Here is a 56,039-nt window from a genome sequence, read left to right as displayed (position 1 = left end):
TGCCGGCGGATGTCTTCATCGCCGAACCCTGGGGAAGCGACCTGGCGGAGGGGCTTACGGATCGCGATGAGGTGCTCGTGATCGGGTCCGGGCTGACCATGGTCGACATTGCCTTGCTGCTGGACGCGCGCGGCTTTCGCGGGCGGATCGTCGCCTTATCGCGCCGTGGGCTCAGCCCGCGCGCGCATGCCGCCGTCACGCCCTCGACGCTCGATATGCGTCCACCTGCGGAGGCCATGGCCCTCCTCCGCCACATGCGCGCCCGATCGGCCGAGGTCGGGTGGCGCGCGGCCGTGGACGAGATCCGGCCCTATACCGAAGGATTGTGGATGGCGGCGAGCCTGGAGGAACGCCGCCGGTTCCTGCGGCATGTGCGGGCATGGTGGGACGTTCATCGTCATCGCATCGCGCCGCAGGTTGCCGGCCGGATCGCGGCAATGCAGGCTGATGGGCGGCTGGATATCATTGCCGGAAAGTTGAGCGCGGCGAGGGCCGCCCTCTCTGGTGCGGAGGTGCGCTTCCGCCGTCGTGGCGCGGAGGCGCAGGAGACGCGGACGGTGCGCCGGATCATCAATGCGACCGGTCCTCAGGGGGATTTGCTGAGGAGCAGCGAGCCCTTGTTGCAGCGGCTGATCGCGCGCGGTGCGATCCGCCCCGATCCGCTGCACCTCGGGATCGACGTCACCCCCCAGTCGGAGGTGATCGACGCGCAGGGCGTGGCGCAACCGACGCTGCTGGCGGTCGGACCGATGACGCGCGGGACGTTCTGGGAGATTGTCGCGGTGCCGGATATCCGGCGGCAAACCTGGGCCGTCGCCCGTAAGCTCTCCAACGCGCATTGGGTGGGAGGCGAGGGGCTGTAGGATGTGCCTAAAAGAAAGCCCGATGGCTTGCGCCACCGGGCTGAAGGATCCGCCAGGGAGTCAACATGGCGTTGGATCCTGTATATTTCCTACCCGACGAATAGGAAATAGAAAAGCTACTTGCAGGGCCGAAAGCTGAGCTTCGGCCTCCCGCGCTTAGCCGTTGGTCAGCGCGTCTGCAGAGTTCGTGCCGTTGTCCAGCGTCGCGTCCGCACCATTGTCGACAGCGTTCAGGTCAGCTGCGCCCGTGTCGGTGGTCGCGTTCAGGTCTGCGCTGGTGTCGTTGACCGTCACGTTGGTGTTCTCGGTCTTGCTGGTGCAAGCCGACAGGCCCAGTGCGGCAGCAGCGATGATCGGCAGAACGATAAGCTTCTTCATGGGTAGTTCCCTCCTGATGGAACGCGGAGACATAGACGCGCTGCCGACACCGGGCAATCCCTATACTCATCATAGGATATTGACCCACTCTTGCCAGCGGCGCGTGCGAGGCCGAAACGACTATCTCTGAACGAGGAGAAGGTCCATGGCCAAAAAGGACAAGGCAGCACGGCTTCCGAAAAAGGTGGGCGGCGTGAAGCTGCCCAAGCAGTTGCGCAAATCGGCAGGCGTCATGGCGGAGCTCGCGCAGAACCCGATCGCGCGCGAGGTGGTCTCCGCCGCCCTGATTGCCGGTGCAGGCGCGCTGGCCAAGCGCAAGATCAAGGGGGCCGCCGCGCCGACCGCGCCCAAAGCCGGGGGCGAGCTCGACACCTTGATCGCGCAGGGCAGGGAAGTGGGCAATATGCTCGCGCAGGGCGTGGCGGCGTTCCTGGGTGAATTATTCAAGGCGCCTGACGAAAAAGCGGCGGCGGCGCCGACGGCGCCTCACGTCACGGCGGCCGCGAAGCCGGCCGTACCCAAGCGGCCCTCCGAAAGCGGCGGTGCGACGAAAGTCAGCGGGAAGCCGGTGCGCGCACGATCGACCCGGCCAGCAAAGCCCAAGTCGCCATCGACAGATAAGTAGGAAGTCCGCATCCACGGTCGGTGAGATCATCTCAACCGACCGGAGGACACTGGAGCGGGCGAAGGGATTCGAACCCTCGACCCCGACCTTGGCAAGGTCGTGCTCTACCCCTGAGCTACGCCCGCTCGCGTGCATCCGAGGATCAGACCCCGGGGGTGAGGGGCGGCTGTTAGCAACGGTTTCGGAGGGCCGCAACCCCCAAGTGACAATCATTATCGTCATTCATGTGGATAGTTTGCCGAACGGCTTTCGGGCTTGTGCGGCCGCCGCAACGACCCACATAGGTCACAACAGATAGGAGACATCATTTTGGCGACCTTGGGGATGAGTGCGGCCGACGCGCAGGCGATCGAGGCCTTCAAGCGCGACGTGATCGAGCCGTCGATGAGCGCGCTGGTCATTCTCGACTTTTGGGCGGAATGGTGCGGCCCGTGCAAGCAGCTGACCCCGGTGCTGGAAAAGGTCGCCGCGGCCTATGCCGGCAAAGGCGTCAAACTCGCCAAGATCAATGTCGACGAACAGAAGATGATTGCCGCGCAATTCCGTGTGCAGTCCATCCCCACGGTCTACGCTGTGTTCCAGGGGCAATTGGTGGCGGATCTTACGCCCGCGCGGACCGAGGGGCAGTTGACCAAATATCTGGACCAGCTGCTGAAGCAGCTTCCGGTCCACGGCGAAGAGGACGCGCTGCACGACGATATCGCTCCGATGATCGCAATGGGCGAAGAGGCGCTGGAGGATGGCGATGCCGAGCGCGCCTTGTCGATCTTCGGCCAGCTCTCCGAAGTGGCACCGGAGGATCTGCAGGTCATCGCAGGCCAGGCGCGCGCCTTGCTTGCCACCGGGCATGCCGAAGAAGCACGTACGCTGCTGGCGAACGTTCCGGCCGACAAGGCCAAGGATCCCGCGATCGCGCGCGCCAATGCGGCGGTTGCGTTGGCGAGCGACGCCGCGCCGGTGGATGACCTGGCGGGATTGCGTGCGCGCGTCGCCGCCACGCCGGACGATCAGGAAGCACGCTATGAGCTGGCCGGGGGCCTGATGGCGGCTGGCGATCGGGATGGTGCCGCCGAGCTTCTGCTCGGCTCGATCGAGCGCGATCGCGAGTGGAATGAGGGGGCCGCGCGCAAGCGGCTGCTTACCTTGTTCGAAGCGACCGGGTTGGAGGATTCGTGGGTGGCAGCGCAGCGTCGCAAGCTGTCGGCGATATTGTTCGGCTGATGATCAAGACCGGCACCCGCCTTTCCATTTTTCCGCTCGGCGGTGCGCTGCTGCTGCCGGGGGCGTTCCTGCCGCTGCATATCTTCGAGCCCCGCTATCGCGCGCTGGTCAGCGACGCGCTGGCGCGGGACCGTCGCATCGCGATGATCCAGCCGCTGCCGGGATCGCAGGGCGATCATCCGGCTTTGTTCGACGTGGGCTGCGTCGGCAAGGTCGGCCAGATCGAAGCATTGCCTGACGGCCGCTTCAACCTCGTCCTCGAAGGCGTGTCGCGCTTTCGCCTGCTGCGCGAGCTGGATGTGACCACGCCGTTCCGCCAAGTGCTGGCGGACCTGGAAAGCTTCGATGACGACGCTGCGGATCAGCTGGTGCTGGCCAGCGCCGCACGGGCCGGGATCGAACGCGAGGCGCGTCGCTTCGCTGCCGCGCACGGCTATGACATCGACTGGGATCAGGTCGCCCGTCTGGACGATGAATCGCTCGTCAATGGGCTGGCGCAGGTGATCCCGTTCGACGTGGCCGCCAAGCAGGCGCTGCTTGAAGCGGCCAATCTGGACGTCCGTGCCGATCTGCTCGCGGAACTTCTGCGTTTCTCCTCCTCCGGCGACGGCGAGGATATCACGCTGCAATAGCCTTGATCGCACCGCGCCGATGGCGGCGAACAGGTGGGCTTAGACTTCCATTCCTTGCAGCAACTTCGGCAGTGCGCCGGATTCGCCGCGCGCTTCGGCCATGAAGGCACGCTTCAATGGCGGGATGCGCCCCACCATGTCGAGGCCGAAACGGCGGATCGCCCGCGGTGTCCGCCCGGGCAGTCCGAACAGCCGCGTCAGGCCGTCGGTCGTGGCCGCGACTAGGAAGCTGTCGAGCGCACGCCACCGTTCATAGCGGGCCAGTAATTGCGCATCGCCCATGTCGAGCCCCAGCCGTGCGCCTTCCACCAGCACCTCAGCAAGAGCGGCGACGTCGCGGAAGCCCAGGTTGAGGCCTTGGCCGGCGATCGGGTGGATGCCGTGCCCGGCATCGCCAACCAGCGCCAGCCGCTCCGCCGTGATGCGGGCGGTATGATGGAAGCCAAGCGGGTAGGACGAACGCGGGCTGACTGAGCGGAGCGGCCCGAGCAGGCCGCCCATGCCCTTCTCCGCCTCCGCCAGAAACGCACGATCAGGCAGGCCCAGCATTGCGGCGCCATGCCGGCCGGCCACTGTCCAGACGATCGCGGACCGCGGCCCTTGATCGTCATCCAGCATCGGCAGCAGCGCAAACGGGCCGCTCGGGTAAAAGATTTCATGCGCAACGCCGCCATGCGGGCGCGCATGACCCAGGGTGGCGATGATCGCGGTGTGATCGTAGCTCCAGCGCGCCACGTTGATCCCGGCGGCAGCGCGTGAGGGCGAATTGCGGCCCTCCGCGCCGATCACAAGTCCTGCCGCGAAGGTACGCCCATCCGCCAGCGTCACCCGCGCTGATGCCGCGTCCCGCTCGACCTTGGCCGGCACGGCGGGCATGAGCAGGGTGACGTTGGCGGCTTCCGCCGCCGCCTCATGCAACGTGCGCCGTAACAGCCGGTTTTCGTACATCACGCCGAGCGGCCCCGAGGCCGGATCGGCATCGAACAGCAATGAGCGCGGCGTCAGCCCGTCGCTGACCTTGATGGAATGGATCGGGCAGCCCTGGCCCGCCAGCCGCGCGCCGATGCCGATCGCATCCAGCATGTGATGACTCGCGCTCGCCACGGCGGAGGCGCGACCATCGAAGCCGCGCGCCAGCACGTCGGCGGGCTCCGCCGGATCGACGACGATGCTCGACAGGCCGTGCGCATCCAGGGCGAGCGCCAGCGTCAGGCCGACCAACCCGCCGCCGAGGATGATGGTGTCCGCTCGTTCCAATGTCTTCTCCGCTACTCTCACCGCGGCGTCCGTTCGCATCGCAGGCTGCTGCAATGCCCTCGCATGCCGGCTGCGCGTAACCGTGGTGCGTCTGATCGCCTTACCGTGAGACGATATAGCGCCATACTAGGCCGCCGTCGCGTCCTCATGGCTCCGAAACAGCGCGCGGTCGTCATGGTTGAAGCCTTTGAACCAGATGATCGCACTGAAGGTGCCGAGGATCAGCGGCACGCCCACCGCCAGCTCGAACCATTCGAATTTATGGGGGAGGCGGGTCACGAAGTAGCCAAGCGTGCCCGCGACCAGCGCCGCCCAGATGAGCGACCAGCGCCAGCCATTGACGCGGGCGCCCAATATTCCGCGGAGCAGACGCGCCTTGGCGATGGCGGCAAGGCCGAGCGCGACCATCAGGGCGACGGCGGGTCCTGCGGCTGCGATCGGATCTACCCGCGGGTCCGGCCGTGCGCCGACCCACTCAGCATCGGCAAGTGCCGGCAGCAAGGCCCGGATGGCATAGACGAACGCCACGGATAAAGCCGCCTGCACCACGATCATCGCGCTGGAGATCGCCAGGTTGCGCCAAGGGGCGACATAGATCAGGGCGGCCTCGCTCACGACCGCCGTGGCGGCGATCGCCTCCGCAGCCAGCAGCACGGCCAGCGCGCCCGTGCCACCGACGAAGCTGGGACCGACCAAGCCCATCACGGCCTTGCCCGGGATGGAAAGGGCCAAGGCAATGCCGATCTGCGCGGCGATAATCCAGAAGCCCACCTGCCGCACCTGCTTGGCGACCGCGGCCTTGTTATCCTCCGCCAGATTCTGGGTGATGACCGGCCCCAGGATCGGATCGAAGCTGGTCTTCAGCTTCTGCGGCAGGCTGGCGACCTGCTGCGCGACATAATAGATGCCGACGATCGCCGGTGCGAAGAACAGGCCCAGCATCGCGATATCCAGCCGGCGCGACCCCCACTCGATTGCATCGGCACCGGCGAGCGGCAAATTCTTGATGGCGGTGCGGGACAGCTGGATCGGCTCGGGCCGCCAGCCGCGCGGGCGGCCATAGGTGCGGAGCAACGGGTAAAGCGAGGCCGCCAGTGCCGCGCCCGCGGAGATGGCATAGGCCATGATCAGACCGTCGCGCAGCGAATACCAAGCGAGCCCGAAGGCCGCGATGCTGATCACCCACGGCTCGATCAGGGACCGCGCCTTAACCGTTGCCGCGATATTTCCGCGATAGGCGAGTGCCGCCAGCGCGATATCCGATCCGGCCCAGCCAAAGATGGTCAGGGGCAGCAGGTAATCGCGATGATTGATCTCGCTGTTCGGAAACATGAGTTGCGGCATCGCCATCAGTACGGCCGCGGCGAGGATCGACGCGATCATGCCGACGAGCAGGCCGTCCCAGACGATGCAGCTCGGGTCGCGCTTGGAGGTGGACAATTGCTGCGCCAGGCCGCGCTTCAACCCCATCGTGGCGAGCTGTCCGGCGAACTCGACGATGATCGTCGCATAAGCGAACCGGCCAAGCGCGTCGGCCCCATACCAACGCCCTGCGATGAACAGGAATGGCAGCCGCGCGGCCAGGCGCAGCAGGAAGCCGAAAAAGTTGGTGCGACCGCCCTTGGCGAGCGTTTCGATGTCGCCGGGGCCGGTCGCGGCCAGTGCGGTGGCGCTCAATGCCGGACCCGGATTGGCGGCGCCTGTCGGCGGGTGCGGCTGTCGCCCTGCAGACGGATGCGGCCCAGCGCGTTTCCGGCCGCGGCCGTCCACCACGCCGAGGGAATGGAACCGGCGCTCAATGCGCGTCGCCCCAACTGCGGCCGGTGCCGATTTCGATGCCGAGCGGGACCGACAGATGGACGTGCGGCGCCGCGGCTTCGGCCATCACACGCTCGATCACGGGCGTGGCGGCGGCCACATCCCCTTCGGGCAGTTCGAAGACGAGTTCGTCATGGACCTGGAGCAGCATGCGCACGTCGTCTAAACCCGCAGCCTGCAGGGCCGGGCCCATGCGGACCATCGCGCGCTTGATGATATCGGCGCTGGTGCCCTGGATCGGCGCGTTGATTGCCTGCCGCTCGGCGCTCTGGCGTTCGCCGACGGTCTTGCCTTTGATCCCCGGAAGATGCGTCTTGCGACCGAACAAGGTGGTGACGAAGCCCTTCGATCGAAGCTCGTTGATCGTCTCTGCCATATAATTCTTCACGCCGGGGAAGCGATCGAAATAGCGGTCGATGATCGCCTGGGCCTCCGTCCGATCGACGGCCAGCCGGCCGGCCAGGCCCCAGGAGGAGATGCCATACAGGATCGCGAAGTTGATCGTCTTGGCCTTCGCGCGCGTGTCGCGATCGACCGCGCCGAACAGCTCCTCCGCGGTGAGATTGTGGATGTCCTGCCCTTGCGCGAACGCCTCCCGCAATTGGGGCACGTCCGCCATATGTGCGGCCAGTCGCAGCTCGATCTGCGAATAGTCGGCCGCCAGCAGCACATGGCCGGGCGGTGCGACGAAGGCGTGGCGAATGCGCCGGCCAAGCTCGCTGCGGATCGGGATATTCTGCAGGTTGGGATCGGTCGACGAGAGCCGCCCGGTCTGCGCGACCGCCAGGCTGAAGCAGGTATGGACGCGATCCGTGGCGGGATTGATCTGCTGCTGCAGTGCGTCGGTGTAGGTCGATTTCAGCTTCGTCAGCTGGCGCCAGTCGAGCACGAGCCGGGCCACCTCGACCCCGTCCGCGGCCAATCGCTCCAGTTCGTTGACATCGGTCGAATAGACGCCGGACTTCCCCTTGCGGCCGCCTTCCAGGCCAAGCCGGTCGAACAGGACCTCGCCCAATTGCTTGGGGCTGCCGATCGTGAACGGCCCGCCCGCGGCCTCATGGACCTTCGCCTCCAGCCGGACGATCTCCTCACCAAATTCGGTGGAAAGCCGGTGCAACTCGGCTCGGTCGACCAGGATGCCCGCGCGCTCCATCTCGGCCACCACCGGAACCAGCGGGCGGTCCACCAGCTCATAGACGCGGTTTGCCTGCTCCGGCACCAGCCGCGGCTTGAGCCGCTGCCACAGGCGCAAGGTCACGTCGGCGTCCTCGGCCGCATATTCGGTCGCCCGATCCAGCGGTACCATGTCGAAGCTGATCTGGTTCTTGCCGCTGCCACAGACGTCCTTGAACTCGATGCAGGCGTGATCCAGGTGCCGCCTGGCGAGCTCGTCCATGCCATGGCCGCCGAGGCCCGCGTCCAGATCGTAGGACAGCAGCATCGTATCGTCATAAGGCGCGACGTCGATGCCGCTCCGGCGGAACATGATCAGATCATATTTCAGGTTCTGGCCGATCTTCAGGATCGCCGGATCTTCCAGCAGCGGCTTCAGCTTCGCCAGGACGAGCGGGTGAGGTAGCTGCTCGGGGCGCTCTGTCAGCAGATCCTCGCCACCGCGGCCATGTCCGACCGGAATGTAGCAGGCCTTGCCCGGCGCGGTGGCCAGGCTCACGCCCACCAGATTGGCGCGGATGCAGTCGATATGATCGGTCTCGGTGTCGACCACGACCACGCCGGCGGCATAGGCTTGCGCGATCCAGCGATCGAGATCGGCTTCCGTGATGACCGTTTCATAGTCTTTGTGCGTGAACGGCACCGCATCGGCGACGCGCGCCGGCAGCGCCGCGCTGGCTTCCTCGCCGCCCAACTTGGTCAGCAGCGATCGGAAACCCTGCTCGGTCAGGAATTGCTGCAGCGGCTCCTTCGGCAAACCTTTGAGGATCAGCTCATCGAGCGGCTGGGGCAGGGGGCGGTCGCACACCAGGCGGACCAGTTCCCGGCTGAGCCGCGCATTATCGGCATGCTCGACCAGGCTCTGGCTGAGCTTCGGCTTTTTGATGCCGGGGGCCGCCGCGAGCACGCCCTCCAGGTCGCCATAGGTCCGGATCAGTTCGCTCGCCGTCTTCGGGCCGACGCCGGGCACGCCCGGAACATTGTCGACACTGTCGCCCATCAGCGCGAGCACATCGCCCAGCTGCTCCGGCTCGACGCCGAATTTCTCCAGCACATGTTCGCGGCCGAGACGGCGATTGTTCATCGTGTCGAACAGGTCGAGCCGGCCCGGTTCGATCAACTGCATCAGATCCTTGTCGGAGCTGACGATCGTCACCTTCCAGTCTGCGGCCAGGGCAGCCTTGGCGTAACAGGCGATGATATCGTCGGCTTCCAGCCCTTCCTCTTCGATACAGGGCAGCGAAAAGGCGCGGGTTGCCTCGCGGATCAGCGGAAATTGCGGAACCAGATCCTCGGGCGGCGGTGGCCGGTGCGCCTTGTACTGATCGTACATGTCGTTGCGGAACGTCTTGGACGACGCATCGAAGATCACCGCCATGTGGGTCGGCCCGTCGGCGGCGTGGAGTTCCTCCACCAGCTTCCACATCATGGTGGTGAAGCCATAGACCGCGCCCGCCGGCTGGCCATGCTTGTTGGTAAGGGGGGGAAGTCGATGATAAGCCCGGAAAATATAGCCGGAGCCGTCGACGAGGTAGAGATGATTGGAGGCCATGCGGGTGTCGTTCTAGCAGGCCGCTTGAGCCTGCACAGCCTCCCTTTCGCGAAAGGCGGGGATCGGGCAAACACCCTGTCTCATAACAGAGGGGCTCAGATGATGCGAACGGCTGGAATCACGATGATGATCGCTTCGGCGCTCCTGGCGGGGCCGCTTCATGCCGCACCCAGTGCCGCGATCAAGGCGGCGGTCGCCAATCCGGCGCGGCAAGCCGCCGAACGCCCGCGGGATCGCTACCGCCATCCGGCCGAAACGCTGAGCTTCTTCGGCGTCGCTCCCGGCCAGACGGTCATCGAATATTCCCCCGGCGGCGGCTGGTATACGCGCATCCTGATGCCGTTGCTGGCCGGCAACGGCCATTATGTCGCGGTTGTCGGCAATAACCCGCGTGCAGTCGATGGTACCAAGAAGCTGATCGCGACGCTGCCTGGCGCGGCAGACGCCACGGTATCCGTCTTCGATCCTGCCACGGCGACGATGGCGCCGGCCGGCAGCGCAGATCGCGTGCTCACCTTCCGCAACGTCCACAATCTGCTGATGGCGGACGATGGCGGGGACAAGAATGGCACAGTCGCACGCGCCTTCTTCCAGGCCGCCTACAAGGCGCTGAAGCCGGGCGGCATGCTGGGCGTGGTCGATCATCGCCTGCCGGAATCGGCGTCAAAGGACCGCGAGGACAAGAGCGGTTACGTCAAACGCTCCACCGTCATACGCCTCGCTTCGGAGGCCGGCTTCAAACTCGCGGGCGAGAGCGAGATCAACGCCAACCCCAAGGACACGGCCGATTGGCCGCAAGGTGTCTGGACATTGCCGCCGACGTTGCAACTGGGCGATCAGGATCGCGCCAAATATCTCGCGATTGGCGAGAGCGATCGCATGACCTTGCGCTTCGTCAAGCCGCGCTAGCGGCGTTGCGATAGCCGGGTGGGCGGCCGCGCCGGTAACGGCGCGGTCAGCTGAACTCGCTCGTGGCGAAGAGCGTCATCAAGCTTGCCGCGACCTCATCCGGGGCTTCGCGGGTGGGGAAATGCCCGACGCCTTCCAGCAGCTTGCGCTCGAACGGCCCGGTGAACTTCTCGCCCACCCGTTCGCTCACGGCCGGCGGATTCACGCCGTCCTCCGCGCCCTGGATGAACAGCGTGGGAAGCGGCAACGTCTTGGCCCGCAACAGATTCGTTTCCAGCCACTCGCTGCGGGGATCGACCGCAGCTTCGCCCCAGCGGGCGCGATAGGAATGGATCGTGACTTCCGCCCAGTCCGGATTTTCGAACGATCGCGCGACCCGGTCGAACACCGCCTCATCGAACCAGCCGGGCGGCGACCAGGCATCCCACATCTGACGGGCGAAGCCTTTAGGATCGGCGCGGACGGCATCGGCCCCGATCTGGGTCGCCTGGAACCAATGATACCATTGCAGACGGGCGTGCCAGAAAGGCGGCGTATCAAGGCCGCCTAGGCGCGGGACGGACGACAACATCGCCATGCGGGCGACCCGGTTAGGCCAACCCACTGCCAATGCCTCGGCGATGCTCGCGCCCCAGTCATGCCCGGCCACGAAGAAGCGGGCGATCCCCAGCCGATCCATCATGACCATGATGTCCAGCGCGATTACCGTGGCGTTTCCTGTCCGGGGCGTCTCGTCCGACAGGAAGCGTGTCGCGCCAAAGCCGCGCAAACTGGGGGCGATGGTCCGAAACCCGGCCTCGTTCAGCTGCCGGCCGACCACGTCCCAGGTGCTGGCGTCGTCGGGCCAGCCATGCAGCAGCAGGATCGCCGGGGCCTCGACGGGCCCCTCGTCGCGATAGTCGATGTCTAACAGGTCGGTTTGGATCGTCGGCATGTACGCTCCCCTAAGGAATCAGGATCGTATCGACAGCGCGCGCTTTCGTCTCCGGAAAATCGAGCGTGTAATGAAGGCCGCGGCTTTCCGTCCGCCGCAGGGCGGAACGCACGATCAGCGTCGCCACCACCACCAGATTTCTAAGCTCGATCAGGTCGGGCGTGATCCGGTAATTGCCGTAATAATCCTCGACTTCCTGCTGGAGCAGGTTGGCGCGGTGAAGCGCGCGTTCCAGCCGCTTGGTCGTGCGGACGATGCCGACATAATCCCACATGAAGCGTCGGATCTCACGCCAATTATGCTGGACGACGATATCCTCGTCGGAATCGCGCACGCGGCTTTCGTCCCAGGCGCGAATCGGGTCGGGCGGCGGCAGTTCGTCCCAATGCGCTTCGATATGCTTGGCGGCGGCCTCGCCGAACACGAAACATTCGAGCAGCGAGTTGGAGGCGAGGCGGTTGGCGCCGTGCAGGCCCGACTGGGTGACCTCGCCCGCCGCATACAGGCCGGGCAGGTCGGTGCGCCCATCGCGATCGATCATCACGCCACCGCAAGTATAGTGCATCGCCGGCACCACCGGGATCGGCTGCTTGGTGATATCGATGCCCAGCGTCAGCAGCTTGGCGTAGATAGTCGGAAAATGATGCTCGATGAAATCCGCCGGCTTGTGGCTGATGTCGAGGTGGACATAATCCAGGCCGAGCCGCTTGATCTCATGGTCGATCGCGCGCGCGACCACGTCGCGCGGGGCGAGCTCGGCGCGCGGATCGAAGTCGGGCATGAAGCGATGGCCGTTGGTCGGCAGCTTCAACAGGCCGCCTTCGCCGCGCATTGCTTCCGTGATCAGGAAATTTTTGACCTCCAGATTGTAGAGGCAGGTCGGATGGAACTGGTTGAACTCCATGTTCGACACGCGGCAGCCGGCGCGCCACGCCATCGCGATACCGTCGCCGGAGGCACCGCGCGGCGCGGTCGAATATTGGTAGACCCGGCCCGCGCCGCCGGTCGCAAGGATCGTCGCGCGCGCCGTGAACAGGGCGACGTGCCCTGTCGTGCGATGCAGCGCATAGACTCCGCGCACGCGCCCGTCGCCGGAGTAACGCACCGCATGGCGCCCGGTGACGAGGTCGATCGCCACCATGTCGGTGATCAGGCTGATATTGGGATGGGCGTGCGCCGCTTTCTCCAGCGCCCGCTGCACGGCCGAGCCGGTCGCGTCGTCGACATGGACGATCCGGCGATGGCTATGCCCACCTTCGCGCGTCAGGTGCCAGCGGTCATGGCCTTCGCCGTCGGTCGGGTTGAACGGCACGCCGAGCTCGGCCAGCCGCTCGATCGCGGCGGGGGCATGCTCCACCACGAACTCGACGGTCTTGCGATCGTTCAGGCCCGCGCCAGCGATCATCGTATCTTCGATATGGCTTTCGAATGTGTCGCCGGGCTCCAGCACGGCCGCGATCCCGCCCTGCGCCCACGCCGTCGACCCGTCGGACAAGCCGCCTTTGGCGAGCACCGCCACCCTGCGCGTATCGGCCAGGTTGAGCGCCGCCGTCAGCCCCGCCGCCCCCGAGCCGATGATCAGGACGTCGTAATTGTGCTGCGCCATCAATCGTCGCCCTGGCGGGGGGCTGACGTTGCTGGCTCAACCATGGGCAGGCGTCCGTGTCAGGTTGAGGAACACGTCCTCCAGATCCGCCTCATGGGTCGAGACGTCGACGATACCAAGGCCGGCACCCTGCAGGGCCGCAAGCACCTCGCCCGCATTCACCTTGTCCTTGGAATAGGTGATCACCACCGATCGCTCATTCTTCAGCTCGATCTTCTCGAAGCAGGGCGCCTGCGGTGCGGTGGCGAGATCACGATCCAGCGTCACCGTCACGGCTTTTTCCTGCGCCATTGCCAGCAATTCGCGCGTCGGCCGGTTGGCGATGACGCGACCATGATTGATGATCGCGATCCGGTCGCACAATTCCTCCGCTTCCTGGAGATAATGGGTAGTGAGGACCACCGTCGTCCCCCGCGCGTTCAACGCCCGCACATATTCCCACAATTGCTGGCGCAGCTCGACGTCGACGCCCGCCGTCGGTTCGTCCAGGACCAGAACGGGCGGATTGTGCACCAGCGCCTTGGCCACCAGCAGGCGCCGCTTCATCCCGCCCGACAGCGAGCGGGCATAGGCATTGGCCTTGTCGTCCAGATAGACGGCGCGCAGCAGCTCCATCGAACGACGCTCCTTCTTCGGTACGCCATAAAGGCCGGCATACAGCTCCAGCATTTCGAACGGCGTGAAGAAGGGATCGAACACGATCTCCTGCGGCACGATGCCGATCGATCGCTTGGCGTTGCGCGGATGCTCGTCAATGTCGAAGCCCCAGATCGACGCCTTGCCCGCCGTCTTGGTGACCAAGCCCGCAAGGATGTTGATCGTGGTCGACTTTCCGGCGCCATTCGGCCCGAGCAGCCCGAAAATCTGGCCCTGGGGGATATCCAGCGTGACATCCGTCAACGCCTGCTTCCCGCCTTTGTAAGTCTTGCACAAGCCCTGAAGGCTGATCGCCGCGTCGGTCATGCGGCGCGTGTAGAAGCTGAACGCGACGAGTGGAAGGGTCGTGAGTCGTGCGCCGCAACAAAGTACTGATGCGTAAAGCGCGTGTCAGTCCGCCTTGCCTCACGCCAGTTAGGCGGTCAAAAGCGCATCATGCGCGGGGGCGAAAACGAGAAATTGTTAGGATCGGTGCCGGAGTTGCGAGTGGGCTTCATGCCCGGTTCGTTCGATCCGCCGCATCGAGGGCATCTGGAATTGGCGCATCGGGCCCAGGCGGTAGCGGGGCTGGATCGCGTTTATTTTTACGTCAACTCGTTAAACATGAATAAGCCCGGTCGGTCGCCATTACTTCATCGCAAGAGGATGATCGACCTGATGGTGGATGGGCGGAACACAAGGTCCGTGCCTGACGACGCGTACCAGGATCACCCTGGGGACGAGCATCATGATTTTATTGAGGACGTAAATCGCCTCAGAAGTCACGTGCGGAATTGCTCGATGGTCGTGATCATCAGGGGCTCGGACTATTTTCGCCCCGACCTGATCGATCTTTACCCGGCGGCATTGTTGCCGCTCCCGCACGTCATAGGCATTCGCGATCCGGCCCATCGCGCGTTCGACTTTTCCCGCTTCCGCTCGGTGCAGCTGGTCGAATGCGTAACGGTAAGTTCGACTGAGATTCGGCAGCGTTTGAAACAATATGTTGCCAAGCGCGATTCGAACGACGGCTGTATGGCGGTCGAAAGCTACTGCTTCGAAAACCGCTTGTATATTTAAGGCTGGCCCGTGCTCGACGTTAAATCTTTGCTTATGCGTGCCTTATCGTCATTGTGCCGCGAAACGGCTTCCGTGACGATCCGCATTGGGGGACCCGGCGCGGTCGGGAAGTCCACTTTTTCGGTCGAGCTGCTTGATAGCCTGCGGCGTGACGGCATCGAGGTCAGCGTTCTTGAGGTCGACTGCTATTTGCGTGACCGGTTGGAGCGGGCAGCGCTCCAGCCTCAGATTTCCGGTTACAATCCCGCCGCCTACCGTCTTGATCAAGCCGAGCAGGATCTCGACCAGTTGCTGGCTGGAGAGGCGATTTTCACGCGCGGTTATGACAAGGTCGCGGGGACGCGTGGCGAGCCGATACTGGTTCGTCCGGCGCCAGTGACTATTGTCGAAGGGTCTATGGCGCTTCAGCCTTGCTTCTTTCGACCGTCCAGCACGTCGCTATTTCTATCATCTACGCTCGATATCCTATTTGAAAACCGACGCCGGAGGGAGGTGGATATGGGCTTCTCTAGCGAGGATATTGTCGAAAAATATTGCAAGCTGCTCCCCGATTTCCATCAATATATTGTTCCCCAGACGCAGTTTGCGGACTTCGTCGTAGAAGTCGGGCACGCGTACAAATTCTCATCGGTCAAGGGTCGGGATGACCGGCCGGCCATCTGCTAGGCGTGCCACGCGGTCGGCATCGTTTTCGACTTGGCCCATTCGGTCGTCACAGTCGCATCCGGTTCCGTCGTCATCCGGCTTTTGGACTCATCGGCATATCTTGGTGGATCTAGGCGGAGCAGCGCCCAGATCGCGGCGCCGCGGACGACGGGCGCGGGATCGTCGAGCAAGGCAAGTACGCGCGGTATTAACGCAGCGCGCCCGCTATTGCCCGCCGCGATCAGCGCGTTTCGTACCATCCGGTCCCTTCCGATCCGCTTGATCGGCGATCCGGAAAAAACCTGCCGGAAGCTCGCATCATCCAGCGCGAGGATGTCGGCCAACTCCGGCGCGGCGAGCTCGGCCCGCGCCGCGAAAGCGCGGTTGGCGGCGGCAGCGTCCGCAAACTTGTTCCAAGGGCAGACCGCCAGGCAATCGTCGCAACCATAGATGCGATTGCCGATCGCGGCGCGGAATTCCTGCGGAATCGGGCCCTTATGCTCGATTGTCAGATAGGAAATGCAGCGGCGGGCATCCAGCCGGAACGGCGCGGGGAAAGCATCGGTCGGGCAGGCGGCGAGGCAGGCGCTGCACGAGCCGCAGCGCGTGTCGCCCGGCGCGTCGGAGGGCAGATCCAGCGTCGTCATGATCGCGCCGAGCAGCAACCAGCTGCCATCTTCGCGGCTGACCAAATTGGTATGTTTGCCCTGCCAGCCGATCCCGGCCGCCTCCGCCAAGGGTTTTTCCATGACCGGTGCCGTATCGACAAAAACCTTCAGATTGCTGTCGGGCACCGCCGCGATCAGCCATCGGGCCAACGCCTTCAGCGCTTTCTTCACGACATCGTGATAATCCTGCCCCTGCGCATAGACGGAGATACGGCCGACCTCCGGCTCGGCGGCCAGCGAAAGCGGGTCTGTCTTGGGCGCGTAGCTCATCCCGAGCATGATCACGGACCGCACGTCCGGCCATAAAGCGGCCGGGCTGCCACGCTGCTGTGCGCGTTCTTCCATCCACAGCATGTCGCCATGCGCGCCTTGATCGAGCCATTCTTGCAATCGCGCTGCCGCATGCGGCGCCGCATCGGCGCGCGCGATCCCGCACGCGGCGAAGCCCAAAGCACGCGCCTCCCGCTTGATCGCCTCTGCCAGATGTCCGGGATCAATCACTGCGCCACATTACCACATTAACCGACTGCTGCTTGTATCACGAAGCAAGGATGCACATTTTTCGCTTGTTACACGTTCATCACGAACGTGGTGGAAGGAACCGCGATGGATGTATCGAGGCGGGCGCTGATCGGCGCCGGTGGCGGCGCTCTGGCAATCGCTCTGTTATGGCCCGGTGGCAGTCGCGGGGCGCCGACGCGCTATGAAGTGACGCTCAGCGATGCCGAATGGCGCAAGAAGCTCACGCCGGCCGCGTATAACGTCCTGCGCCGCGAGGCGACCGAGCGGCCTTTCACCAGCCCCCTGCTGAACGAGCACCGCAAAGGCGTCTTCGCGTGCGCCGGCTGTGCGCTCCCGCTCTATTCGTCGGCCACCAAGTTCGAGAGCGGTACCGGCTGGCCCAGCTTCTGGGCACCCCTTAAAAACGCCGTGCTGACACGTACGGACACCACCCTCGGCATGGCCCGCACAGAGGTGCATTGTCGCCGATGTGGAGGTCATCTTGGACACGTCTTCGACGATGGACCGAAGCCGACGGGTTTGCGTTATTGCATGAACGGGGTAGCGCTAACATTCACTCCAGCGAAAGTTTGACCATCGATGCATCTGTTGTCTGAGCGCCTGAGGCGCGCATGAGTCTGATTACGCCTGTCATCCTGTCTGGAGGGTCCGGTACCCGCCTGTGGCCGCTGTCGCGGACCGGCCGCCCCAAGCAATTGCTCAGCCTGACGTCGGATGAGACGATGTTGCAGCTGACCGCCAGCCGCGCCCCCGTCTCCGAAGGCTATGCCGCGCCGGTGGTGGTGGCCAATGCCGCCCATGCCGACATGATCGAGGAACAGCTGACGGCAGGCGGGCTGGAGCAGGCCTTGCTCATTCTCGAGCCGGCCGGCCGCAACACCGCGCCCGCAATCGCGGCGGCTGCCCTGGCGGTCGATCGCGATGCGCTGATGCTGGTCATGCCAAGCGATCATGTCATTCGCGATGTCGCCGCTTTCCGCGCTGCGATCGCCGCAGCGACACCGCTGGCGGAGCAGGGTTGGCTGATCACGTTCGGCATCACGCCCGACGGGCCGGAAACGGGCTATGGCTACATCCAGCGTGGCGAGGAACTGGCACCCGGCGTCGCCCGTGTCCGCAATTTCGTGGAAAAACCCGATCGCGCGACAGCGGAGCAATATCTCGCCGGTGGCGATTATAGCTGGAATGGCGGGATTTTCCTCTTTGCCGCCTCTGCTTATCTGGACGCGCTGGCCAAGCACGCGCCGGACATCCTGGCGGCGGTCCAGCGGTCGATGGAGAGCGCGACCCGCGAGGGCCACCGCCTCTACCCGAACCAGCATGATTTCGCCGCCTCGCCCAGCCAGGCGATCGACTATGCGGTGATGGAGAAGGCGGATCGCGTCGCGGTGGTTCCGGTCGAAATGGGCTGGTCGGACGTCGGCAGCTGGGATGCATTGCACGCCATTTCCGATACGGATGAGGCGGGCAACGTCCACCATGGTGAGGTCTTCGCGATCGATACCGAGGGCTGCCTGATCCGCAGCGAAGGCCCGGTGGTTGCGGCCGTCGGCGTATCCGATCTGATCGTCATCGCCACGCCCGACGCCGTCCTGATCATGCCGCGCGGCGAAAGCCAGGAGGTCAAGCGCGCGGTGGCGGCCTTGCAGAAGGATGGCCACATCACGCTCGACCGGGCGCTCTGACCGCGTTGGCAGGGCAGGTGCGGCGGTCGTGCAACCGTTGCGCCTCCGTGCCGTTAAAGCGTTGACCAACTAGGGAAACGCCATGCGCCTCGACGATTACCGGGAAAGCGACAATGTCGAGCAACAGCGCGGCGGCGGTGTTGGCTTTGGTGGTTTTGGCGGAGGCGGCGGCCTCGGGCTGATCTTCAGCCTCGTTGCAAGCCGCTTCGGCATTGTCGGCATTGTCGTTCTCGTGCTGGGCATGATGTTGTTCGGGATGAATCCCCTCAGTCTCGTCGGCGGTGGCGGAAGTCCCCAGGCGGTTCAGACGAGCCAGAGAGGCGCGGCACAGGTGTGCGGGGCCGATCCGGCGCATCGTTTCTCGTGCCGCGTATTGGCCTCGACGGAGGACACGTGGGCGAACATTTTCCAGCAAAATGGTCGCCGTTATGAGCCGACTACGCTCAGCTTCTACGAACGTAGCGGTCAATCAGGCTGCGGCGCGGCGCAATCGGCAATGGGCCCCTTTTACTGTCCGACAGACCGCAAAGTGTATCTGGATCCGCGCTTCTTCGATGAGCTGACCAATCGCTTCAACGCAACCGGCGATTTCGCGCAAGCCTATGTCATTGCTCATGAAGTCGGTCATCACGTACAGGATCTGCTGGGCACGCTGAGCGGCATCCGCAACCGGCAGCAGGCGGCGGGCGAAGCCGGTGCCAACGCGCTGCAGGTACGGGTCGAGCTGCAGGCCGATTGCTATGCAGGTGTCTGGGCGGCAAATGCCAAGACCGCCCAGGGCCAACCCATCATGGAACCGGGCGATGCAGAGGAAGGCCTGAAGGCGGCAAGCGCGATCGGGGACGATACGCTGCAACGTTCGGCCGGGCGGACGCCGGTACCGGATAGCTTCACCCATGGCACATCGGCCGAGCGCGTCGCCTGGCTCAAGCGCGGTTTGGAGACCGGCGATCCGGCCAAATGCGATACCTTCTCCGGGGCGATCGGCTAGACCCGTCGCGCCAGCGAAGGACGAGGAAGGGTCAATCGCGCCGCACAGGCGCGGCACCCCGCTTACCTCCCCCTGGCGGGGGAGGATGAGCTGAATGGGCGATTGAATGGCTATCCTCCCCCGCCAGGGGGAGGTGGCAGGCGCAGCCTGACGGAGGGGGAGGAAAGCGACCGGGTTAGCGCGTTACGACATAACGCCCGGGCGCGTCTTCGATCGGTTTGAGCTTGCCCTTGCCGGGAAGCCGCGCGCCCTTGGCCGGAACGTCTCCGCCAGCTTTGGCTGAGATCCAGTTCAGCCAATCCGGCCACCAGCTGCCCTTATGCTCCTGGGCGCCGGCGACGAAGTCGGACAAGGTGCCGACCTGCGCATCGTTGGTCCAATATTGATACTTGCCGGCGGCGGGCGGGTTGACGACGCCCGCGATGTGGCCGGATCCCGCCAAGACGAAGCGCAGCGGCCCGGTGAAATGATGGGTCAGCTTCCAGACGCTTTCGGGCGGCGCGATATGATCTTCCCGGCCTGCCTGTACGTACACCGGCGTCTCGATCACGCTCAGATCCACCGGATGACCGTCGACCGCCAGCTCTCCCTTCACCAGCTTGTTGTCGCGGTAGAAGTCCGCCAGATAACGGCGATGCCATTCGGCCGGCAGGTTGGTGACGTCGCTGTTCCAGTGCAGCAGGTCGAACGGCTTGTAATCGTCGGCCAGCAGGTAATTGTTGACCACATAATTCCAGATCAGGTCGCGACCGCGCAGAAGGTTGAACGTCGCGCCCATATAGCGGCCATCCAGATAGCCCTCGGGCGACAGGCTTTCGATCAACGCCAGCTGCGCATCGTCCACGAACAGGGTCAGGTCCCCTGCTTCGCTGAAATCGACCTGCGCGGTAAAGAAGGTCGCACTGGCGACCTTGTCCGCCTCGCCCTTCGCCGCCAGCCAGGCCAGCAGCATCGATAAGGCCGTTCCCGCCACGCAATAGCCGACGACATGCACGCTGGGTACGTCCAGCAGGTCGCGGATCGTGTCGATCGCGTCGCGCTGCCCGCGCAGCACATAATCGTCCATCGTCGTTGTGGCCATGCTGGCATCGGCGGACTTCCACGACACCATGAACACCGACAGTCCCTGGTCCACCGCCCATTTGACGAAGCTCTTCTCCGGGCTGAGATCGAGGATGTAGAAGCGGTTGATCCACGGCGGGAAGATCAGGAGCGGTATCGACTGCACCTTGGGCGTCGTCGGTGCATAATGGATCAGCTGGTAAAGCGGCGTTTCCTTGATCACCTTGCCCGGCGTGGTGGCGATCGTCTTGCCGACCTCGAACGCCTTCTCGCCGACATGCCGGATCTGGCCCGCGCCTGCATCGGCTAGCATGCGTTCCAGCCCGGTGATCAGGTTGGCGCCGCGCGTCTCGATGATGCGATCCAGCACCTGCGGATTGGTGAGCGCGAAATTGGCCGGGCTCATGGCTTCGACGAAGCTCTGGGTCGCGAACCGCAACTGTTCCTTCTGCTTGGGATCAATCCCTTCCAGCGCATCCACGCCCTTCAGCAACTGATCGGCAATGGCGACATAGCTCTGCCGGATCATGTCGAACACCGGCTCCTCCCACCGTGCGCCTTTGAAGCGGCGATCGCTGGCGGCCTTCGCGCCCGGCATCGCGTCCTTGCCCGGCAGCATCGCCTGCCATTGCGCCATGGCATCGTTCCACCAGGCGGTCTGGCTGTCGAGCAGTTCCGTCCCCGCCTTCTTGTTCTCGCCCAAGATAGCGGCGGTATCGTCGACCATCTTCAGCGCGGCCGATGCGCCATGTTCCATCAGCAATTGCTGCATGCGGCCGGCAACACCCGTCCAATGCGCTATTTCATCAAGCAAGGTTACATCTTCGGCCATATTGTCCCTCGTGGGTGCCATTGGAACGCAAAGCGGGTATAGCGGCCCTGCCCGGCTAGATGGGCGATACTTGCCCGCTCGCAAAGAGGCTTCTCTAAAACCGAGGATTTGATGACCGAGGATTTCTACCGCATCCGCCGTTTGCCCCCTTACGTGTTCGCCGAAGTGAACGCGATGAAGGCGGCGGCGCGCGCGGCGGGCGAAGACATCATCGATCTCGGTATGGGTAATCCCGACGGCGCGCCGGCGCCCCACGTGATCGACAAATTGTGCGAAGTCGCGCGCAACCCCAATGCGCATGGCTATTCGGCGTCGTCCGGCATCAAGGGGCTGAAGAAGGCGCAGGCCGGCTATTATGCGCGCCGCTTCGGGGTCGATCTCGATCCTGACGAGGAAGTGGTGGTCACGTTGGGGTCGAAGGAGGGCCTCGCCAACCTCGCCCAGGCGATCACCGCGCCGGGCGACGTCGTGCTGGCGCCCAACCCGTCCTATCCGATCCACACGTTCGGTTTCATCATTGCCGGCGCGGCGATCCGCTCGATCCCGGCCGCGCCTGGGCCCGATTTCTTCAAGCGGCTGGAATATGCGATGGCCTATACGGTGCCGAAGCCTTCGGTGCTGGTGATCGGCTATCCGTCCAATCCCACCGCTTATGTCGCCGATCTGGCCTTCTACGAACAGGTCGTGGCCTTTGCGAAAGAGCATAAGCTCTGGGTGCTGAGCGATCTGGCCTATGCCGAGATTTATTTCGGTGACACGCCGACGCCATCGATCCTGCAGGTGCCGGGCGCAAAGGACGTGGCGATCGAGTTCACGTCCATGTCGAAGACCTATTCGATGGCGGGCTGGCGGATCGGCTTTGCCGTCGGCAACCGCCAGCTCATCGGCGCGCTGACCCGCGTGAAGTCCTATCTCGATTATGGGGCCTTCACCCCGATCCAGGCGGCGGCGGTTGCGGCGCTCAATGGGCCCCAGGATATCGTCGCCGCCAATCGCAAGCTCTACAAGGGCCGGCGCGACGTGCTCGTCGAAAGCTTTGGCCGGGCGGGTTGGGACATTCCGTCGCCCGAAGCGTCGATGTTCGCCTGGGCGCCGATCCCGCCTGCGCTCCGGCATCTCGGTGCGCTCGAATTCTCCAAGCAGTTGCTGACACACGCCCAGGTCGCGGTCGCGCCCGGCGTCGGCTTCGGCGAGGAAGGGGAGGGTTATGTCCGCATCGCGCTGGTTGAGAACGAGCATCGCATCCGCCAGGCCGCGCGCAACGTGAAGCGGTACCTGGCCAGCATGGGGGTCAACAGCGCCGCGCAGGTGGGCTGAACCGCCGGATGCTCGACGATCTTTTTCACGTATCAAGCCTGCCGGGGCTGGCGAACACAATTCAATTGTCGCTGGCCCCGGCTTTCCTGCTCAACGGCATCGGCATCATCCTCGGCATGCTGACCGGGCGGCTCACCCGCATCGTCGATCGCGCGCGGATGGTGGAGGCGGACTTCACGCCGCGCGAACATCCGCTGCATGTCCATCAGGTCAGGGAATTGCGCCTGCTCGACCGCCGCATGCGGATCGTCAACAACGCCATCTTCCTCGCAACGTCGAGCGCGGTGGTTCTTTGTACGGTCGTGGCGATGATGTTCATCGCCCGCCTTGCCGGTTTCAGCTTCGCGCGGACGCTGGCGGTCCTGTTCGCCACGTCGCTGCTACTTCTCATCGCCAGCCTCGTGATGTTCCTGATCGAGGTGCGGGTCGCGGTGCACGCCATTCGCATCAGGGATGAACTGCTGGAACGGAGCTGAGCGGCATCCACGTTCCAAAACGAAAGAAGGGCCGCTCGGCCATCGTCGAGCGACCCCTCCAACATGGGTCAGCGGCCGGATGTTCGGCCCGGGAGACCCCAGCGTTTTCTAACGATGGTTAGAAACGCGTCTCCCGAACGGACAAAACCGACCCCCAAGCTGAACCATGAGACATCGGTCACCTCCTTTCGCTAAGTTGAAAAGCAATTGGAATGTGATTCATTCGCGCCCTGCGAACAAGGCTTGATTTCAATTATTTTGACGTCAGGATGCTGCGCTTCGCGCCAGGCCCGGACCGCCGCGCGCGCCCCACTTTTGCTACTGTCGATGCGGAGGCGCGGATGTTCGGATGGTTCAAGCGGCAGAAGGGCCGTGCTGCCGAGCCGTTCCTCTTTCTGCGCCCTGGTGACCGCTATCGGGTTGTTCGCAGCTTCGTCGATCATGACGGCGTCGACCATCCGGTGGGGGAGAGCTGGACATTCCTTCGCTCGAACTTCCTGCCCTATGAAGATGGTGTGTCGCTGTTCGTGAAGGGCGCGGACGGTGCGGAGCGACAGCTCCGCCTCCAATGGCGCGCGGAAGCCGAGGGGCAGATCCTCAACCATCTCGAAGACTATGTCTTGCCGGCTCAGGGCGAAGGCCGTCACTGGACGTTGCTGATGACCCGCGACAGCGTGTGCATGGGGGACGATGTGCTGGCGCCCCACTGGTCGACGCTGCAGGTTGCGCGCGACGCCGATGCGGCCATGGTGGCGCGGGCGGTCCTCTCCGCCAATTACCTCGCCTGGGTCGGCGCAGGCGCGACCTGGTCGCTTTCGCTCGGGGCGGATCGGGTGCTGTTCGGCTATCGCAAGGGTCGCCGCTTCGTCATGCCTGCCGGGCAGGAGCCGCTGACAGCGCGCGCGGACATGATCGATCGGCTGGAGATCGCCTACCATGCGCAGGTGGCGCCGGAGAGCCTGGTGTCGGGCGAGGCGGGGCGGTCGCAGCCGGATTAGCTGCGACAGTCCTCGATCACGCGCGCCGGCTCGGCCCAGGCCGGAACGTCGATTTCCGCAATGCCGGGGCCGGCCACCGAGAAGCGGCCGCGGCTGAACGCGATCTGGTCGAGCGTTGGATCGGTCGGGCTGAACGTCACTACCGTGCGGCCGTCGCCACTGGGCTGCGCCGGCCAGGTCCGCTCCGCATAGGAGGTGCGGATCGTAAGAGAGGGCGCGCTGCCCCATACGGAGAGGGTCACCATCCGACGGCCAGCATCGCAGCGGACCGTCAGCACGGGCGTGGTTCCCGCCGGACCGAACGTCGCCGTGCGATCGGCGTAGCGCCACAGGCCCGGCGTATAGGGCCGGTCCCGCCAGTCCGTCGGCGGCGGCGGGGGCGGCGGCGGAGGTGTGGGTGCCGCCGCCACCTGCCGCGGCGGCGGGGGGGCGGGCGTGGAGCAGGCCGCGACCATCAGCGGCAGGATCAGTGCAAGCGACCTCTTCATACCGCCACCGGCGCGGCGATATGGGCCTGGGGGGCATAGTCGGTCACGTCGAAATCCTCGATGGCATAGTCGAAAATGGTCGGTGGCTTACGCAGCAGGCGCAAGCGCGGCGCGCCGGCCGGCGTTCGCGCCAATTGCTCTTCGACCAGATGGTGATGGTTCAGGTAGATGTGGACGTCGCCGCCGCTCCAGATCAGTTCGCCCGGCTCCAGATCGCACTGCTGGGCCAGCATCGCGATCAGCAAGGACGCCGAGAAGACGTTGAAGGCGAAGCCCAGGCCGAGGTCGCACGATCGCTGCCACAGCATGCCGGACAATTTGCCGCCCGATACATGATATTGGTAGGTCATGTGGCAGGGCGGCAGCGCCATCCCCTCTAGCTCGGCCACATTCCAGCCGGTGAAAATGTGGCGGCGCGACGCCGGATTGTTGCGGAGGCTGTCGACCAGCGCCGCGATCTGGTTGATGCCGACGCCGCGCTTGTACAGGCCGGGCATATCCGCCGCTTCATAGCGCGGCCAGTCGACCCATTGATTGCCATAGACCGGGCCCAGCTCGCCCCATTCCGCGGCGAAGGCTTCGTCCTCCAGGATCCGCGCCTCGAATGCGTCCCGATCGATCGTCTCGCCGGTCGCGCGGCGGTAGCGATCCAGCGGCCAGTCCGTCCAGATATGGACCTTGTTCGCGACCAGCGGCTGGATGTTGGTCGATCCGCTCAGGAACCAGAGCAATTCCCGCGCGGCGGTCTTCCACGCGACCCGCTTGGTCGTGAGGAGCGGGACCTGGCCGTCGGACAGATCGAAGCGGAGCTGCGCGCCGAACAGGCTGCGCGTGCCGACCCCCGTGCGGTCGCGCCGCTCGTCACCGGTTTCCCAGACCTGCCGCAGCAGATCGAGATATTGCTGTTCGTAATGCATAAGGCGGGCTTAGCGGCTCGCTCGCCGGGGGCCAACTGCTGAACCGTCACCCGACCCGGTTTCGCCGGCGAGCCGTTCGGGGACCAACCGGGGCCGTTACGCCTGGCCGTCCCGCACGCGTTCGTGGTGGCGAATGACCTCATCGATGACGAAGCGCAGGAATTTTTCCGAAAAATCGGGATCGAGATGGGCCGATTGCGCCAGCTTGCGCAGCCGTGCGATCTGATCGGCTTCGCGGCCGGGATCGGCCGGGGGCAGGCCCGCCGCCGCTTTGTAGCGACCGACCGCCTGCGTGACCTTGAACCGTTCCGCCAGCATGAAGATCAACGCCGCATCGATATTGTCGATGCTCTGCCGGTATTCGTCGAGCTTAGCGTCGGACACTCTGATTCCTCCATCCCACCGGGCGTCCCCATGCGTCGCGGAATGCCTCGCGCGCAAGGGGCGCGCTTGCCTTTAAGAGGTAGACAGGCCTAAGCGCGCGACATGGTCGCCACGGTAACAACGCTGCATCGCAAATCCGCGCCGTCGCTAGATCCGATGATCCAGCTCGTCGCGGCAGACATGAATCAGGTCAACAGCGTGATCCTGGCACGCATGCAATCTGACGTGCCGCTGATCCCGGAACTGGCAGGTCACCTGATCGCCGGCGGCGGCAAGCGGATGCGCCCAATGCTGACGCTCGCCTGCGCAAGGTTGCTGGATTACCCGGGCGGCCGGCACCACAAGCTCGCCGCCGCGGTGGAGTTCATTCACACCGCAACCCTGCTGCATGACGATGTCGTGGACGGATCCGGCCTGCGCCGCGGGAAACGCACGGCGAACATCATCTGGGGCAACCCTGCCAGCGTTCTGGTCGGCGATTTCCTGTTCAGCCGCGCGTTCGAGCTGATGGTCGAGGACGGCTCGCTGCGCGTATTGAAGACGCTGTCGCACGCCAGCGCTGTCATCGCCGAGGGCGAGGTCAATCAGCTCACCGCGCAACGGCGGATCGAAACCAGCGAGGAACGCTATCTCGACATCATCGGCGCCAAGACGGCGGCCATGTTCGCCGCCGCCTGCCGCATCGCCGCGATCGTGGCGGAGCGGGATCTGGCGATCGAGGAAGCGCTCGATTCCTATGGCCGCAATCTGGGGATCGCCTTCCAGCTGGTCGATGACGCGATCGACTATGCCTCCGACGAGGCGACGATGGGCAAGGATACCGGCGACGATTTCCGCGACGGCAAGGTGACCCTTCCGGTGATCCTGGCGCATGCGCGGGGATCCGATGTGGAACGCCGTTTCTGGCGCGAGGCGATGGAAGGCCATCGCGCGTCCGACGCCGATCTGGCCCATGCCACGACCCTGCTCACGCAGACCGACGCCATCGCCGATACGCTCGCGCGCGCCCGCCATTATGGCCAGCGCGCGATCGACGCATTGGCGGGCATCGGATCGGGGCCCGCCAAGGCGGCGCTGATCGAAGCGGTCGAATTCGCGGTCGCCCGGGCCTATTGATCGTCGGCCAACGGCTTACCCAGCCCCGCCAGCGCGTCAGAACGCGCGCTGGGCTTTGTCCGGATCGTAGGCGCTGCAACGGCCAGCAAAGTTTCCTGCCTTTCCAGCCATGCTCACCATGCTCGTGATGCGGTCGATCCGCAGCTTTGGGCTGTTCATGAAATTGACGCCGACGCTGCCTGTGATTTCGCGATCGGAGATCGATAATTTCTCGATATCCATCCAGCCGTCCTTCCCGCCATGGATGGGCGGCAGCATGACCCGGGGCATGCGGATTCGACCGGTACTGCCTTCAATTTCGATATCCGCTTGATCGCTGAAGGCCTGCGAGCGTTGGCCTGTCACCTCGGCGCGCGCACTATATCCGTCTGAATCGTGGAAGTAGCCGTTCTGCTGGGTGGCCTTATTCGCGGCGCCGTCGCCGACGCAGATAAGATGCAGTGTCTCAGCCTGCGCGGTTGATGCGCAAAAGGCCAATACCGACAGCAACACCAATCGCATTGTCATCCCCCCAATGTGTTGCGGATTTGGTGCGATTGTTTTCGAAGCTTTGCAATCACCTAAAACAATGGCGGAGGTCCGCCGGATAGTCTCGATCGAGACGTCTAGTCGCGCGTCACCCCAAGATTGCGCTCCATCTCTTCCAGCGAAACGCCCTTCGTTTCGGGGAAATAGGTCAGCACGACGATGAACTGCACCAGCATCATCGCCGCGAAGACGAAAAAGGGCAGGCTGACCGAAATGGCTGCCACAGCCGGGAAGGTTGCGGCGATCACCGCGTCCAGGCCCCAATGGGTAGAGGCGCCGACCGCGCTGCCGCGGCCGCGCACCGATGTCGGGAAAACCTCCGAAATATAGACCCAGATCACCGCCCCGGTGCTCGGCGCGAAGAAGGCGATGAAGCCGATCAGTGCGGGCAGCACCAGCCAGCCGGGCAAGATGTGGCCCATGGCGAAGCCGGCGACGATCAGGCAGGTCGCCATGCCGATCGAACCGACCAGCAGCAGCGTCCGCCGGCCGACGCGATCGATCAGCGCCATGCCCACCGCGGTGAAGATCGCATTGACCGCGCCGATGATCACCGCCTGCACATCGGGCGAAAGCCGGCCGCCCGCATGCGCGAAGATGTCGTTGAGATAATAAAGCAGCGCATTGATGCCGGAGAGCTGATTGAAGCCGGCGACCATGATCGCGAGCAGGATGGGTTTGCGATGCCTGCGCCACGACAATGTGGCGCGCTCTGTGCGCACCGCCAGCGTGGCGCCGATCTCCTCCGCCTGACGTTCGGCGCGCACCGGGTCGATGCCGACCTGGGCCAGCGCCCGTACGGCTTCGGCAAGCCGGCCTCGCGCCACCAGCCAGCGCGGGCTGTTGGGGATGCGCAGGAGCAGCAGCAGGAAGATCAGCGCCGGCACGGCCGAAACGCCGAATTTCCAGCGCCAATCCTCCGTACCCAGGCCAGCAGACGCGATGATCGCGTTGGACAGATAGGCCGCGAGGATGCCGAAGATCACCATGAACTGAAACGATGCGACCAACCGCCCGCGCTTCGCCGGCGGCGAAATCTCGGCGATATAGACCGGCGCCAGCACCGACGATCCGCCCACAGCGAGCCCGGCAATGACGCGGAAGAAGACGAGCGATTCCCAGCTCCAGGCCAGCCCGCAACCCAGCCCGCCGGCCACGTAGAAGAGCGCGAGCACCCGCAACGTGTTGCGGCTGCCATACCGGTCGCCCGGGATGCCGGCGCCCAGCGCGCCGACCAAGGTGCCCCATAAGGCAGAGGATACGGTGACCCCCAGCCACACGTCGCTCAGCCCATATTGGCTGCGCAGCGACTCGGTGGTGCCGGAAATGACGGCCGTGTCGAACCCGAACAGCAGGCCCGCCAAAGCGGCGGTCGCGATGCAGGCCAGCAGGCCGGGGTGGAGCAAAGACGGCTCCTGGCCAGGGTCTGCGCTTGCCGGCTGCGTCACGATCGCCATGAACCCTTATCTCCCGCTGGACGCGCGACCATGATCCGTCATGGCTGCAAAGTCGATTGCACGGCGCGGCTTCCTCAGCGGGGTTGCCGATCCAGATAGAGATAATCAGGATTGAACTGCGCCACCCGCTCCAGCCGCGGCAGATCGAGGATGGTGACCTGGCCGGCTTTGAATTGGGCAAGATTCTGTTCGCGCAGCTCCTTGAGCGTGCGGTTGACGTGGATGGCGGTCAGCCCCAGGCATTCCGCCAGGTCCATTTGCGTGAGCGGCAGCGCATAGGAATCGCCGTCGGTCATGCCGACGACGTCGAACCGCACCCGCATTTCGCAGAAGAGGGCCGCGATCTTGGCCAGCGCGGTCCTGCGGCCGAGCGACACTTCCCATTCGCGATGGATCGCAGCGTCCAGGCAGGTCGCGAACCAATAGAGGCGGGTGAGATGCGGATGCTCTTCCGTGATCGCCTCCAGCCGGTCGTGCGGGACTTCCACGACGCGGCAGGCGGTGAGCGCCAGAATGTGATGATCCAGCCGCTTCAGGGTGAAGCTGTGGAGATCGACGAAGTCGCCGGGCACATGCAATTCGGTGATCTGGCGCTGGCCGTTGTTGAGATCCTTGTAGCGGCACATCATTCCGTCGAGCAGCAGCGTGCTCGCGCTCAGCTGTTCGCCCTCGCGGATGACGACCTGATCGGCCGGAAAGGTTTTGACCGGGCCCAGCGCGCTGCGAATGGCCTGCTCTTCTTCCGCGCTGACGCGATCGCGCGCGCGCAGCTTCATCAAATGCCGTTCGATCACGATAGCGCCCGGCCGGTCGCCCGCTTGGGAAAGTCAATGGTCATGCGGACCTAACGCGCGTCGTCACAAGTGGTTCGACCTGCCGGCGCGGCGGGCCGCGCCGGATCAGCCTTGCGCAGCGATGTAGCGATCCACCACGCGCTCCAGCATCGTCAGCGGCATGTTGCCGCCCAGCACGATGGCGTCGTCGAAGCGGCGCAGATCATATTTCGCGCCCAGCTTCGATTGCGCCTTGGTGCGCAGGCGGTTCATCTCATTATGCCCCATCTTGTAGCCGCAGGCCTGGCCCGGCCAGGAGCAATAGCGATTGAGCTCACCACGCAATTGTTCGCGCGGCTGGCCTGTCCCTTGCGAAAACCAGTCCAGCGCCTGATCGAAGCCCCAGCGCTTGGCATGGATACCGCTATCCACCACCAGCCGGCAGGCACGGAAGTTGATCGACTGGAGATAGCCGATCTTGCCGAGCGGATCGTCGGCATAGGCGCCGAGCTCGTCGCCAAGCTGTTCGGAATAGAGCGCCCAGCCTTCCGAATAGGCGTTGAAGGCCAGCAGGGAGCGGATCAGCGGCAGTTTATAAGTATATTCGCCCTGCCAGATATGGCCGGGAATGCCCTCATGATAGCAGAGCGTCGGCAGCGAATAACGCGGCCAGTTGGCGGTATCCTTCAGGTTGATGAAATAGACACCCGGCGTGCTGCCGTCGATCGCGCCGGGGCCGGCATAGCCGTCGGGCATGCCGTCCTGGATGGCCGGGGGCACGCGCTTGATGACCAGATTGCCCTTCACCATCGTCGCGAACGCCCGCGGCAGGCGGGTGCGGATGTCGGCGATCCGGCCGTTCAGATAGGCGAGCAGCTTGGCCCGCCCGGCGTCGTCGTTGGAGAAGAGCAGATCCGGACGCTTGGACAGCGCCGTCAGCCGCTCACCGACGCTGCCCTTGCTCATGCCCTGCGCCTTCAGCAGCGTGTCGATCTGCGCGTTGAGCGCGGCATTCTGCTCGATGCCAAGGCGGTGAAGTTCGTCCGGCGTCGCGTTGGTGGTCGTGCCGGCCTTTACCAGCCACGTATAATAAGCCTCTCCGCCCGGTCGCGCCCAGATGCCCGGCACGTCGCTCGCCTTGGAACGGACGGCGGCAAGCGCCGCCGCTTGTCGATCCAGCGCGGGCGCAACCTGCTGGCGGATCATGCCGGCCGCCTTGTCGGCGTAGGAGGCGGCCAGTCCGGCCTTGGAAACCTTGGTCTTGAACGTCTCGACAAGGCCCCATTGATCGGCGGGCTGGTCGCGCATGCCATGCAGCTGCCGCACCGCGATATCGTTGAGGAACCCCGGCAGGATCGCGCCCTGCGCCTGATCGGCGTTGAGCCGGCCCGTCTCGCCATCGAGGGCACGGGCATAGGCCGCGATGCGTGCGAGATAGGCTTCGGCATCGGCGGCGTTGGCAACGTCGTGATGGTTTTCCAGCGTGTCCGGCAGCTCGACATAGGCACCTGTATTCTGGGACACGACATAGGGGGTGCTGCGATAACTGTTATTGCTGTTGAAGATGGCGACATCGCCAACCGGCATCGTCCGCCACCCCTCGACCGCCAGCGCATGGGCACTCTGGCAAACGTCCAGATCCAGCGCGATGGCGGGCGAGATGCGTGTCCGGTCGATCGCCTTCAATTGGGCCAGCCGCGCGCCGGCACGGTCGGCGCGCGTGCGGTCGGCGTCGCGGCTGCGATCGCCAAGCTGGCTATGCAGCGCCATGCGGGCACCTTTGTCGATGCCCAGCCCCGCCGCGCTTTCCGGGAAGTCGCGCAGCAATTCCTCTGCGATCGTGTCGAGATAGGCGATCGCCTGCCCGTCCCCAGGCGCGGCCGGGGCTTGCGCCAAAGCGGGCACGGCCGCCGCCACGCCAACCGCGCCGGCGCCGGCCAGCAATTCGCGACGAGTGGTGAGCATGGGACGGGCCTCCTGGTACCTTGCTATGAGGCCGTTCGCGTCCAGCGCGGTCGAAACGCATGTTCGAGCGTAGCGAGAAGCCTCGGCTGCGCTCGGCGATGCCCCTCGACTTGCTTGGGACGAACGGAAGTCCTGCCTGGCTAGACGTTCGAAGCGAATTGCGGAAGCGCGCCGTCGCGATGGGCCGCCATGAAATGGCGCCGGCACATGGCAACGTAGCGATCGTTGCCGCCAATCTCGGTCTGCGCTCCTTCGCGCGCGACCTGGCCCAACGCGTCGACGCGCAGATTCATGGTCGCCTTGCGGCCGCAGCCACAGACGGCCTTGATCTCGTTCAGGCTGTCGGCAAGCGCGAGCAGCCACTGACTGCCCTCGAACAATTGCGCCTGGAAGTCGGTGCGCAGGCCGTAGGCGAGCACGGGGATGCCGGCCCGATCGCAGATGGCGGCGAGCTGAAGCACCTGATCGCGCGTCAGGAATTGCGCCTCGTCCACCAGCACGCAGCTGAGCGGCGTGCGATCATGCTGCGCCAGGATGGCCGCGGCCAGATCGGTGTCGCCGGCGAACAGGTTGGCCTCCGCTTCCAACCCGATGCGTGAGGTGATGGTGCCGGCGCGGAAGCGATCGTCGATCGCGGCGGTCCACAACATCGTCGTCATGCCGCGCTCGCGATAATTGAAATCGGCCTGCAGCAGCGTCGTCGATTTCCCCGCATTCATCGAGGCATAATAGAAATAAAGCTTGGCCATCGATGGCCTATGGCGGATCGCGTGGCGGGTTTGAAGCGCATCGATTTCCAACCCGTTCGTCCCGAGTAGGTGTCGAGTAGCTGCGGGAGCAGCGTACCGAGACGCCGTATCGAGGGGAGCTGGCACTGCCGATATCTCGATACGGTTCTCGGCAAGCTCGAACCTACTCGATACGAACGGGGTGGGTGATGAGGGCAAACTGCCCTAATCTCGCAACGTGACCCAGCTTCCGATCCATGCTGTGCTGCCCGAACTGCTTGCCGCGCTGCAAACGCGCAGCAGCGCCGTGCTGGTGGCGCCACCCGGGGCGGGCAAGACGACCGCGGTCGCGCCTGCTTTGCTGGACCAGCCATGGTGCACGGGCCGCATACTCCTGCTGTCGCCACGACGTATCGCGGCGCGGGCGGCGGCGGAGCGGATCGCGGATCTGGCGGGGGAGGCGGTCGGCGGCCGGATCGGCTACGCCACTCGTCTCGACAGCCGGCAATCGGCCGCGACGCGGTTGCTGGTGGTAACGCAAGGCATCTTCGTCGCGATGGTGCAGGCGGACCCGGAATTGGCCGGGATCAGTGCGGTCCTGTTCGACGAAGTGCATGAGCGCAGCCTGGATGGCGATTTCGGTCTGGCGCTCGCACTGGATGTGCAGGCGGCGCTGCGGCCCGATGTGCGGCTGGTCGCCATGTCGGCGACGCTCGCCGGCGAGCGGTTCGCGCGGCTGCTCGGCGGGGCACCCGTGATCGAGAGTGCGGGCCGCAGCTTCCCGATCGACCATATCTATCTGGGGCGGCGCGAACAGAGGATCGAGGAGGATATGGCACCCGCCATCCGCCTCGCTCTGGCTGAGACCACAGGCGGCGTGCTCGCCTTCCTGCCGGGCGTGGCCGAGATCGAACGGACCGCCGAGCGGCTGGCCGGATTGCAGGCCGAGGTAGTGCTGCACCGGTTGCACGGATCGCTGGAGCCGGGTGCGCAGCGCGCCGCGATCCGCGCGGAGGCGCCGGGCAGGCGCAAGCTGGTGCTGGCCACGGCCATCGCCGAAACCAGCCTGACGCTGGACGGCGTCTCCACAGTCGTCGACTCGGGATTGGCACGGCGGCCGCGTTATGATCGCGCGGCCGGCATGACGCGGCTCTCGACCGAGCGTGTCAGTCAGGCAGCGGCGACGCAGCGGGCGGGCCGCGCCGGGCGGCAGGCGCCGGGCACTGTCTTTCGCTTGTGGGAAGAAGCGGCGACGGCGGGCCTCGCGCCGTTCGATCCGCCCGAAATTGCCGAGGCCGATCTGTCCGGCCTGGTGCTCGCCTGCGCGATCTGGGGCGTGAGTGATCCTGGGCAGTTGCGCTGGATCGATCCCCCGAGCACGCCGGCCGTGGCTGAGGCGAAGCGGCGGCTGGAGACCTTCGGGCTGATCGACGCCGAAGGGCGACCGACAGCGCATGGCCGCACGGTCGCGCGGCTGCCGGTCAGCCCGCGTCTGGGCCATATGCTGGTGGCAGCGGGCGACCATGGCTGGGGGCGCACCGCAGCCGAGGTGGCGGTGTTGCTGTCGGAGCAGGGGCTGGGCGGTGGCAACGATCCCGATCTGGAAACGCGGCTGCGACGCTGGCGCAGCGAGAAGGGGCGGCGGGCCGATGCAGCGCGGGACCTTGCGCACCGCTGGCAGCGGATGGCGGGCGGCGCTGCCGGGCAGGGGCCGATCGGCGCCTGCGTCGCGCTCGCTTTTCCCGATCGGGTCGCCAAGCGGCGCGGCGCGGACGGCGGCGACTGGATCGCCGCCGGCGGGCGTGGCTTCCGACTAGACCCGGCCTCTTCGCTCGCACGCGCCGAGTGGCTGGCCGTCGCGGAGACGCAGGGCGCCGCCGCGGGGGCGCGGATCCTGTCGGCCGCGCCGCTCGCCGCGGCTGAGGTCGAGAGCCTGTTCTCCGAGCGGATCGAAACAAGGCAGACGGTGCGCTTCGATCCCGCGACCGGGGGCGTGACCGCCACGCGTGAACGCCGGTTGGGCGCAATTCGTCTCTCCTCCGGCCAGGACGCTACTGCGGATCCGGCCGAGATCGCCGCGGCCCTGGTCGAAGGCGTCCGCGTACATGGCGTTGATCGTCTGCCATGGTCCGATGCCGCGCGGGCGCTGCGTCAACGTGCCGCCTATGTCGGCGGCGCCGACCTGTCCGACGCCGCGCTAATCCAGCGATTGGACGAATGGTTGCCGCCCTTGGTCGAGGGCAAAAGGCGGCTCGGCGACATATCCGGCTCGGCGCTCGTCCATGCGCTGGAAAACCTCATGGGGTGGGAGGGCAAGCAGGCGATCGATGCCCAGGCGCCGGCATCTTTCACCTCGCCGTTGGGCACGACCCACCCGATCGATTATGGCGCGGAGGGCGGTCCGGCGGTCGAATTGCGCGTGCAGGCGCTGTTCGGTCTGGCAAGCCACCCGATGATCGGCACCACACCTTTGGTGCTGCGGCTGACCTCGCCCGCCGGACGGCCGATCCAGACGACCCGCGACCTGCCCGGCTTCTGGAGGGGGAGCTGGGCGGCGGTGGCGAAGGAGATGCGCGGCCGCTACCCGCGCCATCCCTGGCCGGAAGATCCGACCCAGGCCGATCCGACCCTGCGAACGAAGAAGGCGAGCGGACGGTAGCGCCGGAAGACTATTCTTACGTTGGCTAGGGGTGCTTCGATACGCGCCCTCGCTACGACCCTGCGGGCCTACTCGATCGCTACTCAGCACGAACGGCGGCGGACGGGGTCCTCACCACAACCGTTCGTCCTGAGTAGGGATCGAGTAGCGGCTTTAGCCGCGTAGCGAGAGCCCGTATCGAAGGAGAGGGCCGCACCGTCGATATCTCTATAACTCAGCCGATCGGCCGGCAGATTTGGCTGAAATCATTGCCGCCTGCCCGCCCGTCACTATGTGTAAGGGGATAGGCAGGGGCAGAATGAAGACGATCCACCTCAATATCACGCTGGCGGCAGCGTCGGCGATTACGCTGGCGGCGTGCGATCAGCCGGCCAAGGAATGGACGGCCGAGCAGAATACGGCGATCTGCGCCGATAAGAACGGCACCCGCGTGCCGGATGCGCAATGCCAATCCGTTGGCCAGAACCATCATCTCGGCGCAGGCGTCGGGACGGCCTTCCTGTGGTATTATCTCGGCCGTAACAGCGCGATCCCTTATTATGGCGAGCGCGTCCGCGGCGGATCGTTCACGCGCACGGCCGGGGCCACCTATTTCCACGCGCCGGTGCGCACGGCAATGACGCGAAGCGCGGCGATCTCACGCGGCGGCTTCGGCTCTTCGGCACGCAGCTTCGGAAGCTTCGGCGAGTGATCCGCGACACGGTGGCCCCGCGGCCTGACTGGCAAAGTCGGGTCGAGGCGCGCGGGTTGATCTGGCACAGCACCGACGGCAAGCCGTATTGGGACGAGGGCACATTCTATCGCTTCGACCGGATCGAGGTGGATCTGATCGAGGGGGCGACCGCCGAACTGTACCGGCTGTTCCTGGAAGCAGGGCAGGCGGTGATCGACGATCCCAAGGCGCTGGCGGTCTTCGGCATTCCCCCGGACTGGCATGATGCCATCCGCGATGCCTGGCGCGACGAGCCGCCCGCGCTGAACTTCGGACGCTTCGATCTTGGCTATCGCGGCGACGGGCCGCCGAAGCTGTTCGAATTCAACTGCGACACGCCAACCTCCCTGCTGGAAGCGTCGGTGATCCAGTGGGATTGGAAGCAGGACGTGCTGCCGAACACGGATCAGTTCAACAGCCTGCATCAGCGACTGGTGGGCAAATGGGCGGATCTGCGCTCCCTCGTGCCCGATCGCCAGGTCCATTTCGCGCATGTCGCGGATGCGGTCGGCGAGGATACGGTGACGGTCGCCTATTTGCGCGACACGGCCGAGGAAGCCGGGCTGAAGACCAAGGCGATCGCGATCGACGATATCGGCTGGGATCGCCAGCAGGGCCTGTTCGTCGACCTCGACGAACAGGTCATGACCACCATTTTCAAACTCTATCCGTGGGAATGGCTGACGGATGAGCAGTTCGGCCGCAACCTGCTGGAGAGCCTGGATCGGACCATCTGGATGGAGCCGGTTTGGAAGATGATCTGGAGCAACAAGGCGATCTTGCCGGTGCTCTGGTCGATGTTTCCCGACCACCCCAATCTGCTGCCGGCGAGCTACAGCCCGCTGGGCGGCGACGTCGTGACCAAACCCGCCTTGTCGCGTGAGGGCGCGAACGTCGTGATCCATCGCGACGCCACGGTGATCGCGGCCAGCTCCGGCGCATATCAGGATAGCCACACCATCTATCAGGCACTGTACGATCTGCCGCAGACGGCGCCGGGCTGTTATCCGGTGATCGGTAGCTGGATTGTCGACGGAGCGCCCGCCGGGATGGGCATTCGCGAGGATGGGCTGATCACGGGCAATATGGCACGGTTCGTGCCCCATGTGATTGGGTAGGCGCAGCGCCTCCGAAGCTTGCGCACCTGCCTCGCGATGGGCGCTGACGCACGTTCAGCATGACGGTAAGCCTTGACCCGTAACGACGGCACGGTATCGCTGCGCGCATGGTCCACGCCCGTATCCGCCCGCGCATCAAGAGCAGCATGCAATCCGGCCGCGCCCACGAAGGCGCATGGCTGTTGGAATATGAGCCGGCCGAGCCGAAGCGTCCGGATCCGCTGACCGGCTGGGCCGGATCGGGCGATACGCGCGAGCAGGTACGCCTGAGCTTCCCGACGCTGGATGCGGCCAAGGCCTATGCCGACAAGCACGGCCTGACCTATCATGTCATGCAGGGGCAGCTTGAGCGGCCGCTCAAGCTGCAGGCCTATGCCGAGAATTTCCGCGGTCCCGACCTGGTCTGATGGGGCGCGATCTTCGGATCGACGCTTATATCGACGCTGCCCCGCCGTTCGCCCGGCCGATCCTGCAGCATATCCGCGCTGTGATCCACGACGTCTGCCCTGCGGTGGACGAGACGATCAAGTGGAGCCGGCCGTTCTTCGAACATCAGGGCCGGATGTTCGCCGGGATGGCGGCATTCAAGGCGCATGCCTCCCTCGTCCTGTGGCATCTCGGCGAGACGGGGAGGGAAACCAGCCGCGATCAGGATGGGTTGGGCCAGTTCGGCAAGCTGACGAGCGTGGCCGACCTGCCGGACGATGCTACGGTGAAGCAGGCGATCCGGGAGTCGCTGGCGACAATCGCGGCGGGCAAATCCGTACGCGCCAAGGCGGCTCGCGCGGAATTGCCGGTGCCGGACGCGCTGGCGACGGCATTGGCCGCATCCCCGGCCGCGAAGGCGGTTTTCGACGGCCTCTCCGCCAGCAACCGCCGCGATTATTGCGCGTGGATCGGGGAAGCGAAGCGAGCCGAGACCCGGGCCGCGCGCGTGGCGCAAGCGATCGAATGGCTTGCGGAGGGGAAGCCGCGCAACTGGAAATATCAGAAATGAAGCCGGCCCGCGGCAGGCGTTATCGGAAAGTGTTCCGGCTCAACAGAGGCCCGTGGCCTCAGGCGGCAACCTGGCTGTCGCGGGTAGCTTCGGCGCGGGCGCGGCGAGCATAAGCATCGGCAAAGCGGAGATGGATGGCATGCACCGCCGGATCGCTCGATTGCTCCGCCATCAGCCGCGCGTCACGCTCGCGCTGCAGAAAATATTGCTGATCGTCTTTACGCGCGGGCATGGCCACGCTCCTCTCGCCCTACAAGCGGCAGCCTGCTGTTCGCACAGTCCGCTGTCTCGGCGCCACGCCTGCGTAACGAGTCGGCACCGATCGCCGAACTATAGCCCAAGGGATATTGCCCTACCACTGACCTACATCAATAGGGACCATTTCGGTTCTATTTAGGCGCGGCAGCAGCCTTTAGATCGCGGATCTGTGCGTCGAGCTGGGCAATACGATCGCGCTGGGGCGAGCCGACTGGCAATCCCTTGCGTCGCGCTTCCGCCCAGAGCCGGTTCCGCTCGCCCTGCAATTGCTTGATCGATGGATCGGCCATGGCGCGGCCTTAGCGGAGGACGATGCCGCGCGCTACCGATCCGCAATCAGGCCCAATCGCCGACCATTCCGCTGCCGTTCCGGTGGATCGGCTTGTGCTTGCCAGTCTCCGGCCCCGGGCGCAGCCTCGGGCAGTCGTACAGGAGAGCGAGAATGGCACACATGTTCGAGATCCATAAGGACAAGGCCGGCGAGTTTCGGGTCCGCTTCAAATATAATGCGGAAACCATCTTCTCGACCGAAGGCTACAGCTCGAAGTCGAGCGCGCAGCACGCGATCGAATCGATCAAGAAAAACGGTCCGGCTGCCGAGATCGTCGACAAGAGCTGACTTGCTGGAAAGCCGGCCGACTAGGGCGGGGCAGCATCACCGTAGGGCCGGCCGGTAAGGATCCGTCTTCAATGCAGCCTCGGCGCGGCGGGCATAAAGTTCCGCCAGCCGAAGATGCGCGTTGCGCGCGCTAGGATCGATCGCACGCTCCGCCAGCATCAGACATTGTTGCGCGCATTGGGCGAAATAGGATTGCTCTTCGGTCCGGGTCATTTCCGCCTCCATCACGAAGGAGGAGGCTAGCCGGATCGCCAGCTAATTCTTTAATATATCCAACATTCTTGCAGTGTTAGCGTATAACATTCGGGAAAAGATGCGCCGCTGTGGAGGTTTTTCTCGCGGCCCCGGTCGACGTTGGCTGTCGGCCGCTAGCGGCAGCGTTCCGCCACGCTCGCCAGGCATTTGCCGTCCACCTGCGGCGTCGGCACCTTGACGATCGCCGCCAGCGTCGGCGCGATGTCGACCGTTTCGATTGGGTCCGCGCGCGGCTCGGCGGCAATGCCCGGCCACCAGAACAGGATCGGCACGCGCCGGTCATAATCCCACGGGCTGCCATGGCCGGCGACATTGTCGCCGGGGCGGCGCGGCATGCCGATGCTTGCATGTTCCGACAATTCGACCTGGATGTCGCCGCTCCGTTCCTTGTCATAGCTTTCGTGGAAGCGTTCCAGCACCGTCAGCTGATCGGGCGTCTTGCCCCGTGGCGGCACGGCGGCGGCGGTCTGGTCGGCCGTGAAGACCGCCGCAACCTCGGGGCGCTGCTTCAGCCAGGCCACCGCGGCATCGCGCACCCTGGCCCGCAGCGCAGGATCGGGACCGACATTGATGGTTAGTTGCTGCGGATCGTCGCCGACGATGGGCTTTGAGGTCAGGCCCAATTGCGCCTGCAGCGCGTCGTTGAGCGCCTTGACGAAGGCCGCCGGGTCGATGCGCTCGGCCTTGATCCCATGTTCGACGACGCGTTCGGCCGCGTCATTGCCGCCATGATCGGCCGTCAAGGCTACCACATAGGGCACGCCCAACCTGTCGAGCTTGGCCAGGAACGCCCCCAGAGCCTGGTCCAGCGCATGCATTTGCACGCACATTTCCGCGCCGCCATTGCCATAGCGATGGCCGATATAGTCGGTGGAGGACAGGCTGACGGCCAGCAGATCGGTCGCCGGCCCGTGGCCCAGCTTCAGCCGATCGATGGTCTCGTCCACGAAATCCAGCGTCATCGGATCGAAGATCGGGGAGATGTGCAGCTGATCCTTGAACTGGGCGCTATTCAGGAAATCGCCTTCCTCCGCCGTGCGCGCCAGATCGGGCGGTATCGTGCCGGATATTGCCAGCTTGCCGAAGACGTGCGGCTGCTCCAGCGCCCGGCAGGCGGCGGGCACCTCGGTTGGCCAGAGCTGCGGCGGGTTCGCCTTCCAGCGCGCGAACAGCGCATGGTCGAACACCGCGGCGGGGGCGGTCACGGCCGCCGTCGCCGGTCCGGCATAAGCGGAGGTGGTAAAGCCGACACCATCTTTCCACCAATAGACCGCATCCGCCTTGTGGCCGCCCAGCATGATCGCCGCGCGATCCTTGCCGGAGATGGAGACGACGCGCGCCTTCGGCTGCGCTTGCTTCAGCCAGTCGCCGAAGGTGGATACGCGCAGATTCTGCGGCCCGCGGGCATCCGGATCGGCCGCGCCGGGCACCGCCACGCAATAGACGTTGGTGCCGCGCTTGGTGTCGAACCAGGTGTTGGCGATGATCCCGGTCGCCGCCGGATGGCGCCCGGTCAGGATGGTCGAATGGCCGGGGCAGGTCTCGGTCGCGGCATGGCTCTGATAGCCGGTGAAGGCGATACCCTCGCCCAGTCGCTTCAGTCCCCCGGTGAAGCTCGGCCGATAGCGCTCGTAAAGCTCGGCGGAAAATTGATCGATCGCGATCGCGACGACCAGTTTGGGCCGGGGCGGCGCGGCTTCCGCGGCCGATATCATCCCCGTCGCGGCCGCCAGCAAAGTCGCTGCCACCCGAATTCGCGCCCGCACCATGTCATTCATCTCCCCGAATAATCTCCCGTTCGCGGCTCTATGTTTCAATTCCATGACCGACCCCGTTTTCGTAGGTCCCAAGCCGGCCTATGCAGGGGCCATGACGATCCGAACGCTGGCGATCCTGGGCAGTCTCTGCGCCACCCTGCTTTCCACGCCTCTCGCCGCGGCCCCGGCTGATCTGCTGATCCGGGGCGGCACCGTCTACACTGGATCGGACGCCCCTTTTATCGGCGATGTCGCGATACGTGGCGATCGCATCAGTCAGGTCGGCCGGCATCTGACGGTCCAGGCAAAGCGCGTGATCGATGCCTCGGGCAAGATCGTCGCGCCTGGCTTCATCGATCCGCACACGCATATGGGCGGCGACCTCGCTTCCGATGATCCCGCCAAGCGGTTGATCCCGGCCTTCCTGATGCAGGGCGTCACCACCGCCTTCATCGGCAATGACGGCGGCGGCGCGATAGACGTGGCCGCAGTGCTCGGGTCGGCGCGCACCAAGCCGGTCGGCATCAACTACGCGACCTATACCGGCTTCGGCACGATCCGCGAGAAAGTGGTGGGGGAGGCGGATCGCGCGCCGACCCCCGCCGAACTCGCCCGCATGCGTGCTATGGTGGCGGATGCGATGTGCCACGGCGCCCTCGGCCTCTCCACCGGCCTCTTCTACGCCCCGCAAAGCTTTTCCAAGACGGATGAGGTCGTCGCTTTGGCGGCCGAGGCGGGCAAGCGCGGCGGCACTTATGACAGCCATATCCGCGACGAATCCTCCTATACGGTCGGGCTGAAGGCGGCGGTGGACGAGGCGATCGCGATCGGCCGCGACGCCCATGTTCCGATCCACATCTCGCACATCAAGGCGCTGGGCGTGGATGTGCAGGGCGAGGCACCGGATATCATCGCCAGGATCGAGGCCGCCCAGCGCGCCGGCATCGATATCACCGCCAGCCAATATCCCTGGTCCGCCAGCGGAACGAGCCTGGTCGCCTCGCTCATCCCGCTGTGGGCGCAGGATGGCGGCCGCCCCGCCTTGCTCAAGCGATTCGACGATCCAGCCCTGCAGGCGCGGCTACGCGCCGGCATGGTCGAAAATCTCCGCAAGCGCGGCGGGGCCGAGAAATTGCTGATCGTCGAAGGCCCCTTCAAGAACCGCACGCTCGCCGGCGTCGCCAAGAGCCGGTCGGTCGATCCGATCGCCGCAGCTATCGCGGTCATCCGCATCGCCGATCCCGCCACCGTCTCTTTCAACCAGAGCGAGGCCGACATCGCCGCCTTCATGCGCCGGCCGTGGGTGATGACCGATTCCGACGCCTCGTCCGGCCATCCCCGCGTCTATGGCACATTCGCACGCAAATATGCCAAATATGCCGTCGCCGATCACGTCATCAGCGTGCGCGACTTCATCGAACGCAGCTCGGCCGTGACCGCCGACTGGTTCCATCTCGCCGGCCGGGGCCATCTCAAGCCCGGGGCTTTCGCCGACATCGTCGTTTTCGATCCGAAGACCTATGCCGCGCAGGCGACTTACGAACAGCCGACCCGGCTGGCGTCAGGCGTGCAGACCGTCCTGGTCAACGGCGAAATTGCGGTTGATCATGGTGCGTTAACCGGACGTGCGGCAGGGCGGCCCTTGCCGCATCGGCCGACGCCGGGAACGTGCCCGTAACGCTGGGCGGCAGGAGATGCGCATGGGATATCACGATCCGATCGTCACGCAGGACAAGCTCGTCGCCAAGTTTCGCAGGGACGGATATGTCATCCTGCGCGGCCTCTTCTCCCCTGACGAGATCGCCGCGATCGGCACCGCGATGGATCAGGTCCATGCCGAAGGCGTCGCCCATGGCCGCAGTTTCCGCCACGGCAACCTCTTCTACAATGTCGCGCCGGGCGATCCGCCCTTGGTGCGGATGGCGCAGTGGATGTCCTATCATCAGCCCGTGTTGAACGGCGTCCGTCTCGATCCGCGCATGGCGCAGGCGCTGGAGCCGTTGATCGGGCGCGATCTCAAGCAGATCATCAATCAGCTCCACTGGAAGACGCCCGGCGCCAAGGGCGATTTCGCCTGGCACCAGGATTCCCGCTTTCGCCTGCCGGTGCACGCCTATCGCAATCTGGGCCTCTCCTACGTCCAGACCGGCCTCGCGGTCGATCCGCACACGCCCCAATCCGGCTGCATGAAGTTCATTCCCGGCAGCCATCTGCGCGGCGACATCGATCTCGACACCTCCGTCGAGGTGCTGGGCACCTCCCTCAACGACAGCGTGCTGATCGCCGCCGGCCTGTCCCCCGACGACGTGATTGAGGTAGAGCTGGCGCCCGGCGATCTCGCTTTGTGGAGCCCCTATCTCGTCCACGGTTCCGGCGCGAACCAGTCCGATCACCAGCGCCGTCTCTACATCAACGGCTATGTCCGCTCGCAGGATTGCGACCGCGGCGAATGGGCCTTCCGCGACGGCGCGCCCGTGCCCTTCGGCCCCGAACAGGCGATCGTCCACTTCGAAGACCTACGCCAGCACCCCGAACCCCACTACGTCGACTAACCAGTACAATCCTCCCCCGCCAGGGGGAGGTGGCAGGCGCTAGCCTGACGGAGGGGGAGGAAAGCGATCCGCCCGATCTATCGCCCCTTCTTCTCCAGCAGCCGCTCCCGGAAAAAGGAATCCGTCGCCCGATAACTCGCCAGCCAATCCGCATAGCGCAGGAAGCCGTGGCGCTCGTTCGGGAACACCAGATCCTGATAGGGGATGCGCCGCGCCGCCAGTTCGCGCGCCAGCAGGATCGACTGGCCGAAATCGACATTCTTGTCGTCGTCGCCATGGATCAGCAGCACCGGCGAGCGCCAGCTGTCGATAGATCCCATCGGGGAGGACGCCCATTGCAGCCGCTGCGCCGCCTGTTGCGCATCCGGCGACAGATTATTCTCCACCGGCCGCACCATCGCGTGGACGCCGTGGAAATCGACGCCGGCCGCGAACAGATCGCTGTTCCGCGCCAATGCCAGCGCGGTCAGATAGCCGCCCCAGCTGCCGCCCCAGATGCCGATCCGGGCGGGATCGACATGGCTCTGCGCGGCCAGCCAGCGTCCAGCCGCCAGCACATCGCGATATTCGCTGGCGCCCTCGCGCGCGATCCCCGGCGCATCGCGGAACGCGCGGCCATAGCCGGTGCCGCTGCGATAATTGACCGACAGCACGTCATAGCCCTCGGCCGCGAAATGCTGGTTGAGGACATAGGCGTTGGAATAATAGCCGGACGGGTGGAAGCCGAGCAGCGTCTGCCGGCGCGGGCCGCCATGGACGAAGATCAACGCCGGATGCCGGCCTTTCCCTTTCGCCCGGAACAATTGCGCATGCACGGCCACGCCGTCCTCGGCCCGGAAGATGACGGGCTCGGGCGCGACGAAGCCACGCGCCGCCGGGGCCGCCCCGATGGGCGCCAGCGTCCGCCCCGCCAGTGCCGGATAGGCAGGGTGGATCGCATCCGTCGCCGTAACCGCCATCATCGTACCGGCGAAGAGCGGATAGGATTCGATGCCATCGCCCTGCGTGACCCGCTCGGGCGCGCCGCCCTGTAGCGAGACCCGCCACACATGGTGGCGGTCGAGATCCGTCGCATCGTTGGCCGCATAGACCAGGCTGTTACCGTCGGGGCTGAGCGTATAGGTGTCCAGCTCATAGGCGCCCGGCGTCAGCTCGCGTGGGTCTCCCGCCTTGGGATCGATCGCATATGCGTGCAGCCAGCCGCTCGCCTCCCACGGGAGGACGATCGTGCCGCTCTTGCTCCAGAACAGGTTCTGCCCGCGCGTACCGGCATAACGGCCGCCAACGCCCTGCGGCGCGCTCCACCGGATGCGGCTCGCGCCGGTCGCGGCGTCGGCGATCCGCAGCGACCAATAGGGTCCGCTATCCGCCGTTGCGCCGGCTGGCGGATCGACCGCGAACAGGAAGGCGATCTGCTTGCCGTCGGGCGAATAGACCGGCTGGATCGCCGAACCCAGCTCGGCATCGATATAGCGCACGCGGTCGGCGCCGATATCCAGCACGCCCACGAAGCTGCGCCCGCGCCGGTTGTCGGTGAACAGCAGCTGTGTCCCGTCGGGCGACCATTGCAGGTCGCCGACATCGCCGGCTACCTTTGCCACCCGGCGTGCCTCGCTCCCGCGCTGCCACAGATAGAGGGCGCCGTGCGACGTATAGGCGAGCCTGTCCCCTTGCGGTGAAAATGTCGGCGCATGCCCGGTGCCGACCAGCGTGGGCGCGCTGCCATCCAGGCCCGTCACGAACAATTGCTGCTTGGGCCAGGTGGCGAAGCTTGCCGCATTGGGCGCTTCTTCCTCGTCGGCATATTCCGGGTCGCCGCCGCGCACGAAGGCCAGCGTCGCGCCATCCCGCGTGAAGGCAAGGTCGTAGATCGGCAGACCGTCATCCTGCTGGAACGCCGTGATCGCCCGCGCCGGCTGGCCACCCTTTCGGTCGGCGTCGGCCACCCAGATGTTGCGCACGCCGGCCTTGGTCTCGATCCAGGCGAACCGCGCTCGGTCCTGGGCGCCGGTCAGTCCGCCCGCCACCGGCAGCGACAAGGCCTCTTCCAGCGCATCCGCCTGTGCCGGCTGTGCCAGCGCCAATCCCGCGGCGCACAGCGCCAGCTTCCATCCGGTTCGGTTCATTCTGGTCTTGTGTAATGCCGCATCCGCAGGGGCAAGCCATTTACCCGATTGCGCATCGCGCCGTCCGCCTTAGGCTCGGCATGATGAAGTCTCCAATATCGTGGATCGCCATCCTTTTGCCGCTGGCACCGGCCCACGCCCAAGGTCCCCAACCGCTCCAGAAACGCGTCGAAACGTTGCTGCGGGCGGCGGGGCAGGGCCCGCGCTTCGGGCTCGTCGTGGCGGATGAGGCGGGGCGCGAGCTGATCGCGATCGATCCCGACGGGCGCTACATTCCGGCGTCCAATACCAAGATGTTCACGACGGCGGCTGCCTTCGCCACGCTCGATCGGCTTGATCAGCCCGATGCCACCGGCGGTGCCGCCGTCCGGCTGGAAACCTACCGCAAGTGCTCGCCCGATGTCGTGCTGGAAGGCAATGGCGATGCGCGCCTGTCCAGCGCGGCAGATTGCACGGAGGATTGCCTCGCCACCCTTGCCGACGCGGTCGCGGCGAAGGCACGCATCGTCCATGATGTGATCGGCGACGACAGCGCCTTCCCCGACGAGCGCTGGAGCCAGGGGATGAGCTGGAACAATCTCCCTACCGGATCGGGCACGGCCATCTCGGCGCTCACGATCGACGACAACGAACTCCCGCTGACGGTCACGCCGGCGGCGGTCGGCGCACCGCCGACGCTCGATCTGCCGGCATATTACCAGGTGGATAATCGCGCGGTCACCGTCCCCGGCGACAAGGTCTATCTGGATTATGATCGCGAGCCCTTTCGCTTCGTCCTGCATCTGCGCGGCACGATCGGGGCGACCGCCAAACCCGAAAGCTTTCACCTGGGGATCGATGATCCTGCACGCTACGCCGCCTGGCGGCTTCAGGCCCTGCTGGAGGCGCGCGGCGTCAAGGTGACGGGCGCGATCGGCGTGCGGCACCGCTTGCTCGCCTGGTCGGACGATCCCGCCCATCGTGGCGCCGCGCCCGCCATGCGTCCGCCCGAACAGCCCGCCCTCGCCAAACTCACCCCGCCACCACTGGCGCTGGACCTGATCCACACCAACAAGGTCAGCCAGAATTTGCATGCCGAGCTTTTCCTGCGCCGGGTCGCGAGCAGGCAGGGCAGCGGCTCTGTCGCCGACGGCTTGGCCGTTGTGCGCGCGATGCTGGCGCAGGCGGGCGTTCCGCGCGTCGATTATGATTTCGCTGACGGCTCCGGCATGTCTAGCTACAACCGCATAGCGCCGCGCGGCACGGTGATGTTCCTGCGCTGGATCGCCGCCCAGCCTTGGGGCGCGCAATGGCGCGCGACCCTGCCGGTCGGCGGTCAGGCGCCCGGCACGCTCAGCCGGCGCTTCCGCGGCACGCCGCTGGAAGGCAAGGTGTTCGCCAAGACCGGCACGCTCAACCAGACCAATGCTCTGTCCGGCTATCTGATCGCCCGCAGCGGCCGCACGCTCACCTTCTCGGCGCTCGCCAATGATGTGCCGCAAGGCGTCGCGGCAACCAAGACGGTGGAAGACGCGCTCAACCTGATCGCGGCCGAAAATTGATTTTTCAGAAGATGCAATAAGACCTACTTACTTGCCTTGTTTTCTTTCATCATGAAACATGCATAGATTGAGTGCATATTGCTCGAAAATAGTGATCTCATCGCTAGACTGCGAACGTCCTGGCATTCAGGCGCAGGAAGTGTCGTGCTCTTGATGGTTCTTGCCGGTCTTGTTTTCGTTTGCGTCGGTGAATTCATGCCAGCGGATTTCGGCCAAATCCCTCGAAATGGCGTGAAGATTCGGGGCACCATCACGAGGATCGTGATCCCGGCGTCAAAATATAGGCCATATTCCCGGATCATCACGGTGAGAGACCCGCAAGGGGCGGACTATGAGGTTGCCGTTCCTGTCGATATGATCCCCGGCTGCCGGATAGGCGATCAAGTGGCCGCCGTCCGCTCCGTTGCTGGGCTCGCGCTCGAACCGAACCCATGTCGACACGGCGACATAGCGATAACGTCACCCCGGCCTTGAGCGGGGTGACGCTGCTTCTCGGCACACGCCAATGATGTGTCGCAAGGAGTCGCGGCAACCAAGACGGTCGAAGATGCGCTCAACCTGATCGCAGCCGAAAATTGATTCAAATGCCTTAATTTTCGGAGCGAACGATGCTGATTCTGGCTAATTCCGGCTCTTAGCGCTGGATATTGTCGCTTTCCGGCAACGCTGGGCCTGTACTGGCGTGTCGTCCCGCATTTTTTCATTTGCCGTTCACCAACTTGGTCTATGGGCCGCCGCGCAAACGGGCGATCGGCTGAAACGGCGCCCGCGCATCAACGAAATCAGTGGGTTATATGGCCATGGCAGGCTTAGCGTCGCGTTGCGCGAATGCGCGTCATCATGTCTTTTTCCGGGCGATCGCCAAGCTTCGCCCGGAACGCAGGAAAGCGCTCGCGCTCGCTTTCTCGGGCGGCTTGGTCGCCATCCTTCAGGTGGTCGAGCCGGTCCTGTTCGGCCGTGCCGTCAATGGTTTGACCTCGGGCGCGAATTCGCTGCCGTTCCTTGCCATGTGGTGTGCGGTCAGCCTGCTCACCTTCCTCGGCGGGATGGTCATCTCGCTCTGCGCCGACCGGATGGCGCATCGTCGCCGGCTTGGGGCGATGGCGCGCTTCGTGGAACATCTGCTCGCGCTGCCGCCCGCCTTCCACTTCCAGGCGCGCTCCGGACGGTTGATGCGGATCCTGATTTCGGGGTGCGAAAACCTGTTCGGTACGTGGCTGCCGCTGCTGCGCGAGCAGATCGTGAATGGGGTGATCCTCATCGCGCTGCTGCCGATCGCCTTCGTCACTAACTGGCGGCTGGCGCTCGTGCTGCTCGCTTTGCTGGTCGCCTATGCCGGCGTGAACCTGCTCGTCATGCGTCGCACCAGCCGGGGCCAGGCGGGGGTGGAAAACCGCTTCACCGATCTGTCCGGTCAGCTGGGGGATTTGTTCGGCAACGTCACCGTGCTGCAAAGCTTCCTTGCCGTGCCGGGGGAATTGCGATCGATCCACTCGTCGCTCCAGGAACTGCTGCATGCCCAATATCCGGTGCTGAACTGGTGGGCGGTGTCGGCGGTGCTGACACGGGGCGCCTCGTCGATCGCGATCGTCTCGATCTTCGGCATCGGCGCGGCATTGGTCACGCGGCATCTCGCCTCGATCGGCGATGTCGTGACCTTCGTCGGCTTCGCCACCCTCATGATCGCGCGGCTGGAACAGATCACCGCCTTCATCGTCGGCATGGCGCAGCGCCTGCCCGCGCTCGAACAGTTTTTCGACGTGCTCGATCAGCAGCCGCATATCGAGGAGCAGTCGGATGCCCAGCCGCTGGAGGTTCGCCGCGGCCATGTCCGCTTCGACAATGTCTCGTTCCGCTATCCCGGCGGCAATGGCCGCGTCTGCAACCTCTCCTTCGATGTCCAGCCCGGCGAGACGATCGCGATCGTCGGTCCGACCGGCTCGGGCAAATCCACCGCGCTCGGCCTGTTCCAGCGCGCCTTCGATCCGGACGAGGGGCGTATCCTGATCGACGGTCAGGACATCCGCACCGTCACCCTGTCCTCGCTCCGCGCCTCGACCGGCGTCGTCTTCCAGGAAGCCGGGCTGTTCAACCGCTCCATCGCGGAGAACATCGCCATGGGCAATCCGCAAGCCTCGATCGAACAGATCGAGGCGGCCGCCAAGCTGGCCGGCTGTCACGATTTCATCCTGCGCAAGGAGCAGGGCTACGCCTCCGCCGTTGGCGATCGCGGGCAGGGGCTCTCCGGCGGCGAGCGCCAGCGCATCGCCATCGCGCGCGCCTTGCTGAAAAATGCGCCTATCCTGCTGCTGGACGAAGCCACCAGCGCGCTCGACGTCGCGACCGAGGCGCGGCTGCAGGAGAGCCTGGACCTGCTGCGCGAGGGCCGCACGACCTTCGTCATCGCCCACCGCCTCTCAACCATCCGCTCGGCCGATCGCATCATCGTGCTCGAGCAGGGGCATATGGTGGAATCCGGCACGTTCGACGATCTGGTCGCGCAGGGCGGCGTCTTCGCCGCCCTCGCCCGCGACGGCGGCCTGACGCCGGACGCCGCCAATGACCGGCAGGCCACGCGCATGGCCGCCTAGCCCGCAATGCTTGGATCACTGCCGCCAGGATTATAGAAGCGGCGGGTGGAGACGATCCGAACCCGCCGATTGCTTCTGCGCCGGGCGACCCGGGCCGACCTGGATGCGGTGCATACGATCCTCGGCGATCCGCGCGCCATGACTTATTGGTCGACCCCGCCGCACCGGGATCGCAACCAGACCCGCGACTGGCTGGCAGCGATGATCGCGACGGAGCCTGCCGAGGGCGACGACTTTCTCGTCGAGCATGAAGGCCGGGTAATCGGCAAGGCCGGCCTCTACCGCTTTCCCGAAATCGGCTTCATCTTCGCGCCCGCTTATTGGGGCCGTGGTTTTGCGGGCGAGGCGCTGCGCCCGATCATCCGCCGCGCTTTTGCGCACGGCCTGCCCGCGATCGAGGCGGATGTCGACCCGCGCAATATCGCCTCCCTGAACCTGCTCCGGCGCCTTCACTTCACGGAAAGCGGTCGTGCGCAGCGAACCTGGTGCGTTGGCGGAGTCTGGTGCGACAGCGTCTATCTGCGCCTCAGCGCCGATACATGGGCGGCGGCGTCGCCATGACGGCACTCCACCCACTGTCCTCGGTCGATGCGGATGATGTCGCGTACCTGTACGATCGATGCGTCGACTATTTCCTGCTGCAGGATGGTGAGCCGCCAACCTTGGCGGATGCGCAGGCGCTGTTCACGGATCTGCCGGCCGGCAAAGAGGCACACGACCAAAGCGTCTTCGGCTGGACGCTACGGAAACGCCTGCGTGCGATCATCGCGATCCTGCGCGACTATCCGGATGACGGCGTCTGGTATCTGGGTTTCATGCTCATCGACCCTCGGCAGCGCGGTCATGGCGTCGGCCGTTCCCTGTACCGGAAGGTCGAACAATGGGCGGTCGCCCAGGGAGCAGTGGAAGTGCGACTGGCCGTGCTGGAGCAAAATGAAGCCGCCACCCGCTTCTGGCATTCGCTCGGCTTCAGCACGTTTCGCCGCGTCGGGCCGGACCGGTTCAAGGCGCGAGACCATCACCGGACCGAATTGCGGCGGTTTCTTGACCATTGACATACGTACGCGCAACACGTACATGAGCTACCGCGTTTTCGGGCGGGTGTCGGCGCACGATCTTTCTCATAGTTGTTAGACAGAGCGCACTCCTGGCGCAGGATGCGGCTGTCCTCCCCCTCCCGTCAGGCTGCGCCTGCCACCTCCCTCTCGCGGGGAGGATTGGAACAGTGATCCTCCCCCGCTAGGGGGAGGTGGCGCCGCAGGCGACGGAGGGGGAGGACAGCGATGCGCCTCGCAGGATCGGACAGCAGCCAGCGCACCGCCAAGCGCCTGCGCAAGGCGATGACGCCGCCCGAAATCGGTCTTTGGCTCGCCTTGCGCACCAACGACGCAGGTCTTCGTTTCCGGCGGCAACACCCCGCCGGTCAGTATGTCCTCGATTTCTACTGCGCCCCGGCCAGACTGGCGGTTGAGGTCGACGGCGAAGCCCATAATCGCGGCGACCGTCCGCTCCGCGATGCCGCACGCGACCAATGGCTGGCGGCGCAGGGCACCCATGTCCTGCGCTACGCCGCAACCGACGTCCTCACCAATCTTGACGGCGTTGTCCGCGAAATCCTGACCATCGCGCTCGCCCGCCGAGATCAATTCCAGAGCTGATCGCTAACCTCCCCCTCCGTCGCCTTCGGCGCCACCGCCCCCTGGCGGGGAGGATCACCGGTCTAATCCTCCCCCGCCAGGGGGAGGTGGCAGGCGGAGCCTGACGGAGAGGAGGGCAGCGATGCGAAGGTGGTTTGCCCGCCGATAGCCTGTTTACATCATCAAGTTCGTTTCTGATGCTTTTGGTGTTTCACCCTCCACAGCAATCCTCCCCCGCCAGGGGGAGGTGGCGTCGAAGGCGACGGAGGGGGAGCGCAGCGATGCGAAGGTGGTCTGCCCGCCGCCAGCCCGTCCAAATCATCAAGTTCGTTTCTGATGTTTTTTGGTTTTTCCCCCTCCACCGCAATCCCCCCCCGCCAGGGGAAGGTGGCGCCGAAGGCGACGGAGGGGGAGGGCAGCGATGCGCCTCACACGTTCGTCACACCGCGGCGGTCACGGCATCCCCGGTCGCCCGCCGCAGCTCCAGGATACCGGTCTCGCGATGCCGCGTCGGATGCACCCGGTTGGTCAGCAGCGTCCAAGCGACTCCGCGGTCGAAATCCACCCACAGGCCGGTGCCGGTGAAGCCGGTATGGCCGATCGTTTCGGGCGAACAGGCATCACCGCCATGCCAGCCGGTGAAGCTCTTTTCCCAGCCGCAGGTGCGGTCGTCCCGCACGCGCGTGCGGATGGCCGCCAGTGCCGCGGGCGAGGCGCCACTGCCGTCGAGCAGGCCCCGCGCGAAGTCGAGCACGCCCGCGACCGTCCCGAACAGCCCGGCATGGCCCGTCGCCCCGCCCAGCGCGAAGCAATTCTCGTCATGCACCTCGCCCTTCAGGACGCGGCCGCGCCACGAACAGGCCTCGGTCGCGACCGCCGGGCCAGGTGGCGGGCCATAGCTCAGCCCGGCGCCGAGCGGCCAGGCCGACAGCGGCGCGCCGGTGATCCGCTCGATCGCGATGCCCAGCAGCAGGAAGTTGATGTCCGAATAGACCGGCGGTCCGTGCCGCCATTCGCGCTGGAGGATGAAGGCACGCAGCCGGGCGGGGTCATCGCCATAGGTATAGATCGGCTCGACGGCCGGCAGGAAGGTCCGGTGCGCCAGGCAGTCGCGAAAGGTCAGCCGCCGCTCGGCCGCGTTGGCCACGTCATATTGGCGCAGATCGGGAAGGACGTCGGTCAACGGCCGGTCGAGATCGATCCGGCCCTGGTCGGCCAGCGTCAGGATCATGCTGGTGGTGGCGATGACCTTGCTCAGCGAGGCGAGATCGAACCAATGATCCGCCGTCAGCGGCTCGCGTTCCGGCACCAGCGCGGCCATGCCGGCATGGCGCACGGCGCGCCGGCCATCGGTGGTGACGATGCCGAGCGTCGCGCCCGGAATGTGTCCTTCCGCGATCGCCGCGGCCGCCGGGACGAAGGCCTGGTCGATCATGCGTCTTCGGCCAGCCGGGCTTTCACGCCGACGATGAAGGGCAGGAGCAGGATCGCCGCCGCGCTCAGGCCGCCCGACAGCCAGAAGAAGCCGTCATAGCCGATCGCCTGCTGGATCGATCCGGCGGCGCCCGCCAGCAGCCGCGGCAGCAGGAAGGCGAAGCCCGACAGGAAGGCATATTGCGCCCCCGGATAGCGCGGGTTCACCAATAGCGAGAGGTAGACGACGAACACTGCCCCTTCCAGGCCGTGCGCGAACTGGTCGAAGCCCGCTGCCACGTAGAGGACGAAGTCGCTTGGCGGCACCTTCCACAGCCACACGAACACCCAATTGCCGAAGGCGGAGGCAATCGCGCCGCCCGCCAGCGCCGCGCCCATCCGCCACCGGGCCGCCATCCACCCGCCCAGCGCCACGCCGGCCATGCTGGCCAGCAGCGCGATCGCGCCATCCGCCATGGCGATCTGATTGAGGCTATAGCCGCGCGCATTCCACAGCGGGTGGGATAGCGTCAGCGTCATCACATCGCCCATCCGGTAGAAAGAGACGAACGCCAGCACCGGCAATGTGGCATAGCCGAAGCGCCAGAAGATATCGACATACGGCCCGATCGCCGCCGATCGCCGCGCCGGGGCATCGGCCCGCATGGGGCGGATACGGGGCAGGGCGATCGCAAGCCCCACGAACGGCAGCAAGGCCAGCGCCAGCACCAGCGGCGTGACATTGGTCTTGCTGGTCACCCCGGCTTGCGCTGCGGCGGCGAGCAGGGCCCACCCGACGATCGCCGTGACCAGCAGTGAGCCGAGCAGGATGATTGCGCTGGCGATCAGGCCGGTGACGAGCGCGGGGCTACGGCGGCCGTCATGGTCCGCGTCGCGCGCGGTTGCTACCAGAATCGGGAAGGGCAGGAAGGCGGCGAACGCGATCACCAGATAGGCCCAGGTCCAGTCGAGCTGCCCGGCGACGAACACCGCGCCGCTGCCGGCTGCGACCATCGCGCTCCGATAGCCCCACAGATTGGCGGCCACCATCGGGCCTTGCTCCGCCTTGGTCGGCGCAAGTTCGATCCGCCAGCCGTCGGCGGCCACCTCCAGCGTCGTCGTCCAGAAGGCGAGCAATACCGCGAACAAGGCGGTCAGCGGCAGGCTCCGGTCGCTGGAGGTAAACGCCATCGCCGCCATCGACAGGAAGATGCCGAGCTGGGACAGCATGATCCAGCCGCGGCGTTTGCCCCAATAGCGGCCGAAGCCCGGCACATCGAAGCGGTCGAGCAGTGGCGCCCACACGAACTTGAAGGTCGGCAGCAACGCGACCCAGGCGAAGAAGCCGATCAGGACGATATCGATGCCATGCCGCGCCAGCCGCAGCGTCAGCACCGCATTGAACATGTAGAAGGGCAGGCCGGCGGAGAAACCCAGCAGCAGATAGAGCGCCAGCAGACGACGCGGGACCTGCGGGCTCGGCGCCGCCTCAGCCAAACCGGCCGATCCCATCAAAGCGTCGAGTCTTCACCAGCCACGCCGCAATTGTCGGCGCAACGGCACCGCGCCGTCAACCGCCGCGCGCCGCCTTACAGCTTCTCGGTGATCTCCGGCACGATCTGGAACAGATCGCCGACTAGGCCGAGGTCCGCGACCTGGAAGATCGGCGCATCCTCGTCCTTGTTGATCGCGACGATGATCTTGCTGTCCTTCATGCCGGCGAGATGCTGGATCGCCCCGGAAATGCCGACCGCGACATAGACTTCGGGCGCGACGATCTTGCCGGTCTGGCCGACCTGATAATCGTTGGGGGCATAGCCCGCATCCACCGCCGCGCGGCTCGCGCCGACCGCGGCGTGGAGCTTGTCGGCGAGCGGATCGATCAGCGCATGGAACTGTTCGGACGATCCCAGCGCACGACCGCCGGAGACGACTACCCGGGCCGATGTCAGCTCGGGCCGCTCCGACTTGCTGGTCTCGCGGCCGACGAAGCTGGAAAGCCCCGCATCACCCGTGGCGGAGACCGTCTCGACCGGGGCATTGCCGCCCTCTGCCGCCGCCTTGGCGAAGGCGGTGCCGCGCACGGTCAACACCTTCTTGGCGTCGGACGATTGCACCGTCGCCACCGCATTGCCGGCATAGATGGGCCGGGTGAACGTGTCCGTGCCCTCGATCGAAAGCACGTCGGATACCTGCATGACATCCAGCAGGGCCGCGACGCGCGGCGCGATATTCTTGCCTTCCGACGTCGCGTTGCACAGCAGCGCATCGTAATTGCCCATCAGCGAGACCAGCACGGGCGCGACATTCTCGGCGAGCATCTGGGCATAGGCCGGATCGCTCGCAATCAGCACCTTGGCGACGCCCTGGACCTTGGCAGCGGCCTCGGCGGCCTGCTGGGCTTCGGCGCCATCGCCCGCAACCAGCGCATGAACCTCGCCCAGTTGGGTGGCGGCGGTGATGGTCGACAGGCTCGCATCCTTGAGCGCGCCTTCGCCATGTTCGATCAATACCAGCACGCTCATTGCGCGATCCCCATATCCTTGAGCTTGCCGACCAGCGCATCGACGCTGTCGAGCTTGACGCCGGCCTGGCGCTTGGCCGGCTCGGCGACTTTCAGGGTCTTCAGGCGCGCCGCGATATCCACGCCATATTCTTCAGGCGTCTTCTGCGCCAACGGCTTGGACTTGGCCTTCATGATATTGGGCAGGCTCGCATAACGCGGCTCATTCAGGCGCAGGTCGGTCGTGACGATCGCCGGCGTTGCCAGGCTCACCGTCTCCAGTCCCCCATCGACTTCGCGCGTCACTTCGACCCGGTCGCCACTGACCTCGACCTTGGAGGCAAAGGTGCCCTGCGGCCGGCCGCTCAGCGCCGCGAGCATCTGGCCGGTCTGGTTGCTGTCGTCGTCGATGGCCTGCTTGCCCAGCATGACGATGCCGGGCTGCTCCTCATCCATCACCGCCTTCAGCAGCTTGGCGACGGCGAGCGGCTCGACCTCGGCATCGGTCATGATCAGGATCGCGCGATCGGCGCCCATCGCCAGCGCGGTGCGCAGCGTATCCTGCGCCTTCTGCGGGCCAACCGAGACGGCGACGACCTCGGTCGCGGCGCCCTTCTCGCGTAGCCGGATGGCTTCTTCGACGGCGATTTCGTCGAACGGGTTCATCGACATCTTGACGTTGGCGAGATCGACGCCGCTGCCGTCCATCTTGACGCGCGGCTTCACATTATAGTCGATCACCCGTTTGACGGGGACGAGGACCTTCACATCGTTTCTCCACAGCCAGCGCGGATCACAGCCCGCGGGTCAGACGCCCCCGATAGCAGGTGCTTGACGTATAGGTAAAGCAGACGTTCCCATGCCCCGCTCGTCCCGAGTAGCTATCGAGCTTGTCGAGATGGCGTATCGCGGGATCGCCATCTGTCTCGATACGGGTTCTCGACAAGCTCGAACCCTACTCGACACGAACGGTTTACAGCAAAGGGGTAGCTCAGGCCGCCTGCTTCACCTGCGCCACGATCTTCTTCGCCGCATCGCCCAGATCGTCCGCCGGCACGATCGCCA

53 protein-coding genes and 1 tRNA gene (1 of these 54 running past the window's edge) are annotated in these 56,039 nt (G+C 65.4%); 27 read left to right on the top strand and 27 right to left on the bottom strand.

From position 1 onward, the window contains the following. Positions 1–863, top strand: the 3' portion of a protein-coding gene (locus tag ACOJSI_RS13530; protein ID WP_420138821.1) for an FAD/NAD(P)-binding protein. It extends 487 nt beyond the left edge of the window; only the last 863 of its 1,350 coding nucleotides appear in the window; its start codon lies beyond the left edge, outside the window; its stop codon occupies positions 861–863. Between the two features lie 156 nt (positions 864–1,019). Here ACOJSI_RS13530 and ACOJSI_RS13525 read toward each other — a convergent pair whose 3' ends face one another. Then, positions 1,020–1,241, bottom strand: coding sequence for a hypothetical protein (locus tag ACOJSI_RS13525; RefSeq protein WP_420138820.1), 222 nt, complete (start codon positions 1,239–1,241; stop codon positions 1,020–1,022). A gap of 145 nt (positions 1,242–1,386) precedes the next feature. On the opposite strand from ACOJSI_RS13525, the gene ACOJSI_RS13520 reads away from it, so the two are divergent. Beyond that, complete coding sequence (locus tag ACOJSI_RS13520; protein WP_420138819.1) at positions 1,387–1,866, top strand: hypothetical protein; 480 nt, start codon at positions 1,387–1,389, stop codon at positions 1,864–1,866. Positions 1,867–1,916: 50 nt separating this feature from the next. Here ACOJSI_RS13520 and ACOJSI_RS13515 read toward each other — a convergent pair. Next, a tRNA-Gly gene (locus ACOJSI_RS13515) sits at positions 1,917–1,991 on the bottom strand. Positions 1,992–2,190: 199 nt separating this feature from the next. On the opposite strand from ACOJSI_RS13515, the gene ACOJSI_RS13510 reads away from it, so the two are divergent. Continuing rightward, positions 2,191–3,087, top strand: coding sequence for a tetratricopeptide repeat protein (locus tag ACOJSI_RS13510; protein ID WP_420138829.1), 897 nt, complete (start codon positions 2,191–2,193; stop codon positions 3,085–3,087). Then, positions 3,087–3,719, top strand: a complete 633-nt coding sequence (locus tag ACOJSI_RS13505) for an LON peptidase substrate-binding domain-containing protein (protein ID WP_420138818.1) — start codon at positions 3,087–3,089, stop codon at positions 3,717–3,719. The genes ACOJSI_RS13510 and ACOJSI_RS13505 overlap by 1 nt, the downstream gene beginning before the upstream one ends. Positions 3,720–3,758: 39 nt before the next feature. On the opposite strand, the gene ACOJSI_RS13500 is transcribed toward ACOJSI_RS13505, so the two are convergent. The 3 genes from ACOJSI_RS13500 to polA all read right to left on the bottom strand — a co-directional run bounded on the left by ACOJSI_RS13500 (position 3,759) and on the right by polA (position 9,519). Continuing rightward, positions 3,759–5,015 carry an FAD-dependent monooxygenase gene (locus tag ACOJSI_RS13500; RefSeq protein ID WP_420138817.1) on the bottom strand — a complete coding sequence of 419 codons (1,257 nt, stop codon included), beginning with the start codon at positions 5,013–5,015 and terminating at the stop codon, positions 3,759–3,761. 87 nt (positions 5,016–5,102) lie between these two features. Continuing rightward, complete coding sequence (locus tag ACOJSI_RS13495; protein WP_420138816.1) at positions 5,103–6,653, bottom strand: lipopolysaccharide biosynthesis protein; 1,551 nt, start codon at positions 6,651–6,653, stop codon at positions 5,103–5,105. A gap of 118 nt (positions 6,654–6,771) precedes the next feature. After that, positions 6,772–9,519 carry a DNA polymerase I gene (polA, locus tag ACOJSI_RS13490; protein WP_420138815.1) on the bottom strand — a complete coding sequence of 916 codons (2,748 nt, stop codon included), beginning with the start codon at positions 9,517–9,519 and terminating at the stop codon, positions 6,772–6,774. Positions 9,520–9,642: 123 nt separating this feature from the next. On the opposite strand from polA, the gene ACOJSI_RS13485 reads away from it, so the two are divergent. Next, positions 9,643–10,428, top strand: coding sequence for a class I SAM-dependent methyltransferase (locus tag ACOJSI_RS13485; protein ID WP_420138814.1), 786 nt, complete (start codon positions 9,643–9,645; stop codon positions 10,426–10,428). A 46-nt stretch (positions 10,429–10,474) separates the two neighbouring features. On the opposite strand, the gene ACOJSI_RS13480 is transcribed toward ACOJSI_RS13485, so the two are convergent. From ACOJSI_RS13480 to ACOJSI_RS13470, 3 genes are read right to left on the bottom strand one after another with little or no spacing between them, the layout of a single operon-like run. After that, entirely contained in the window at positions 10,475–11,362 is an 888-nt protein-coding gene (locus tag ACOJSI_RS13480) for an alpha/beta fold hydrolase (RefSeq protein WP_420138813.1), read from the bottom strand. A gap of 10 nt (positions 11,363–11,372) precedes the next feature. Next, positions 11,373–12,968 carry an L-aspartate oxidase gene (gene nadB / locus ACOJSI_RS13475; RefSeq protein ID WP_420138812.1) on the bottom strand — a complete coding sequence of 532 codons (1,596 nt, stop codon included), beginning with the start codon at positions 12,966–12,968 and terminating at the stop codon, positions 11,373–11,375. Positions 12,969–13,004: 36 nt separating this feature from the next. Next, the gene (locus ACOJSI_RS13470; RefSeq protein ID WP_420138811.1) at positions 13,005–13,931 is read right to left on the bottom strand and encodes an ABC transporter ATP-binding protein; all 927 of its coding nucleotides are present in this window, start codon (positions 13,929–13,931) and stop codon (positions 13,005–13,007) included. A gap of 129 nt (positions 13,932–14,060) precedes the next feature. On the opposite strand from ACOJSI_RS13470, the gene ACOJSI_RS13465 reads away from it, so the two are divergent. Together ACOJSI_RS13465 and ACOJSI_RS13460 are read left to right on the top strand one after the other, a co-directional pair. Further along, the gene (locus ACOJSI_RS13465; RefSeq protein ID WP_420138810.1) at positions 14,061–14,684 is read left to right on the top strand and encodes an adenylyltransferase/cytidyltransferase family protein; all 624 of its coding nucleotides are present in this window, start codon (positions 14,061–14,063) and stop codon (positions 14,682–14,684) included. Between the two features lie 9 nt (positions 14,685–14,693). After that, positions 14,694–15,350, top strand: a complete 657-nt coding sequence (locus ACOJSI_RS13460; RefSeq protein WP_420138809.1) for a uridine kinase family protein — start codon at positions 14,694–14,696, stop codon at positions 15,348–15,350. Here ACOJSI_RS13460 and queG read toward each other — a convergent pair. After that, positions 15,347–16,495 (bottom strand): tRNA epoxyqueuosine(34) reductase QueG, encoded by a 1,149-nt coding sequence (queG, locus tag ACOJSI_RS13455; RefSeq protein WP_420138828.1) that lies wholly within the window; start codon positions 16,493–16,495, stop codon positions 15,347–15,349. The genes ACOJSI_RS13460 and queG overlap by 4 nt on opposite strands. Positions 16,496–16,603: 108 nt before the next feature. Here queG and msrB point away from each other — a divergent pair, with 108 nt between their 5' ends. The 3 genes from msrB (at position 16,604) to ACOJSI_RS13440 (ending at position 19,195) form a co-directional block, all read left to right on the top strand. Further along, positions 16,604–17,092, top strand: a complete 489-nt coding sequence (msrB, locus tag ACOJSI_RS13450; RefSeq protein ID WP_420138808.1) for a peptide-methionine (R)-S-oxide reductase MsrB — start codon at positions 16,604–16,606, stop codon at positions 17,090–17,092. A gap of 38 nt (positions 17,093–17,130) precedes the next feature. Beyond that, positions 17,131–18,204 (top strand): mannose-1-phosphate guanylyltransferase/mannose-6-phosphate isomerase, encoded by a 1,074-nt coding sequence (locus ACOJSI_RS13445; protein ID WP_420138807.1) that lies wholly within the window; start codon positions 17,131–17,133, stop codon positions 18,202–18,204. A gap of 82 nt (positions 18,205–18,286) precedes the next feature. Continuing rightward, positions 18,287–19,195, top strand: coding sequence for a neutral zinc metallopeptidase (locus ACOJSI_RS13440; RefSeq protein WP_420138806.1), 909 nt, complete (start codon positions 18,287–18,289; stop codon positions 19,193–19,195). A gap of 175 nt (positions 19,196–19,370) precedes the next feature. Here ACOJSI_RS13440 and ACOJSI_RS13435 read toward each other — a convergent pair whose 3' ends face one another. Then, positions 19,371–21,110 (bottom strand): PHA/PHB synthase family protein, encoded by a 1,740-nt coding sequence (locus tag ACOJSI_RS13435; protein WP_420138805.1) that lies wholly within the window; start codon positions 21,108–21,110, stop codon positions 19,371–19,373. Between the two features lie 90 nt (positions 21,111–21,200). On the opposite strand from ACOJSI_RS13435, the gene ACOJSI_RS13430 reads away from it, so the two are divergent. The 3 genes from ACOJSI_RS13430 (at position 21,201) to ACOJSI_RS13420 (ending at position 23,880) form a co-directional block, all read left to right on the top strand. Continuing rightward, positions 21,201–22,406, top strand: a complete 1,206-nt coding sequence (locus ACOJSI_RS13430; RefSeq protein WP_420138804.1) for an LL-diaminopimelate aminotransferase — start codon at positions 21,201–21,203, stop codon at positions 22,404–22,406. An 8-nt stretch (positions 22,407–22,414) separates the two neighbouring features. Further along, positions 22,415–22,882 carry a DUF2721 domain-containing protein gene (locus tag ACOJSI_RS13425; RefSeq protein WP_420138803.1) on the top strand — a complete coding sequence of 156 codons (468 nt, stop codon included), beginning with the start codon at positions 22,415–22,417 and terminating at the stop codon, positions 22,880–22,882. A 269-nt stretch (positions 22,883–23,151) separates the two neighbouring features. Further along, complete coding sequence (locus ACOJSI_RS13420; RefSeq protein ID WP_420138802.1) at positions 23,152–23,880, top strand: DUF3601 domain-containing protein; 729 nt, start codon at positions 23,152–23,154, stop codon at positions 23,878–23,880. Here the strand turns inward: ACOJSI_RS13420 and ACOJSI_RS13415 are convergent. From ACOJSI_RS13415 to ACOJSI_RS13405, 3 genes are all read right to left on the bottom strand, one after another. After that, positions 23,877–24,368 carry a hypothetical protein gene (locus tag ACOJSI_RS13415; RefSeq protein ID WP_420138801.1) on the bottom strand — a complete coding sequence of 164 codons (492 nt, stop codon included), beginning with the start codon at positions 24,366–24,368 and terminating at the stop codon, positions 23,877–23,879. The genes ACOJSI_RS13420 and ACOJSI_RS13415 overlap by 4 nt on opposite strands. Next, positions 24,365–25,285, bottom strand: a complete 921-nt coding sequence (gene thyA, locus ACOJSI_RS13410) for a thymidylate synthase (RefSeq protein ID WP_420138800.1) — start codon at positions 25,283–25,285, stop codon at positions 24,365–24,367. Before thyA ends, ACOJSI_RS13415 begins: the two co-directional genes overlap by 4 nt. A gap of 96 nt (positions 25,286–25,381) precedes the next feature. Beyond that, complete coding sequence (locus ACOJSI_RS13405; RefSeq protein ID WP_420138799.1) at positions 25,382–25,669, bottom strand: chorismate mutase; 288 nt, start codon at positions 25,667–25,669, stop codon at positions 25,382–25,384. 102 nt (positions 25,670–25,771) lie between these two features. On the opposite strand from ACOJSI_RS13405, the gene ACOJSI_RS13400 reads away from it, so the two are divergent. After that, positions 25,772–26,785, top strand: a complete 1,014-nt coding sequence (locus ACOJSI_RS13400) for a polyprenyl synthetase family protein (RefSeq protein ID WP_420138798.1) — start codon at positions 25,772–25,774, stop codon at positions 26,783–26,785. Positions 26,786–26,821: 36 nt separating this feature from the next. Here ACOJSI_RS13400 and ACOJSI_RS13395 read toward each other — a convergent pair whose 3' ends face one another. From ACOJSI_RS13395 to ACOJSI_RS13375, 5 genes are all read right to left on the bottom strand, one after another. Continuing rightward, complete coding sequence (locus ACOJSI_RS13395) at positions 26,822–27,286, bottom strand: hypothetical protein (protein ID WP_420138797.1); 465 nt, start codon at positions 27,284–27,286, stop codon at positions 26,822–26,824. Positions 27,287–27,390: 104 nt separating this feature from the next. After that, the gene (locus ACOJSI_RS13390) at positions 27,391–28,770 is read right to left on the bottom strand and encodes a sugar porter family MFS transporter (protein ID WP_420138796.1); all 1,380 of its coding nucleotides are present in this window, start codon (positions 28,768–28,770) and stop codon (positions 27,391–27,393) included. Between the two features lie 74 nt (positions 28,771–28,844). Then, positions 28,845–29,564, bottom strand: coding sequence for a Crp/Fnr family transcriptional regulator (locus ACOJSI_RS13385; protein ID WP_420138795.1), 720 nt, complete (start codon positions 29,562–29,564; stop codon positions 28,845–28,847). Between the two features lie 105 nt (positions 29,565–29,669). Continuing rightward, entirely contained in the window at positions 29,670–31,508 is a 1,839-nt protein-coding gene (locus ACOJSI_RS13380) for a DUF885 domain-containing protein (protein ID WP_420138794.1), read from the bottom strand. A gap of 140 nt (positions 31,509–31,648) precedes the next feature. Continuing rightward, positions 31,649–32,257, bottom strand: a complete 609-nt coding sequence (locus ACOJSI_RS13375) for a thymidine kinase (protein WP_420138793.1) — start codon at positions 32,255–32,257, stop codon at positions 31,649–31,651. A gap of 217 nt (positions 32,258–32,474) precedes the next feature. On the opposite strand from ACOJSI_RS13375, the gene hrpB reads away from it, so the two are divergent. The 5 genes from hrpB (at position 32,475) to ACOJSI_RS13350 (ending at position 37,722) form a co-directional block, all read left to right on the top strand. Continuing rightward, positions 32,475–34,895 carry an ATP-dependent helicase HrpB gene (gene hrpB, locus ACOJSI_RS13370; RefSeq protein ID WP_420138792.1) on the top strand — a complete coding sequence of 807 codons (2,421 nt, stop codon included), beginning with the start codon at positions 32,475–32,477 and terminating at the stop codon, positions 34,893–34,895. 298 nt (positions 34,896–35,193) lie between these two features. Then, on the top strand, positions 35,194–35,586 hold the full coding sequence (locus tag ACOJSI_RS13365; protein WP_420138791.1) for a hypothetical protein: 393 nt from the start codon (positions 35,194–35,196) through the stop codon (positions 35,584–35,586). Continuing rightward, positions 35,583–36,725, top strand: a complete 1,143-nt coding sequence (locus ACOJSI_RS13360) for a glutathionylspermidine synthase family protein (RefSeq protein ID WP_420138790.1) — start codon at positions 35,583–35,585, stop codon at positions 36,723–36,725. The genes ACOJSI_RS13365 and ACOJSI_RS13360 overlap by 4 nt, the downstream gene beginning before the upstream one ends. Positions 36,726–36,832: 107 nt before the next feature. After that, positions 36,833–37,132 (top strand): NADH dehydrogenase ubiquinone Fe-S protein 4, encoded by a 300-nt coding sequence (locus ACOJSI_RS13355; protein WP_420138789.1) that lies wholly within the window; start codon positions 36,833–36,835, stop codon positions 37,130–37,132. Beyond that, positions 37,132–37,722, top strand: a complete 591-nt coding sequence (locus ACOJSI_RS13350; protein ID WP_420138788.1) for a YdeI/OmpD-associated family protein — start codon at positions 37,132–37,134, stop codon at positions 37,720–37,722. The genes ACOJSI_RS13355 and ACOJSI_RS13350 overlap by 1 nt, the downstream gene beginning before the upstream one ends. Before the next feature lie 58 nt (positions 37,723–37,780). Here the strand turns inward: ACOJSI_RS13350 and ACOJSI_RS13345 are convergent, their stop codons facing one another. Then, a complete protein-coding gene (locus ACOJSI_RS13345) occupies positions 37,781–37,954 on the bottom strand; it encodes a hypothetical protein (RefSeq protein ID WP_420138787.1) in 174 nt (57 codons plus the stop codon). A 157-nt stretch (positions 37,955–38,111) separates the two neighbouring features. Next, positions 38,112–38,270: a hypothetical protein gene (locus ACOJSI_RS13340; RefSeq protein WP_420138786.1), complete on the bottom strand. Its 159-nt coding sequence runs from the start codon at positions 38,268–38,270 to the stop codon at positions 38,112–38,114. A gap of 152 nt (positions 38,271–38,422) precedes the next feature. Here ACOJSI_RS13340 and ACOJSI_RS13335 point away from each other — a divergent pair, with 152 nt between their 5' ends. Next, a complete protein-coding gene (locus ACOJSI_RS13335; protein ID WP_420138785.1) occupies positions 38,423–38,599 on the top strand; it encodes a YegP family protein in 177 nt (58 codons plus the stop codon). Positions 38,600–38,635: 36 nt separating this feature from the next. Here the strand turns inward: ACOJSI_RS13335 and ACOJSI_RS13330 are convergent, their stop codons facing one another. Next, the gene (locus ACOJSI_RS13330) at positions 38,636–38,812 is read right to left on the bottom strand and encodes a hypothetical protein (protein ID WP_420138784.1); all 177 of its coding nucleotides are present in this window, start codon (positions 38,810–38,812) and stop codon (positions 38,636–38,638) included. Between the two features lie 155 nt (positions 38,813–38,967). Then, entirely contained in the window at positions 38,968–40,623 is a 1,656-nt protein-coding gene (locus ACOJSI_RS13325) for an alkaline phosphatase family protein (RefSeq protein ID WP_420138783.1), read from the bottom strand. Positions 40,624–40,675: 52 nt separating this feature from the next. Here ACOJSI_RS13325 and ACOJSI_RS13320 point away from each other — a divergent pair, with 52 nt between their 5' ends. Continuing rightward, complete coding sequence (locus ACOJSI_RS13320) at positions 40,676–42,289, top strand: N-acyl-D-amino-acid deacylase family protein (protein WP_420138782.1); 1,614 nt, start codon at positions 40,676–40,678, stop codon at positions 42,287–42,289. A 22-nt stretch (positions 42,290–42,311) separates the two neighbouring features. After that, positions 42,312–43,163, top strand: coding sequence for a phytanoyl-CoA dioxygenase family protein (locus ACOJSI_RS13315; RefSeq protein ID WP_420138781.1), 852 nt, complete (start codon positions 42,312–42,314; stop codon positions 43,161–43,163). Positions 43,164–43,240: 77 nt separating this feature from the next. On the opposite strand, the gene ACOJSI_RS13310 is transcribed toward ACOJSI_RS13315, so the two are convergent. Then, positions 43,241–45,289 (bottom strand): S9 family peptidase, encoded by a 2,049-nt coding sequence (locus tag ACOJSI_RS13310; protein ID WP_420138780.1) that lies wholly within the window; start codon positions 45,287–45,289, stop codon positions 43,241–43,243. 80 nt (positions 45,290–45,369) lie between these two features. Here ACOJSI_RS13310 and dacB point away from each other — a divergent pair, with 80 nt between their 5' ends. The 5 genes from dacB to ACOJSI_RS13285 all read left to right on the top strand — a co-directional run bounded on the left by dacB (position 45,370) and on the right by ACOJSI_RS13285 (position 51,079). Continuing rightward, a complete protein-coding gene (gene dacB, locus ACOJSI_RS13305; protein ID WP_420138779.1) occupies positions 45,370–46,830 on the top strand; it encodes a D-alanyl-D-alanine carboxypeptidase/D-alanyl-D-alanine endopeptidase in 1,461 nt (486 codons plus the stop codon). 800 nt (positions 46,831–47,630) lie between these two features. After that, positions 47,631–49,421 (top strand): ATP-binding cassette domain-containing protein, encoded by a 1,791-nt coding sequence (locus ACOJSI_RS13300; RefSeq protein ID WP_420138778.1) that lies wholly within the window; start codon positions 47,631–47,633, stop codon positions 49,419–49,421. 45 nt (positions 49,422–49,466) lie between these two features. Then, a complete protein-coding gene (locus ACOJSI_RS13295; protein ID WP_420138777.1) occupies positions 49,467–49,982 on the top strand; it encodes a GNAT family N-acetyltransferase in 516 nt (171 codons plus the stop codon). Continuing rightward, on the top strand, positions 49,979–50,476 hold the full coding sequence (locus ACOJSI_RS13290) for a GNAT family N-acetyltransferase (protein ID WP_420138776.1): 498 nt from the start codon (positions 49,979–49,981) through the stop codon (positions 50,474–50,476). Before ACOJSI_RS13295 ends, ACOJSI_RS13290 begins: the two co-directional genes overlap by 4 nt. Before the next feature lie 228 nt (positions 50,477–50,704). Continuing rightward, positions 50,705–51,079, top strand: a complete 375-nt coding sequence (locus ACOJSI_RS13285; protein ID WP_420138775.1) for an endonuclease domain-containing protein — start codon at positions 50,705–50,707, stop codon at positions 51,077–51,079. Positions 51,080–51,497: 418 nt separating this feature from the next. Here the strand turns inward: ACOJSI_RS13285 and ACOJSI_RS13280 are convergent, their stop codons facing one another. The 4 genes from ACOJSI_RS13280 to ACOJSI_RS13265 all read right to left on the bottom strand — a co-directional run bounded on the left by ACOJSI_RS13280 (position 51,498) and on the right by ACOJSI_RS13265 (position 55,742). Beyond that, a complete protein-coding gene (locus tag ACOJSI_RS13280) occupies positions 51,498–52,493 on the bottom strand; it encodes a serine hydrolase domain-containing protein (protein ID WP_420138774.1) in 996 nt (331 codons plus the stop codon). Continuing rightward, positions 52,490–53,983: a permease gene (locus tag ACOJSI_RS13275; protein ID WP_420138773.1), complete on the bottom strand. Its 1,494-nt coding sequence runs from the start codon at positions 53,981–53,983 to the stop codon at positions 52,490–52,492. Before ACOJSI_RS13275 ends, ACOJSI_RS13280 begins: the two co-directional genes overlap by 4 nt. A gap of 77 nt (positions 53,984–54,060) precedes the next feature. Beyond that, entirely contained in the window at positions 54,061–54,996 is a 936-nt protein-coding gene (locus tag ACOJSI_RS13270; RefSeq protein ID WP_420138772.1) for an electron transfer flavoprotein subunit alpha/FixB family protein, read from the bottom strand. Further along, positions 54,993–55,742 (bottom strand): electron transfer flavoprotein subunit beta/FixA family protein, encoded by a 750-nt coding sequence (locus ACOJSI_RS13265; RefSeq protein WP_420138771.1) that lies wholly within the window; start codon positions 55,740–55,742, stop codon positions 54,993–54,995. Before ACOJSI_RS13265 ends, ACOJSI_RS13270 begins: the two co-directional genes overlap by 4 nt. Positions 55,743–56,039: the final 297 nt, after the last annotated feature.

This window comes from Sphingomonas sp. (assembly GCF_048595155.1).
In the GTDB taxonomy this organism is placed as follows: Bacteria; Pseudomonadota; Alphaproteobacteria; order Sphingomonadales; family Sphingomonadaceae; genus Sphingomonas_I.
This window is presented reverse-complemented; position numbering and strand designations above follow the sequence as displayed.

Coding starts and splice junctions, on each gene's coding strand:
- ACOJSI_RS13525 (WP_420138820.1), bottom strand. CDS start 1,241: ATGAAGAAGCTTATCGTTCTGCCGATCATCGCTGCTGCCGCACTGGGC.
- ACOJSI_RS13520 (WP_420138819.1), top strand. CDS start 1,387: ATGGCCAAAAAGGACAAGGCAGCACGGCTTCCGAAAAAGGTGGGCGGC.
- ACOJSI_RS13510 (WP_420138829.1), top strand. CDS start 2,191: ATGAGTGCGGCCGACGCGCAGGCGATCGAGGCCTTCAAGCGCGACGTG.
- ACOJSI_RS13505 (WP_420138818.1), top strand. CDS start 3,087: ATGATCAAGACCGGCACCCGCCTTTCCATTTTTCCGCTCGGCGGTGCG.
- ACOJSI_RS13500 (WP_420138817.1), bottom strand. CDS start 5,015: ATGCGAACGGACGCCGCGGTGAGAGTAGCGGAGAAGACATTGGAACGA.
- polA (WP_420138815.1), bottom strand. CDS start 9,519: ATGGCCTCCAATCATCTCTACCTCGTCGACGGCTCCGGCTATATTTTC.
- ACOJSI_RS13485 (WP_420138814.1), top strand. CDS start 9,643: ATGATGATCGCTTCGGCGCTCCTGGCGGGGCCGCTTCATGCCGCACCC.
- ACOJSI_RS13480 (WP_420138813.1), bottom strand. CDS start 11,362: ATGCCGACGATCCAAACCGACCTGTTAGACATCGACTATCGCGACGAG.
- nadB (WP_420138812.1), bottom strand. CDS start 12,968: ATGGCGCAGCACAATTACGACGTCCTGATCATCGGCTCGGGGGCGGCG.
- ACOJSI_RS13470 (WP_420138811.1), bottom strand. CDS start 13,931: ATGACCGACGCGGCGATCAGCCTTCAGGGCTTGTGCAAGACTTACAAA.
- ACOJSI_RS13465 (WP_420138810.1), top strand. CDS start 14,061: ATGCGCGGGGGCGAAAACGAGAAATTGTTAGGATCGGTGCCGGAGTTG.
- msrB (WP_420138808.1), top strand. CDS start 16,604: ATGGATGTATCGAGGCGGGCGCTGATCGGCGCCGGTGGCGGCGCTCTG.
- ACOJSI_RS13445 (WP_420138807.1), top strand. CDS start 17,131: ATGAGTCTGATTACGCCTGTCATCCTGTCTGGAGGGTCCGGTACCCGC.
- ACOJSI_RS13440 (WP_420138806.1), top strand. CDS start 18,287: ATGCGCCTCGACGATTACCGGGAAAGCGACAATGTCGAGCAACAGCGC.
- ACOJSI_RS13435 (WP_420138805.1), bottom strand. CDS start 21,110: ATGGCACCCACGAGGGACAATATGGCCGAAGATGTAACCTTGCTTGAT.
- ACOJSI_RS13430 (WP_420138804.1), top strand. CDS start 21,201: ATGACCGAGGATTTCTACCGCATCCGCCGTTTGCCCCCTTACGTGTTC.
- ACOJSI_RS13425 (WP_420138803.1), top strand. CDS start 22,415: ATGCTCGACGATCTTTTTCACGTATCAAGCCTGCCGGGGCTGGCGAAC.
- ACOJSI_RS13420 (WP_420138802.1), top strand. CDS start 23,152: ATGCTGCGCTTCGCGCCAGGCCCGGACCGCCGCGCGCGCCCCACTTTT.
- ACOJSI_RS13415 (WP_420138801.1), bottom strand. CDS start 24,368: ATGAAGAGGTCGCTTGCACTGATCCTGCCGCTGATGGTCGCGGCCTGC.
- thyA (WP_420138800.1), bottom strand. CDS start 25,285: ATGCATTACGAACAGCAATATCTCGATCTGCTGCGGCAGGTCTGGGAA.
- ACOJSI_RS13400 (WP_420138798.1), top strand. CDS start 25,772: ATGGTCGCCACGGTAACAACGCTGCATCGCAAATCCGCGCCGTCGCTA.
- ACOJSI_RS13395 (WP_420138797.1), bottom strand. CDS start 27,286: ATGCGATTGGTGTTGCTGTCGGTATTGGCCTTTTGCGCATCAACCGCG.
- ACOJSI_RS13390 (WP_420138796.1), bottom strand. CDS start 28,770: ATGGCGATCGTGACGCAGCCGGCAAGCGCAGACCCTGGCCAGGAGCCG.
- ACOJSI_RS13380 (WP_420138794.1), bottom strand. CDS start 31,508: ATGCTCACCACTCGTCGCGAATTGCTGGCCGGCGCCGGCGCGGTTGGC.
- ACOJSI_RS13375 (WP_420138793.1), bottom strand. CDS start 32,257: ATGGCCAAGCTTTATTTCTATTATGCCTCGATGAATGCGGGGAAATCG.
- ACOJSI_RS13365 (WP_420138791.1), top strand. CDS start 35,194: ATGAAGACGATCCACCTCAATATCACGCTGGCGGCAGCGTCGGCGATT.
- ACOJSI_RS13355 (WP_420138789.1), top strand. CDS start 36,833: ATGGTCCACGCCCGTATCCGCCCGCGCATCAAGAGCAGCATGCAATCC.
- ACOJSI_RS13350 (WP_420138788.1), top strand. CDS start 37,132: ATGGGGCGCGATCTTCGGATCGACGCTTATATCGACGCTGCCCCGCCG.
- ACOJSI_RS13345 (WP_420138787.1), bottom strand. CDS start 37,954: ATGCCCGCGCGTAAAGACGATCAGCAATATTTTCTGCAGCGCGAGCGT.
- ACOJSI_RS13340 (WP_420138786.1), bottom strand. CDS start 38,270: ATGGCCGATCCATCGATCAAGCAATTGCAGGGCGAGCGGAACCGGCTC.
- ACOJSI_RS13335 (WP_420138785.1), top strand. CDS start 38,423: ATGGCACACATGTTCGAGATCCATAAGGACAAGGCCGGCGAGTTTCGG.
- ACOJSI_RS13330 (WP_420138784.1), bottom strand. CDS start 38,812: ATGACCCGGACCGAAGAGCAATCCTATTTCGCCCAATGCGCGCAACAA.
- ACOJSI_RS13325 (WP_420138783.1), bottom strand. CDS start 40,623: ATGGTGCGGGCGCGAATTCGGGTGGCAGCGACTTTGCTGGCGGCCGCG.
- ACOJSI_RS13320 (WP_420138782.1), top strand. CDS start 40,676: ATGACCGACCCCGTTTTCGTAGGTCCCAAGCCGGCCTATGCAGGGGCC.
- ACOJSI_RS13315 (WP_420138781.1), top strand. CDS start 42,312: ATGGGATATCACGATCCGATCGTCACGCAGGACAAGCTCGTCGCCAAG.
- ACOJSI_RS13310 (WP_420138780.1), bottom strand. CDS start 45,289: ATGAACCGAACCGGATGGAAGCTGGCGCTGTGCGCCGCGGGATTGGCG.
- dacB (WP_420138779.1), top strand. CDS start 45,370: ATGATGAAGTCTCCAATATCGTGGATCGCCATCCTTTTGCCGCTGGCA.
- ACOJSI_RS13300 (WP_420138778.1), top strand. CDS start 47,631: ATGGCAGGCTTAGCGTCGCGTTGCGCGAATGCGCGTCATCATGTCTTT.
- ACOJSI_RS13290 (WP_420138776.1), top strand. CDS start 49,979: ATGACGGCACTCCACCCACTGTCCTCGGTCGATGCGGATGATGTCGCG.
- ACOJSI_RS13285 (WP_420138775.1), top strand. CDS start 50,705: ATGCGCCTCGCAGGATCGGACAGCAGCCAGCGCACCGCCAAGCGCCTG.
- ACOJSI_RS13280 (WP_420138774.1), bottom strand. CDS start 52,493: ATGATCGACCAGGCCTTCGTCCCGGCGGCCGCGGCGATCGCGGAAGGA.
- ACOJSI_RS13275 (WP_420138773.1), bottom strand. CDS start 53,983: ATGGGATCGGCCGGTTTGGCTGAGGCGGCGCCGAGCCCGCAGGTCCCG.
- ACOJSI_RS13270 (WP_420138772.1), bottom strand. CDS start 54,996: ATGAGCGTGCTGGTATTGATCGAACATGGCGAAGGCGCGCTCAAGGAT.